Source organism: bacterium, assembly GCA_030652805.1.
In the GTDB taxonomy this organism is placed as follows: Bacteria; JAHJDO01; JAHJDO01; order JAHJDO01; family JAHJDO01; genus JAHJDO01.
This window is the reverse complement of record JAUSPT010000056.1, coordinates 1-57,671: the sequence shown is the minus strand read 5'-3', so window position 1 is coordinate 57,671 and position 57,671 is coordinate 1. Positions and strand designations below refer to the sequence as shown.

At 38.9% G+C, this 57,671-nt stretch carries 56 protein-coding genes and 4 tRNA genes (1 of these 60 running past the window's edge); 26 read left to right on the top strand and 34 right to left on the bottom strand.

The window, feature by feature from the left end:
• From rfaE2 to tilS, 24 genes are all read right to left on the bottom strand, one after another.
• A protein-coding gene (rfaE2, locus tag Q7J67_06670) for a D-glycero-beta-D-manno-heptose 1-phosphate adenylyltransferase (GenBank protein ID MDO9464961.1) crosses the window boundary here: on the bottom strand, positions 1-212 show its 5' end (the start). It extends 259 nt beyond the left edge of the window; the window shows 212 of its 471 coding nt (coding positions 1-212); it begins with the start codon at positions 210-212; its stop codon lies off the left edge, out of view.
• Positions 193-777 (bottom strand): D-sedoheptulose 7-phosphate isomerase, encoded by a 585-nt coding sequence (locus Q7J67_06665; protein MDO9464960.1) that lies wholly within the window; start codon positions 775-777, stop codon positions 193-195. Before Q7J67_06665 ends, rfaE2 begins: the two co-directional genes overlap by 20 nt.
• An 8-nt stretch (positions 778-785) precedes the next feature.
• Entirely contained in the window at positions 786-1,742 is a 957-nt protein-coding gene (locus tag Q7J67_06660; GenBank protein MDO9464959.1) for an NGG1p interacting factor NIF3, read from the bottom strand.
• Between the two features lie 5 nt (positions 1,743-1,747).
• The gene (coaBC, locus tag Q7J67_06655; GenBank protein MDO9464958.1) at positions 1,748-2,977 is read right to left on the bottom strand and encodes a bifunctional phosphopantothenoylcysteine decarboxylase/phosphopantothenate--cysteine ligase CoaBC; all 1,230 of its coding nucleotides are present in this window, start codon (positions 2,975-2,977) and stop codon (positions 1,748-1,750) included.
• 1 nt (position 2,978) lies between these two features.
• Complete coding sequence (gene rpoZ, locus Q7J67_06650) at positions 2,979-3,233, bottom strand: DNA-directed RNA polymerase subunit omega (GenBank protein ID MDO9464957.1); 255 nt, start codon at positions 3,231-3,233, stop codon at positions 2,979-2,981.
• A gap of 14 nt (positions 3,234-3,247) precedes the next feature.
• Positions 3,248-5,923, bottom strand: a complete 2,676-nt coding sequence (locus tag Q7J67_06645) for a valine--tRNA ligase (GenBank protein ID MDO9464956.1) — start codon at positions 5,921-5,923, stop codon at positions 3,248-3,250.
• 88 nt (positions 5,924-6,011) lie between these two features.
• Positions 6,012-6,980, bottom strand: a complete 969-nt coding sequence (locus tag Q7J67_06640) for a lysylphosphatidylglycerol synthase transmembrane domain-containing protein (GenBank protein ID MDO9464955.1) — start codon at positions 6,978-6,980, stop codon at positions 6,012-6,014.
• Between the two features lie 13 nt (positions 6,981-6,993).
• Complete coding sequence (locus Q7J67_06635; GenBank protein ID MDO9464954.1) at positions 6,994-7,944, bottom strand: GDP-mannose 4,6-dehydratase; 951 nt, start codon at positions 7,942-7,944, stop codon at positions 6,994-6,996.
• Between the two features lie 59 nt (positions 7,945-8,003).
• Positions 8,004-8,600 (bottom strand): nitroreductase family protein, encoded by a 597-nt coding sequence (locus Q7J67_06630; protein MDO9464953.1) that lies wholly within the window; start codon positions 8,598-8,600, stop codon positions 8,004-8,006.
• A 6-nt stretch (positions 8,601-8,606) separates the two neighbouring features.
• Positions 8,607-9,962, bottom strand: coding sequence for a phosphomannomutase/phosphoglucomutase (locus Q7J67_06625; protein MDO9464952.1), 1,356 nt, complete (start codon positions 9,960-9,962; stop codon positions 8,607-8,609).
• Positions 9,959-10,516 (bottom strand): flavodoxin family protein, encoded by a 558-nt coding sequence (locus Q7J67_06620; GenBank protein MDO9464951.1) that lies wholly within the window; start codon positions 10,514-10,516, stop codon positions 9,959-9,961. Before Q7J67_06620 ends, Q7J67_06625 begins: the two co-directional genes overlap by 4 nt.
• A gap of 41 nt (positions 10,517-10,557) precedes the next feature.
• A tRNA-Gly gene (locus Q7J67_06615) sits at positions 10,558-10,628 on the bottom strand.
• 1 nt (position 10,629) lies between these two features.
• A tRNA-Tyr gene (locus Q7J67_06610) sits at positions 10,630-10,714 on the bottom strand.
• 8 nt (positions 10,715-10,722) lie between these two features.
• Positions 10,723-10,795, bottom strand: a tRNA-Thr gene (locus Q7J67_06605).
• Between the two features lie 66 nt (positions 10,796-10,861).
• Positions 10,862-11,404, bottom strand: coding sequence for a flavin reductase family protein (locus Q7J67_06600; protein MDO9464950.1), 543 nt, complete (start codon positions 11,402-11,404; stop codon positions 10,862-10,864).
• Positions 11,405-11,451: 47 nt separating this feature from the next.
• Positions 11,452-12,750 (bottom strand): NCS2 family permease, encoded by a 1,299-nt coding sequence (locus Q7J67_06595; protein MDO9464949.1) that lies wholly within the window; start codon positions 12,748-12,750, stop codon positions 11,452-11,454.
• On the bottom strand, positions 12,734-14,314 hold the full coding sequence (locus tag Q7J67_06590; protein ID MDO9464948.1) for an NAD(P)H-hydrate dehydratase: 1,581 nt from the start codon (positions 14,312-14,314) through the stop codon (positions 12,734-12,736). Before Q7J67_06590 ends, Q7J67_06595 begins: the two co-directional genes overlap by 17 nt.
• Before the next feature lie 5 nt (positions 14,315-14,319).
• The gene (locus Q7J67_06585; GenBank protein ID MDO9464947.1) at positions 14,320-15,393 is read right to left on the bottom strand and encodes a uroporphyrinogen decarboxylase family protein; all 1,074 of its coding nucleotides are present in this window, start codon (positions 15,391-15,393) and stop codon (positions 14,320-14,322) included.
• A 19-nt stretch (positions 15,394-15,412) separates the two neighbouring features.
• Positions 15,413-16,138 carry a pyridoxine 5'-phosphate synthase gene (locus Q7J67_06580; GenBank protein ID MDO9464946.1) on the bottom strand — a complete coding sequence of 242 codons (726 nt, stop codon included), beginning with the start codon at positions 16,136-16,138 and terminating at the stop codon, positions 15,413-15,415.
• A gap of 45 nt (positions 16,139-16,183) precedes the next feature.
• Positions 16,184-16,555 carry a CdaR family protein gene (locus tag Q7J67_06575; protein ID MDO9464945.1) on the bottom strand — a complete coding sequence of 124 codons (372 nt, stop codon included), beginning with the start codon at positions 16,553-16,555 and terminating at the stop codon, positions 16,184-16,186.
• A 47-nt stretch (positions 16,556-16,602) separates the two neighbouring features.
• Positions 16,603-17,415, bottom strand: coding sequence for a diadenylate cyclase CdaA (cdaA, locus tag Q7J67_06570; GenBank protein MDO9464944.1), 813 nt, complete (start codon positions 17,413-17,415; stop codon positions 16,603-16,605).
• Entirely contained in the window at positions 17,415-18,260 is an 846-nt protein-coding gene (folP, locus tag Q7J67_06565; protein ID MDO9464943.1) for a dihydropteroate synthase, read from the bottom strand. Before folP ends, cdaA begins: the two co-directional genes overlap by 1 nt.
• A gap of 15 nt (positions 18,261-18,275) precedes the next feature.
• A complete protein-coding gene (gene ftsH / locus Q7J67_06560) occupies positions 18,276-20,135 on the bottom strand; it encodes an ATP-dependent zinc metalloprotease FtsH (GenBank protein ID MDO9464942.1) in 1,860 nt (619 codons plus the stop codon).
• Between the two features lie 75 nt (positions 20,136-20,210).
• On the bottom strand, positions 20,211-21,638 hold the full coding sequence (tilS, locus tag Q7J67_06555) for a tRNA lysidine(34) synthetase TilS (GenBank protein MDO9464941.1): 1,428 nt from the start codon (positions 21,636-21,638) through the stop codon (positions 20,211-20,213).
• Between the two features lie 67 nt (positions 21,639-21,705).
• Between tilS and Q7J67_06550 the strand changes: the two genes are divergently transcribed.
• The 15 genes from Q7J67_06550 to Q7J67_06480 all read left to right on the top strand — a co-directional run bounded on the left by Q7J67_06550 (position 21,706) and on the right by Q7J67_06480 (position 34,414).
• Complete coding sequence (locus Q7J67_06550; protein MDO9464940.1) at positions 21,706-22,575, top strand: sugar phosphate isomerase/epimerase family protein; 870 nt, start codon at positions 21,706-21,708, stop codon at positions 22,573-22,575.
• Between the two features lie 30 nt (positions 22,576-22,605).
• Positions 22,606-23,466: a M55 family metallopeptidase gene (locus Q7J67_06545; protein MDO9464939.1), complete on the top strand. Its 861-nt coding sequence runs from the start codon at positions 22,606-22,608 to the stop codon at positions 23,464-23,466.
• A 110-nt stretch (positions 23,467-23,576) separates the two neighbouring features.
• Positions 23,577-24,584, top strand: coding sequence for a phenylalanine--tRNA ligase subunit alpha (gene pheS, locus Q7J67_06540; protein ID MDO9464938.1), 1,008 nt, complete (start codon positions 23,577-23,579; stop codon positions 24,582-24,584).
• Between the two features lie 10 nt (positions 24,585-24,594).
• Positions 24,595-26,613 carry a phenylalanine--tRNA ligase subunit beta gene (gene pheT / locus Q7J67_06535; protein MDO9464937.1) on the top strand — a complete coding sequence of 673 codons (2,019 nt, stop codon included), beginning with the start codon at positions 24,595-24,597 and terminating at the stop codon, positions 26,611-26,613.
• A gap of 4 nt (positions 26,614-26,617) precedes the next feature.
• Positions 26,618-26,887 (top strand): hypothetical protein, encoded by a 270-nt coding sequence (locus Q7J67_06530; GenBank protein MDO9464936.1) that lies wholly within the window; start codon positions 26,618-26,620, stop codon positions 26,885-26,887.
• 6 nt (positions 26,888-26,893) lie between these two features.
• Entirely contained in the window at positions 26,894-27,724 is an 831-nt protein-coding gene (locus tag Q7J67_06525) for a DUF4115 domain-containing protein (protein MDO9464935.1), read from the top strand.
• A gap of 5 nt (positions 27,725-27,729) precedes the next feature.
• A complete protein-coding gene (gene pgsA / locus Q7J67_06520) occupies positions 27,730-28,353 on the top strand; it encodes a CDP-diacylglycerol--glycerol-3-phosphate 3-phosphatidyltransferase (GenBank protein ID MDO9464934.1) in 624 nt (207 codons plus the stop codon).
• On the top strand, positions 28,350-28,817 hold the full coding sequence (locus Q7J67_06515) for a phosphatidylglycerophosphatase A (GenBank protein MDO9464933.1): 468 nt from the start codon (positions 28,350-28,352) through the stop codon (positions 28,815-28,817). Before pgsA ends, Q7J67_06515 begins: the two co-directional genes overlap by 4 nt.
• A 2-nt stretch (positions 28,818-28,819) precedes the next feature.
• Positions 28,820-29,038: a DUF2007 domain-containing protein gene (locus Q7J67_06510; GenBank protein ID MDO9464932.1), complete on the top strand. Its 219-nt coding sequence runs from the start codon at positions 28,820-28,822 to the stop codon at positions 29,036-29,038.
• A 188-nt stretch (positions 29,039-29,226) separates the two neighbouring features.
• Positions 29,227-30,186, top strand: coding sequence for a rhomboid family intramembrane serine protease (locus Q7J67_06505; protein ID MDO9464931.1), 960 nt, complete (start codon positions 29,227-29,229; stop codon positions 30,184-30,186).
• Positions 30,187-30,299: 113 nt separating this feature from the next.
• Positions 30,300-30,986, top strand: coding sequence for a hypothetical protein (locus Q7J67_06500; protein ID MDO9464930.1), 687 nt, complete (start codon positions 30,300-30,302; stop codon positions 30,984-30,986).
• A 1-nt stretch (position 30,987) separates the two neighbouring features.
• Positions 30,988-32,367 carry an NfeD family protein gene (locus tag Q7J67_06495; GenBank protein MDO9464929.1) on the top strand — a complete coding sequence of 460 codons (1,380 nt, stop codon included), beginning with the start codon at positions 30,988-30,990 and terminating at the stop codon, positions 32,365-32,367.
• Positions 32,368-32,835 carry an NfeD family protein gene (locus tag Q7J67_06490; GenBank protein ID MDO9464928.1) on the top strand — a complete coding sequence of 156 codons (468 nt, stop codon included), beginning with the start codon at positions 32,368-32,370 and terminating at the stop codon, positions 32,833-32,835.
• A gap of 28 nt (positions 32,836-32,863) precedes the next feature.
• Positions 32,864-33,898: a flotillin-like protein FloA gene (gene floA / locus Q7J67_06485; protein ID MDO9464927.1), complete on the top strand. Its 1,035-nt coding sequence runs from the start codon at positions 32,864-32,866 to the stop codon at positions 33,896-33,898.
• A gap of 9 nt (positions 33,899-33,907) precedes the next feature.
• Complete coding sequence (locus Q7J67_06480) at positions 33,908-34,414, top strand: hypothetical protein (GenBank protein MDO9464926.1); 507 nt, start codon at positions 33,908-33,910, stop codon at positions 34,412-34,414.
• Positions 34,415-34,430: 16 nt separating this feature from the next.
• Here the strand turns inward: Q7J67_06480 and Q7J67_06475 are convergent.
• Both Q7J67_06475 and Q7J67_06470 read right to left on the bottom strand, forming a co-directional pair.
• Positions 34,431-34,508: transfer RNA gene (locus Q7J67_06475), tRNA-Ile, on the bottom strand.
• Between the two features lie 70 nt (positions 34,509-34,578).
• Complete coding sequence (locus tag Q7J67_06470) at positions 34,579-34,968, bottom strand: PaaI family thioesterase (protein ID MDO9464925.1); 390 nt, start codon at positions 34,966-34,968, stop codon at positions 34,579-34,581.
• Positions 34,969-35,040: 72 nt separating this feature from the next.
• On the opposite strand from Q7J67_06470, the gene ispH reads away from it, so the two are divergent.
• The 11 genes from ispH to Q7J67_06415 all read left to right on the top strand — a co-directional run bounded on the left by ispH (position 35,041) and on the right by Q7J67_06415 (position 46,522).
• The gene (gene ispH, locus Q7J67_06465) at positions 35,041-35,883 is read left to right on the top strand and encodes a 4-hydroxy-3-methylbut-2-enyl diphosphate reductase (GenBank protein ID MDO9464924.1); all 843 of its coding nucleotides are present in this window, start codon (positions 35,041-35,043) and stop codon (positions 35,881-35,883) included.
• Positions 35,876-36,835, top strand: a complete 960-nt coding sequence (locus Q7J67_06460; GenBank protein MDO9464923.1) for an ABC transporter ATP-binding protein — start codon at positions 35,876-35,878, stop codon at positions 36,833-36,835. Before ispH ends, Q7J67_06460 begins: the two co-directional genes overlap by 8 nt.
• A 79-nt stretch (positions 36,836-36,914) precedes the next feature.
• Positions 36,915-37,565, top strand: a complete 651-nt coding sequence (locus Q7J67_06455) for a hypothetical protein (protein ID MDO9464922.1) — start codon at positions 36,915-36,917, stop codon at positions 37,563-37,565.
• Positions 37,549-38,382, top strand: a complete 834-nt coding sequence (locus Q7J67_06450) for a nucleotidyl transferase AbiEii/AbiGii toxin family protein (GenBank protein ID MDO9464921.1) — start codon at positions 37,549-37,551, stop codon at positions 38,380-38,382. The genes Q7J67_06455 and Q7J67_06450 overlap by 17 nt, the downstream gene beginning before the upstream one ends.
• Before the next feature lie 127 nt (positions 38,383-38,509).
• Positions 38,510-39,340, top strand: coding sequence for a hypothetical protein (locus Q7J67_06445; GenBank protein ID MDO9464920.1), 831 nt, complete (start codon positions 38,510-38,512; stop codon positions 39,338-39,340).
• 432 nt (positions 39,341-39,772) lie between these two features.
• The gene (locus tag Q7J67_06440) at positions 39,773-40,756 is read left to right on the top strand and encodes an ABC transporter ATP-binding protein (protein MDO9464919.1); all 984 of its coding nucleotides are present in this window, start codon (positions 39,773-39,775) and stop codon (positions 40,754-40,756) included.
• Entirely contained in the window at positions 40,695-41,798 is a 1,104-nt protein-coding gene (holA, locus tag Q7J67_06435; GenBank protein ID MDO9464918.1) for a DNA polymerase III subunit delta, read from the top strand. The genes Q7J67_06440 and holA overlap by 62 nt, the downstream gene beginning before the upstream one ends.
• An 11-nt stretch (positions 41,799-41,809) precedes the next feature.
• On the top strand, positions 41,810-42,358 hold the full coding sequence (locus Q7J67_06430; GenBank protein ID MDO9464917.1) for a DUF3750 domain-containing protein: 549 nt from the start codon (positions 41,810-41,812) through the stop codon (positions 42,356-42,358).
• Positions 42,359-42,455: 97 nt separating this feature from the next.
• Positions 42,456-44,456 carry a transketolase gene (tkt, locus tag Q7J67_06425; GenBank protein ID MDO9464916.1) on the top strand — a complete coding sequence of 667 codons (2,001 nt, stop codon included), beginning with the start codon at positions 42,456-42,458 and terminating at the stop codon, positions 44,454-44,456.
• Between the two features lie 11 nt (positions 44,457-44,467).
• Entirely contained in the window at positions 44,468-45,640 is a 1,173-nt protein-coding gene (locus tag Q7J67_06420; GenBank protein ID MDO9464915.1) for a 6-phosphofructokinase, read from the top strand.
• On the top strand, positions 45,641-46,522 hold the full coding sequence (locus Q7J67_06415; protein ID MDO9464914.1) for a tetratricopeptide repeat protein: 882 nt from the start codon (positions 45,641-45,643) through the stop codon (positions 46,520-46,522). It begins immediately after the preceding gene.
• A gap of 12 nt (positions 46,523-46,534) precedes the next feature.
• Here the strand turns inward: Q7J67_06415 and Q7J67_06410 are convergent, their stop codons facing one another.
• From Q7J67_06410 to Q7J67_06375, 8 genes are all read right to left on the bottom strand, one after another.
• Positions 46,535-47,320 carry an SDR family oxidoreductase gene (locus Q7J67_06410; GenBank protein MDO9464913.1) on the bottom strand — a complete coding sequence of 262 codons (786 nt, stop codon included), beginning with the start codon at positions 47,318-47,320 and terminating at the stop codon, positions 46,535-46,537.
• Between the two features lie 13 nt (positions 47,321-47,333).
• On the bottom strand, positions 47,334-48,644 hold the full coding sequence (locus tag Q7J67_06405; GenBank protein MDO9464912.1) for an aminotransferase class III-fold pyridoxal phosphate-dependent enzyme: 1,311 nt from the start codon (positions 48,642-48,644) through the stop codon (positions 47,334-47,336).
• Positions 48,641-49,651, bottom strand: a complete 1,011-nt coding sequence (locus Q7J67_06400; GenBank protein MDO9464911.1) for a Gfo/Idh/MocA family oxidoreductase — start codon at positions 49,649-49,651, stop codon at positions 48,641-48,643. Before Q7J67_06400 ends, Q7J67_06405 begins: the two co-directional genes overlap by 4 nt.
• A gap of 146 nt (positions 49,652-49,797) precedes the next feature.
• Positions 49,798-50,901 carry a sialidase family protein gene (locus tag Q7J67_06395; GenBank protein ID MDO9464910.1) on the bottom strand — a complete coding sequence of 368 codons (1,104 nt, stop codon included), beginning with the start codon at positions 50,899-50,901 and terminating at the stop codon, positions 49,798-49,800.
• Positions 50,902-50,933: 32 nt separating this feature from the next.
• The gene (locus Q7J67_06390; GenBank protein MDO9464909.1) at positions 50,934-51,845 is read right to left on the bottom strand and encodes a dihydrodipicolinate synthase family protein; all 912 of its coding nucleotides are present in this window, start codon (positions 51,843-51,845) and stop codon (positions 50,934-50,936) included.
• The gene (locus tag Q7J67_06385) at positions 51,842-53,167 is read right to left on the bottom strand and encodes a sialidase family protein (protein ID MDO9464908.1); all 1,326 of its coding nucleotides are present in this window, start codon (positions 53,165-53,167) and stop codon (positions 51,842-51,844) included. Before Q7J67_06385 ends, Q7J67_06390 begins: the two co-directional genes overlap by 4 nt.
• A 66-nt stretch (positions 53,168-53,233) precedes the next feature.
• A complete protein-coding gene (locus tag Q7J67_06380; protein MDO9464907.1) occupies positions 53,234-54,109 on the bottom strand; it encodes an amidohydrolase family protein in 876 nt (291 codons plus the stop codon).
• Positions 54,110-54,155: 46 nt separating this feature from the next.
• Positions 54,156-57,662, bottom strand: coding sequence for a LamG domain-containing protein (locus Q7J67_06375; GenBank protein ID MDO9464906.1), 3,507 nt, complete (start codon positions 57,660-57,662; stop codon positions 54,156-54,158).
• Positions 57,663-57,671: the final 9 nt, after the last annotated feature.

Here is a 57,671-nt window from a genome sequence, read left to right as displayed (position 1 = left end):
TTATTGCCCTTTAAGCCCTTTACGGATTTGTCACTGTTTATAGCAACTATGAGTATATCGCAAAGCTTTTTTGCAGCTCTTAAATATTTTATGTGTCCAACATGTATGAGATCAAAACAACCATTCGTAAAACCTATCTTCTTCCCTTGCTTTTTAAAAGAGTCTATTATTTCCTTTAATGCGGAAAGAGATTTAACTTTGTCTTTGCTCACAATATAATCTTTCTTCCACAAGTTTACAGATTATGTGAATTACTGTAATGTGAGCTTCCTGAATACGTGGTGTACTTGAGGAAGGGGCAATGAAGCACAAATCTGTTATTTTTGCAAGTGTTCCACCTTCTTTGCCTGAAAATCCAATAGTTGCAAGTTTCATGTTTTTTGCCTTACGGATACCAGCTAATACATTCTCGGAACTTCCACTTGTTGATATACCCAAAGCCATATCTTTCTGAGTTCCTAATGCCTCTATCTGACGCGAAAAAATCTCATTAAAGCTGTAATCATTGGATATTGAGGTTATTACAGAGCTATCTGTAGTTAAGGCAATTGCCGGTAGTGCGCTTCGTTCCAGTTCAAACCTGCCAACCAGTTCTCCAGCAATATGCTGTGCGTCAGCAGCACTGCCTCCATTCCCAAAAACAAGCAGCTTCCCTCCCCCGCTCAACACATCAGCAATGCTGTTTACCATCTTAACTATAACGTCAATCTGATTAGCTATAATATCCTGCTTTACTGCGATGCTCTCCTCGAGTATTTCTACTATGTGTTTGTCCATAGTTCTATTTACTTTCTCTTAACCCGCCTGAATCCAGAGCATTCAATCACATTAATCTTCGGATCTAGTAGCAAACGATCAAACATGAGATTTAAACCTAGATTATCACTTGCTATATGCCCTGCGATTATGACGTTCAAGTGATTCTTTTCAGCCTCTTTTCTATGATCCTCACTTAAATGCATACACACAATTGTGTTTATATCACTAGCAAGAAGCATTTTGAATATATCCTTTGAGCCTTCCGTTCCGCCTGTCATATCTATAAATATTTTGCCAGCGCTTCTCTCTTTTGATCCAATAAGAATATTAGGGCCTGCACCATTCATCGCAGCTTGCTTATACTCCTCTATTTCCAACAGCATGCTTACAACTTCGTTCATTGTACAAGGTTCTTCTTTATCAAAAAGCCTCTGCAAGTATGTCGCCACCATATTATCGGCAGGTGTATGAAGGTTCATAAAAGGCAGTCCGATTAATCTGGCTGCGTCAACTGCTCTTGTATGATTTATCGGCATAAGTCTTCTCTGAACTTCCTTAACTCTATGTTCCATCAGGCTTTCTGCTACATTAATTGGTACACCGTGCAAACTGAGAATGTTTGCCTGCATTTTCATTACATCATACAGCATCGCATATGGCAATCCTTCAGGATGATGAGCTATAACTGCATCTATCTGTTTGCCTCTATTTCTTAGGATATCTGCCAGAATGAGCTCGCCAACTTCAATATCTATACCGACAAGCACAGTTTTAATCGTCTCATCACCGCTGCCATTTAATATTCTTGAGTCAGAGTATGGATTTTCAAGAGATTCTTTATCAAAAAATTCTTTCTCTTTTTTCTTTAATTCCTCATATTTATTCTTGTTTTTCTTAAGTTCCCCCAAAACGGTTTTTTCGCTTCTCGGATCATTTTTAATCCCAATTTTAATTGCTTTTCTATAGAGTTCTTTCAGGTTCATATGACTTATGCTCTTTTATTTTTATTAATGAGTTCCACAATTCTATCCCAGATTCTATGGGCTACTTCTTCTTTAGTCCACTTTGGTAATTCTTCTACATTATTGCTTCTATCGATTATTTTTACAATATTAGTCTCGCTTTCAAAGCCAGCATCAGGCTGAGTTACGTCATTAACTACTATTAAATCCAGGTTTTTTTTCTTTAATTTTGTCCTGGCGTTTTTTATAAGATTATTAGTTTCCGCTGCAAAGCCGACAATAATTCTACCATTTTTTATTTTGCCCAGTTTTTCTAATATATCATCCGTAGGCTCCAAATCTATTTTTAACATACCTTTTCTTTTTATTTTGTTTTTTTCTGTTTTTTGGGGTTTAAAATCACCAACAGCAGCAGCCATTACTAAAATATCAGCTTGTTCAAAACTATCCAGGACAGCTTTGCCCATTTGATCTGCAGTTTCCACTGAGATGTATTTTACACTCTCAGGAGGAGCTAAAAGTGTTTTTCCACTTATTAATGTTACATTTGCCCCTCTTACTCGTGCAGTATGTGCTAAGGCAAATCCCATTTTCCCTGTAGCTGGATTTCCAATAAATCTTACAGGGTCTATATACTCTCTTGTGCCACCTGCTGTTACAAGAACTCTTTTCCCTTTCAGGTCATATGTATCAAAAAGATCCCTTTCAATTAAGACGTCAACAACATGCTGAATAATTGAGTCCACTGATGCCAGTCTCCCCTCTCCTTCTTTTCCACATGCCAACTTTCCGTAATCAGGATTAATAAATTTGACACCAGCTATCTGCAGCTTTTTCTCATTATGTTTGTATATATGACTTTTATACATCCTCTCATTCATAGCAGGAGCCATCAAAACGGGTTTATTCCCAGCAGACAGTAATGTTGTAGAGAGAAGGTCATCTGCAATACCACTTGCTACTTTTCCTATAATATTGGCAGTTGCCGGTGCTACAAGGAACAAGTCAGCACTATCACTTATAGCTATATGAGTTAGTGGGTCTTCAAGCCCGCCTGAGGGAGGGAACATATTAATATACACAGGATTATTGGAGAGTGTCCGTAATGTTGTCTCTCCAATGAAGTTAACAGCATTCACGGTCATGACAACCCTGACATTTGCATTTAAGTCCTTTAATCTTCTTACTATTTCCGCTGCTTTGTATGCTGCAATGCTACCCGTAACACCAAAAATTATTGTTTTTCCTGTTAGCATCTTACTTTTTCTTTTTTTCTTTTTTCTCTTTACCCTTTTCCATTGCTTCAGGCTCTGTCTTTTCATTCTTTACAGGTTCCCAACCTATCATTCCTGTTCTGATTTCCTCTAGGGCAATATTTATTGGTGTATCTTTGATATCTACAAGTTTTGGCGATCCTGCATTAAGCTGTCTTGCTCTCTTTGCAGCCATATTTAGCAGAATGAATATATTATCTGCCTTCCCTAAAAGTTCTTCCCTATTTGAATCTACCATGTTTTTCTCCCTTATTATAAAAAACTTTTAACCTTATCCAGGTTTTCTATTAATTTTATCCTGTTTTTACTAATCATTTCCCTTTTTTTGTGTTGATTTTTTATGACATCTTTTGGTGCTTTACCTAAGAAATCTTGATTATCAATCTTTCTGCCTATCTTCTCAAATTCCTCTTCTAATTTAGCAATCTTTTTTTCAAGGCGGTTTTTCTCTGAAGCAAAATCGAATTTATCGCCTAAGCACAAAAATACCTCTATCCCAGATTTAGTAAGATCTGAAGGAAATGGAGAACTAACCTTTATATTGTAACCTATTTTCACATCTGTAGCGTGTAATAATCTTTGCATTCCTATTCTATCTGAACTCAGTGCTTTTCCCTCCTCTATACTGGTCGTCTTGACTATATAATTGAGATTTTCTGATAGAGGAATATTCCAATCCCCTCTCAAATTTCTACCAACATTAATAACCTCATATTTAAGCATTGCTTTGTTGGTCTCTTCCAAATTAACATATCTAGAATCTGCTTCCGGCCAGGATGATATCATAATACTTTTATCTAAGTCCGGAGCTACAGTCTTTCTTAGATTCTGCCATATTTCTTCTGTGATAAACGGTATAAAAGGATGTAACAATTTAAGACTTTGCTTCAACACGTAAAATAGCACTGCTCGGGCTGCAGCACAACCTGTTCCCTCAGACATTCTATGCTTTATTATTTCCAGATACCAGTCACAGAATTCATGCCAGAAGAAGTTATAGATTTTACTTGCAGCTTCATTGAACTTGTACCTTTCCAGACTTTCAGTTAGAGATACAATGGTTTGATTTAATTTAGTTAAGATGAACCAATCATCCGATGCCAGATTATGAGAAGTCAAGTCAATATTTAAGTTCTTATACCCCGCTAAATTTGTTATCGAAAAACGTCCAGCATTCCACAATTTATTACAGAAATTTCTTGCTCCTTCTATTCTTGTAGTTGTCAACAGAATATCCTGCCCTCCCAAGGTTGAGAGGTCTGCAAGAGCCAATCGCAATGTATCGGCGCCGTATTGGTTAACAAGATCTATGGGATCAATTACATTCCCAGCGGATTTGCTCATTTTCTTTCCTGAAGAATCTCTGACAATCCCATGAAGATAAACTCTCTCAAAAGGAATCTTATCCATAAACTGCAATCCCATCATAATCATACGTGCAACCCAAAAATATATTATGTCATATCCAGTAACTAATACTGTTGTAGGATAGAAATAACCTAACTCTTTTGTCTGGTTAGGCCATCCCATTGTAGCAAAAGGCCACAAGGCAGAGCTAAACCATGTATCAAGCACATCAGAATCCTTCTCCAGACCCATGCTTTCACATCTCCCACATTTCAAAGGTTTTTCTATGTCTACTATTATTTCTCCACAATTACTGCAATACCAAACTGGTATTTCGTGTCCCCACCAGATCTGCCTTGAAATACACCAGTCCTTAATGTTCTCCATCCAGTTTAAGTAAACCTTTTCCCATCTAGGCGGTGAAAACTTTATTTTACCGCTGGTTACAGCCTTTATCGCAGGTTGAGCTAATGATTTCATACTAACAAACCATTGCTTGGAAACTAATGGCTCCACAACAGTATGACATCTTGAGCAATGCCCTACATTGTGAAGATGACTTTCTATCTTCAAGAGGTACCCTTCTTTTTTTAGATCTTCCACTAATTTTTCTCTGCAGGAATATCTATCCATTCCATTATAAACACCAGCATTTTTATTCATTCTGCCTTTTTCATCTATGACAACAACTTGTTTCAGATTATGCGCAAGTCCGATTTCATAATCAACCGGATCATGAGCTGGTGTTACTTTAACTGCACCTGTTCCAAATGAGCTATCCACTCTCTCATCAGAAATAACAGGAATTTTTCTTCCAATAATAGGCAATATAACTACCTTCTTTATAAACCTTTTGTATCGTTTGTCCTGAGGGTGAACAGCAATTGCGGTATCTCCAAGCATTGTTTCTGGTCTAGTGGTAGCAATTACTATTTGGTCATTGCTTTGCTCTAAAGGATAATTAAGGTAGTACAGACTGCCTTTCAATTCCTTTCTCTCTACCTCTATATCTGAAATCGCGGTCTGACAACGGGGGCACCAATTAACAATATAATTATCCCTATATAGCAATTTATTTTTATACAACCTAATAAAGGCTTCTTTTACAGACCTTGCATAATCATCGTCCATCGTAAATCTTTCTCTTGACCAGTCACATGATGTCCCCAATCTTTTCAATTGACTTATTATTCTACTGCGATACTCTTCCTTCCATTTCCATGCATATTTAAGAAATTTTTCTCTGCCAAGACTGTCTCGCGTTAGCCCTTCCTGAGAGAGTCTTTTCTCTATTACATTTTGTGTAGCAATTCCCGCATGGTCAGTTCCTGGTATCCATAGAGCATTAACCCCCTGCATTCTCTTCCATCTGACCAGAATATCCTGAAGAGTCTCGTCTAATGCATGCCCCATGTGCAGAACTCCAGTTACATTTGGCGGAGGAATAACAATACAGAACGATTTCTTACCAGAAGTTACTTTTGCATGAAAGAATCCATTCTTTTCCCAGAAAGAATACCACTTGTCTTCTACTTGTCTCGAGTCATATTTTTTCGATATCTCAGTCTCAACTAAGACCATTTTAAATATTCCTTAATAATGCCAAGTAACATGATTTTATGCTTTTTTAGAGACAAAGTCAATTTTAGCGCCTTTATAATCAATGAGCTCAGGTTTGTTCATCTTGAGAAAGTTTTGGAGGCTTATGAAATATATAGAATATGCCACCGAAAAGATTTAAAATGAGTACGATAAGTCTCACAATTATTGACATGGTTAGAGCTAAACCGCAAGCTTCGGTAACAAGTCCAAAAAAATATTTATACATACTCTCTCCAAGTCCCCATCCTGCGAATGTGATTGGAATCGTGCTTATAACTGCAATAATTGGAATAAACAAAAAGAAATATTTCATTGAAACATTTAACCCCAGACCCAATGCTATCTGGTAATTTATCAATATGGACATAATCTGTATAACGATAGACATTAGGAAAACTTCAGCAAGCAAGGCTTTTTTGGACCTGTAAATATAGAATGCTGAGTACACACGCTTTAAAGAAACAACAGCTTTTTGCCACCTTTCTTTTTTTACATCAAAAGAGAATTTTTTCATAAGGCGCTTGTTAAAAAAAGCAATACATAAAATAGTTATTATCAAAAAAACCACAACTATACTTATTGCAGGTTTTCTAATCTGAGGATCTGATATAGCATAGAGACTTGCCACTGCGCCTATCGCAAGAAGAGCCAGCATGCCAACAATTCTGTCAATAAGCACTGTTGTCGCTGCTTCAAGTCTTTGGTCAGTGTGTTTTGACACATAATATGCCTTTACAACGTCTCCACCCGTCAGACTTGGCATAAAGGTATTAAAAAATAGTCCAATAAAATTCAGTTCTAACGTTTTGAAAAATGGAAGATATATGCCCTGTCCTTTGAGAAGTTTCTGCCATCTTAAACAGGCTATAAAAACAACAACAATATACAATCCAATTGCCATAAGAAGGCGTGATAATTCTATGCTTTTGATATGTTCTACTATTTTATGAAGGCTAATATCCGGTCTTGAGAAGACATACCAGAGAATTCCTATACTAATACATAATTTTAGAATCCAAAACAGGGTCTTTTTCATGGATATTGCCTATTTATTTACTGCTTTTATACCACCTGACAAATTCAGCGATTCCATCCTCTATGGAAACCTTGGGCTGGAAATTTAGCATCTTCTTGGATTTGCTGATGTCTGCGTACGTAATACTCACATCACCGGGCTGAGTAGGAAGTTTTGTTATCTTTGCTCTTTTGCCAAGTTCTTCTTCTATCACGTTGATGAAATAATTTAATTCTATTGGATGAGAATTGCCGAGGTTGAAAATTTCATATTCAAATTGCTTATCCAGAGCAGATATTACTCCATCAATAATATCATCAACATAGGTGTAATCTCTTTTAGAATGTCCATCTCCGAATCTTAGAAGTTCTTTTTCTTCATCAATCCATTTTGTAAATTTATAGGTTGCCATGTCAGGTCTTCCTGATGGACCATATACAGTAAAAAATCTCAGGCAAGAGATTGGTATGTTATAAAGATGGTGATATACATGACACATAACTTCTCCAGCCTTCTTAGTAGCTGCATATGGAGAAATTGCTTTATCCACATTGTCATGTTCTGAAAAGGGAATTTTTTTATTATTACCATATACAGAAGAAGATGAAGCAAAAATAAAGTTTTTGACATTCTTGCTTAATTCCAATAAGTGCATTGTTCCTCTCAAATTGACCTCTTCGTAAAGTAGCGGGTTTTCAAGCGAAGGCCTAACTCCTGCCCTTGCAGCCAGATGAACAACTCTGCTTATTCTATTAGATGAGAAGATTCCCTTTAGAGAATTGAAATCCCGAATGTCAATTCTATATAGTTTGAAATTTTTCTGGCTAAGAAACTGTTTAATATTATTTTCCTTTATTAAAGGAGAATAATAATCATTAAAATCATCTACGCAAATGATAGCCCTGTTATCATCTAATAATCTTTTTACAAGATTAGACCCAATAAAACCTGCACCACCTGTTACAAGAATGTGTCCATCATCCATACATCGTCCCCTTCCATGGCTAAGTATAACGGAGTGAATATAGCATATGAGAAGGCAATTTACAATTTATCCTTCCCATACTCATCAAAGAAACATACATCATTAAGACTTCTTTTTGGGACGTTTAATACCCCCTCCCCGTCCTTCCAATACTTAATGGAATCTTGCATCTCTACAGCTTTCGGACTTTCATTGGGATATCCGAGAGCAAGTACAGAGTCTATCTCGCATTTACCCGGTATATTTAATGTTTTTCTTAAACTGGTTCTGTCAATTGATCCTATCCAGCATGTCCCAATATTCTCTTCCATAGCAGTAAGGATAATGTTTTCTATAGCCGCTGATGCATCGTGTTCACCGCCAGTTGCTCTCTTCTCGCTGTTGAGAAGAACAACAATATAAGCTACAGGTTGTTCCCCCTCCTTTGGATTCCCTTCAGGCGCAATATATCCTGCCCATTTAAGCGTACCAAAAACCTTATTAACTAGTTCTTCATCCTGAATAATTATATACTCGCACGGCTGGAGATTGGCACCTGATGGAGCAAGACGACCTGCATTAACAAGTTTTTTCAATATGTCAGAGGAAACAGGTTTTTGATTAAATCGTCTGATAGAACGTCTCTTAACAATTGCGTCATATACATTCATCATCATCTTTCTTTACCAATTTTTGTCTATTGACGAGAATTCATCCAGTTTTTTATGTACTATTTTCTTTATCTCTTCAAGCCTTTCTTGAGTTTTAGCTTCAAATCTTAATACCAATAATGGCTGTGTATTTGATGCTCTTACCAGTCCCCAGCCATCTTTAAACAAAATCCTTACTCCATCAATATCAATTGTGTCATATTTTGATTTGAAATATTTTTCAACACTATCCATCACCTTAAATTTCTCTTCTTCAGATGCACAATTTACCCTTATTTCAGGCGTGGAAAAATAATGCGGTATCTCTCTAACTATATCTGCCAACGATTTGTCCTTCGCGGATAGAAACTGGAGCAGTCTTCCTGATGCATATATACCATCGTCATATCCAAAATAATTATCCGCAAAAAACATGTGCCCGCTCATTTCTCCTGCCAGAGGAGCTTGTTCTTCTCTCATTTTTTGCTTAATAAGTGAATGTCCTGTCTTCCACATTATAGGTTCTCCGCCATGTTCCCGAATGTCTTCTATTAATGCCTGAGAGCATTTAACATCAAATATTATCTTTGCTTTTCCTTTTGAGAGTATGTCCCGCGCGTAAAGAGCAAGTAACTTGTCCCCTCTGATTATATTCCCTTCATTATCAATTGCGCCAACCCTGTCTGCATCCCCATCATAGGCAATTCCAACATCTGCTTTTGTCTCTTTTACCTTTGCTATCAAATCAGCCACATATTTATCTACAGTAGGGTCAGGAAGATGGTTTGGAAAACTGCCGTTAGATTCACAATAAAGAGGAATAATTTTACATCCCAGATCTCTAAACAATCTTGGTGCAATGTCACTGGCTGTTCCGTTTCCTGCATCAATAACCACCTTAAGTTTCTTCTTTATCTCTATCTTTGATTTAAGCGTTTGGAAATATGTCTGTCTAGGATCTTCTTCTTCGACAGTCCCCTCTCCGGTTAAAAAATCATTGGACTCTATAGTTTCCCTTAGTTTCTGAATTTCCTCGCCATATATTGAAGCAATACCTTTAGATATTTTAAATCCATTATATTCGATTGGATTGTGACTGCCTGTTATCATTATTCCTGCGTCTGCCTTATAATGCAGAATTGAAAAGTAAAGCATAGGCGTTGGTCCTTCCCCAACATCAATAACATTGCAGCCAGTTGAAATAAGTCCGCTTATCAGCCAATTATTCAAACTTTTAGAACTTAATCTGTTGTCATGTCCTACCGCAATCTTCTTGTTTCCTGACATATGCGTGCCAACTGCTTTACCGATGTTTGTAACAACCTCTTCTGTTAGATCCTCTTTCACTAACCCTCGAATATCATATTCCCTGAAAATCTGCGTATTCATAGTTTTTCTCCTAGCCTGAAGGCTTTTTTTAGTAATTCTGGATGCTTTAATATAGCACCCTTTTCACCAATTCCGAAACAGAAAAGATCTTCTTTGTAATCTGCATTAATAGTAACAAAAAAATTCTTTACAATTGATCTTGCGTTATCAAAGAAATCTTTCCTCTTTGATCCCTCTACAGAAATAAAAACTCCTATCTTCCTTTTTCCAAAAACTTGTTTTTTAAATATATACTTAGCTCTCCAGACACATTGAAACCTGTCTATCATCATTTTGGTCTGCGCACTAAGACTTCCAAAGAATATTGGAGAAGCCAAAATTATAACATCTGCTTCTTCCACCTTTCTATAAATAGTTTGCATATTGTCTTCAATTATGCAGAATCCGTCATTGGGCATGTTCTCACACTCCTGACAGGGAGAAAATTCAAGATCATTTAAGACAATTTTCTCCACCTCAGCACCCTTATTTTGGGCGCCCTTCAATACATTATCAAGAAGAATATCTGTGTTCCCACCTCTCCTTGGGCTTCCATTTATCCCTAATACTTTCATGTAAAAACTCCATCATTACTTGCGATATGTATATTGCGAAGAGCGGGTGAAGGGAATCGAACCCTCGTATCAAGCTTGGGAAGCTTGTGTTCTACCACTGAACTACACCCGCATGGTGGGGAGAGGAGGATTCGAACCTCCGAAGGCATCGCCGTCAGATTTACAGTCTGATCCCTTTGGCCACTTGGGAATCTCCCCATTTTTAGAGCCGGCGAAGGGACTTGAACCCCCGACCCGCTGATTACAAATCAGCTGCTCTACCAACTGAGCTACACCGGCAACGCAATCTTAGAACCCTGCTATTATACATGCTTTAATTTAAATGGCAAGATTTCCGTATGAGCTTTATCCAGCTATGAGTTTTTCTCCGGGCAGTGAAAATTCATCTGCTCCGATATGCATGAGTGGACTTGCTGCATGGGAATCGAACTTTTTGTTTTCAAAGACATCTGCCCTTATCTCTGCTCCGATTACTTCTCCGATTACCAGTACATGGTCACCAGCTGAAATTTCTTTAAAAAGTTTACAGCTAAATATTGCATAGCACTCTTTTATTCCAGGAGATTTTATTCCGTCCAGCTTAACTTCTGTCAAGTTAGACTCTTTTATTTCACTTACTCCTTCAGAAAGACTCTCCGCACACTTCCAGACCTGATTCAGCAGTTCTTTCCCAGGGATATTGATTGTAAAATCTCTGACTAGACGGATATTAGCCAATGTATGCCGTTTATGTGCAGAGCTAAAGGCAACTAAAGCCGGCTTCATTGAGACTGGCATGACAAAACTAAACGGTGCAGCATTTGAAATCCCCTTCTCATTAACCGTTGCTACTAATACTGTAGGTCTGGGTGCTAAGACTTTGTACCAGTTATTTAAATCTAGTTTCACTGTGTTTTCTCCTTTTGTTTTTTGTCAGTTGAGAGCGTATTTTATATTTAATATGGATAGAAAACAAAGAAAACAAGGGATAATACCCCTAATATCCACAACCCAAGAGGAACTTCTCTGAATCTTCCCGACAATGCCTTCATAAGAGGATAAATCACAAAGCCGGCAGTCATCCCAATACCCAAATTATATGTAAAACTCATCAAAATAATAACAGAAAAAACAGGAATGACCTCAGTAAAATCATTAAATTTTACCTTGGCAATTGGAGAAAGCATAAGCATGCCAACAATGATCAAAGCTGGGCCATAAGCACATGAAGGAACTATTCTAAAGAAAGGGCTAAAAAACAGCGCCAACAGAAATAAAAATGCTGTTACTACAGAGGTTAACCCAGACCTGCCCCCTGATTCAATTCCTGCTGCTGACTCAATATATGTGCCTGTTGTAGTTGTGCCTAGTAAAGCACCAACAACTGTTGCTAAAGAATCGCATAACATCGGTTTTTCAATCTCTGGCAGGTTCCCATTCTTATCTAAAAAACCGGCTTTGTATGACACCCCGATTAGTGTCCCCAGAGTATCCACAAAGTCCATTACAAACACGGTTAAAATAACCGAAAAGAATCCCCACTTTAATGCACCCAATATATCCAGTTTAAGAAAAATAGGTACTATACTGGGTGGCATACTGACCCATTTATCTGGAGCTGGTGTTACTCCCATACAAAAAGCAAGAAAAGTGATTGCCAGAATTCCAAATAGAATTGCTCCTTTTATTCTCTTTATCATCAAAAAACCTATCAATAAAAATCCAAGTATAGATAACAAAACAGGGACATTCTTAAAATTTCCGACACATACTGGGGCTCCAGGCACTCCCAATTTTATAATTCCTGTTTCATTAAGACCAATGAATGTTAAGAACAGTCCGATGCCCACTACGAAAGCTATTTTAAGCCCTTCCGGTATTGAATTGGCCAGCCAGCTGCGTATCTTAAAAATAGTAAGCAGTGTAAACAGAACACCGCCAATAAATATAGCACCCAGAGCAGTTTGCCAACTATATCCAAGCACTTTAACAACTGTAAAAGCAATAAATGCATTTTCGCCCATATAAGGAGCAATTGCAAATGGCCGTTTTGCATAAATACCCATTAGCAGTGTTCCAAAGAAAGCGCTTAATATGGTAGCTGTCATAGATGCGCCAAAAGGCATACCTGCTGCTTCCAGAATCTTTGGATTAACAATAATTATGTACGCCATAGTGGCAAATGTTGTTACTCCAGCAATTACCTCTTGTCTGACATTAGTTCCTAATTCATCCAGTTTAAAAAAAGTTTTCATTATATATCCTTGCGAAAGCCTTTGGTATGTAGTTTACTAATTCTGTAGCAGTCAAACATCTATCCAGCTTGTTTTCGTCTTTCCACATATCTGCTGCCAGACCATGTAAATATGCTCCGAGCTTTGCCCCGTCTAATCCAGAAAGACCTTGCGCAATCAATCCTGAGATAAGCCCGGTAAGAACATCTCCCATTCCCCCTATGGCTAAAGCAGGATTACCTGTGGGATTTATATAAACATTGCCTCTTTCATCGGCAATAATCGTTCCTGCTCCTTTTAGCAATGTAATAGTTTTATATGTAATTGCAAACTTTTCTGCTATGTTTATTCTATCTGAAGTAACTTCAGACACGTGCCTTTCAATAAGTCCCGCCATTTCACCAGGATGAGGAGTTAAAATTGTTGGATACTTTCTCTTTTTAAGCATTGATACATGCCCAGCAAGTGCATTAATTCCATCTGCGTCAATTACAACTGGTTTTTCTAATGATTCTATTAATTCGCGAATTAAAGAACTTGTTTCGGAATTTCTAGAAATTCCTGGGCCTATGGCAACAGCATCAACCTTTGATGAAAAATCCAGTATTTCTTTTCTTGCCTTTTTACTCAAGCTTCCATCCGTGGTTTCAGCCAGAGGTTTTGTCATAACTTCTGTCAGCTTCATTTCCATAGTAGAATTCAAACTCTCAGGGATTCCAAGTGTGACAAGACCTGTGCCAGAATAAAGAGCTCCAAGACTAGCTAGAGCCGCCGCACCTGTTAATCCTCTGGAGCCAGCTATAATAAACACATGTCCGAAGGTACCTTTATGTGAATTAATCGATCGCTTAGGAATAAGAAAAGATAACTCACTATGGGTCATCAAATTTAGTTTTAATTTTGGATCTGTCAAAAGTTTTTTAGGAAGACCTATGTCCTGAGTAATAAGTTTACCTGTAAATCCAATACCAGGATAAATCAATAACTCTTTTTTTGGCAGGCCAAAAGTAACTGTCCTATCAGCTTGAATACAAACGTCTTTCTTTTCATCAAAACCCTCATAAAGTCCTGAAGGTAAATCAACAGAAAGAACCTTATTTGATTTCAGCATGTTTATGAACCTAATTACCTCAAACATTACGCCTCTTACTGCACCTTTTAATCCAATACCAAAGATTGCATCTATTACTAAACCTGCATGAGAAAAAACATGTTTCACTTTTTGTAGCTGCTTTAATTCAACGATTTCAAATATATCAGCACCCATCTCCTTTGTAATATCAAAATTTGTTTTTGCATCACCTTTTATGTCTTTAATATTGCCAAGAAACGCTATTTTAACATCTATGTCTTTAACACATTTTGAATTCAGAAGATGACGTACTGCTACAAAGCCGTCTCCCCCATTATTGCCTTTCCCGCAGACTACAAGAACCCGCGTATTTTTTATTTCAGCCAGCATTTGTTCTGCATTCTTGCTCACTGCGCATCCTGCATTTTCCATAAGATCTAGACCATTGATGCCATACTTCTCCATAGCAATTCTGTCTATCTCCCTCATCTGGTCGAAACTAGCTACTTTCATGAGTCCTAATACCTTCCATATTTCTTTACACAATCCATTACAAACTGGTATTTTCTGAAACTCACGTCCAGAGGTATAGAATGGTCTGAATGGAAAAGATAACCTCCGCCTTTTTTGGCAATTTCAAATTTTTCCTGAATTTCCTTTTCAATTTTTGAATCATCAGGATCCTCCATCAACATTACATTAATTCCCCCAAAGAGTGCGATTTTATCCCCGTATTCTGGTTTAAGTTCCCTTAAATCCATTCCTGCTTTTACCTCTAATGGCTGAAGACAGTCAAAACCATGCTTGATTAAGGATGGAATTAATCCTTTCACACATCCACAAGAGTGAAGAATAGTTTGCATCTTATGCTCATGAAACCAGTCATTGCGTTTCTTGTCTGATGGAGCTATAATTCTCTCATACATGCTAGGTGAGAACAGGGAGCTGTTCCTGTATCCCATATCGTTATAAACCCATACCCCATCAAAGCGAAATCCTTCTTTGTACATCATCTTTACTGTCTCAAGAATTAAATCAGATGTCGTATCAACCATTTCCTTGATCCATTCGGGATCAGTAGCCATAAAAATAAGCAGTTCTTCACTTTTAATATAAGACTGCAGAAGATCGTAACCGCTTGCTGCGCCAAAGACTATATATAATCCATCTTCTCTAGCTTTCTGGTAGTACCCCCATGCAGATGCCCAGTCTATACGTTTAAAGTCTGGTTTTAGTCGCTCTTTTATAAACGGCCAATCGTTCTTTTTCTTAACCGGACACTCTATTATTTCTGGAGTGGTTGAATAGTCCCTATGGTTTCTTCTGATTCCACCTGTGGACGTTGTCTCAACAATATACTCTTCATTTTCTTCAATAATCTTTGTTGTCAATCGCGGTGTGAGATTCGCACTAATGTTGACAATATCATATCCAAAATACTTTCGAGGGCTTTTTCTCTCAGGTAATCCCTGCTCATGCCATTTCTTTATTGTTGCACCCCATGGACTGTCATGAATAGGCACACGGTCTGGAATTTTTCTTGAAATTGCTGTTTTTACTCTCTCTTGAGAGCTCATTTTTTCTTGAGACATAGTTTATGTTCCTTTTATTTTATTTGGAATTACCTTTTATAATATCTATCATATCCTTTACAGCCCTTTCCAGCCCGACAAATACGGCGCGTGATATAATTGAATGTCCGATATTTAGTTCTTCTATTTCCTTGATGTCGGCTATTCTTCTCACATTGAAATATGTCAACCCATGCCCTGCATGCACAATAAGCCCATGTTTTCTGGCATAACCTGTAGCGCCTACAATCTTCTTGAATTCATATTCCATAGCTGACTGACTGGTTGCATTTGCATAACTCCCCGTATGCAGTTCAATAGCGTCTGAGTTGACCTCTAAAGACGCATCTATTTGGGATATTTCAGGATCTATAAAAAGATTCACAACAATACCCTTATCCTTGAAACGCTGGATTATCTCCTTTAATTCATTCCTTTTCAAAACTACATCCAGCCCGCCTTCTGTTGTCACTTCTTCTCTCTTTTCAGGAACTAAACTTACCTGATCAGGTTCAAGTTTCAGAGCAATATCAACGATTTCAGCTGCAATTGACATTTCAAGATTGAACCTTATGTTTACGATTTCTTTTATTAATCTTATATCTCTATCATTGATGTGTCTTCTATCCTCTCTTAAATGAGAAACAATGCTATCAGCACCTGCGGTTTCGCATAAATGAACTGCTTTAACAGGATCAGGTTCAAAGGTTTTTCTAGCTTGTCTAACTGTTGCAATATGGTCTATATTTACACCTAATTTTGACATTGCATATCTCTTTTGATGGATAGAGTGAGTTAACTTATCCCCTTATTACCCCTTTTCTTGCACAAGAGAAGGGACAGATATTCCAATTATGTCTTTAAGCAGTACCTTTACTGTAAGAGGAGTAATTTGAACAAGTTTTACATCTGCAGGTAGTTTAATTTGTACTGGCAAAACATATTTCCCCTTGTTTAAAGCACTTACATCTACAAAAACAAGAATGCTTTCAGAAGTTAGTTTATCTACAACATGAGATGCGCCTCTTATTTGCACACTTACATACTTTGGATTTAGTTCCGCTTGCAAGATAAAAGAAAATGGATGTACTACCTTTACAACAACATTCCTTAACACTTTATCTTTTTCTCTTCTTTTTGCAACATCTGCCCCCTCCTCCCCTGATATATAAAACCAAATCATACAGGCAATAAAAAATGACAATATTTTAAATCCCCAATTTTTGAACATTACTTATTTCTCTTCCATATCCAGAAAGCTTTTTTACTTTTCTCACTAGGAGCATATAAGTTATGCAATATTTTTCTCAAAGTAATACCATCTATATCACGTGTCAGCTTTCTCCTTATTGCAACAGAGATACCTCCAGTTTCTTCTGATACTACAATTACTGTTGCATCGGTCTCTTTTGTTAAACTCAAGGCAGCTCTATGTCTGGTTCCCAGCACTCTCCCGATATTAGGCAGTTCTACAAGAGGCAGAATACAGCTTGCAGCGACAAGTTCTCCTCGCTCAATTATGACTGCGCCATCGTGAAGCGGTGAATTAGGAGTAAAAATACTGCTTAACAGTTCACTTGTAACTTTAGCATTTATACGAACACCTGTTTCCATATAATCTTTCAGACCAATTTCACGACCAATTACAATAAGTGCACCAATATTCTTTCTGGAAAGCATATTTACAGATTTTACTATTTCGTCTATTAACTCATCTTCTTGCAAGGATATATTAAGTGGATTCTGTCCTATTCTTGAAAGAGCACGCCTTAATTCAGGTTGAAAAACAATTAAGATGGCTATTACGCCTATAGCTAATACTTTCTCAAGTATCCAGCTTATCGTGTATAAATTCATAATCTTTGCCAAAAGCGCAACAAGCACAATGATAAAGAGTCCCTTCATAACCTGGATAGTTCTGGTGCCTTTAATAAACAAAAAGACTCTATAGAAAATAACAGCCAATACAAGAATTTCTACAAAATCTCGCCAGCCTAAAACCGAAAAAAACCTTATAGTATTATTAAGAAAGTCTGAAAACACTAAACATCCTTTATAGCTTTTATCATATCAATAACTCTTCTTGTCTCTACAACATCATGAACGCGAATAATGCTTACATCCTTTAAGACAGCATATGCCACTGCAGCTAATGTACCTTCAAGTCGTTCCTTAACATCTAAATTAAGCACATTTCCTATAAACGATTTTCTTGATGGGCCTAAGACAACTGGCTTTCCCAGTATCTTGAATTCACTAATTCTATTAATAATTTTTAAATTATCCTCTGTAGTTTTGCCAAACCCAATTCCTGGATCTACCAAGATATTATCTTCTCTTATTCCAGCATCCTGTGCCAGGGCTATACTGCTTTTTAATTCCTCTATAATATCTGAGACGACCGACCTGTACTTACCCTCCCTTTGCATAGTTTGCGGGTTTCCTCTCATATGCATAAGAATAATAGGAACGTCATAATGCGCTACGATTTTACCAAGTCCCCTGTTCCCTTTCAATCCGCCTACATTATTTACCATACAAGCACCTGCGTCCAGAGCTTTCTTCGCAACTTCTGTTTTTCTTGTATCAATTGAAACAGGCAGATTAAATTTCTTAACTATCTCCTTTATCAAAGAGATAACTCTGGCGCTTTCTTCTTTTTCACTGACTGGTTCTGCGCTCGGACGCGTTGACTCACCTCCTATATCTATAATATCCGCCCCCTCTGCGACCATCTCATCAACCCGATTTATTGCCTTTTGACGTGTATTGTACAATCCTCCGTCAGAAAAAGAATCTGGGGTCACATTCAATATACCCATTAATGCTGGTTTTTTCCTCAAATCTATTGTGTGTTTACCACATCTTAATATGAATTTACTATGCATGGGAAATTATCTGAATCAAGATTCCTTTTTACGAGATTTATTTGTTGGTTTCTTCTTTGCAGATTTGCCTTCAAGAATAGCCTCTACATCCTTTCTATCAATTACTTCTTTCTCCAATAATTCTTTTACAATTTTATCCAATTTGTCCCGATTCTTCTTAATAGTATTTTCTGCCTGTTTATATGCATTTTCAACCAGATTGCGAACTTCTATATCTATCTTCTTTGCTGTGTCCTCGCTATATTCCCTTTCTTCTGTTATATCTCTTCCAAGAAAAACCTGATTATGCCTGCGGCCAAATGAAAGAGGACCAAGCTTCTCGCTCATTCCCCATTCACATACCATTTGTCTGGCAAGCTCCGTAGCGACCCTTATATCATTCTTGGCGCCTGTATATGTATTATTAAACACTAATATCTCTGCAGCTCTTCCTCCCATCAAACTTACTAGATTACTCATATAATGGGATTTGCTCTCAATATACTTATCCTTCTCAGGTAATATGTGAGTCAAGCCCAGAGCTCTTCCTCTTGGAATAATTGAAACTTTATGAATGGGATCTGCATCGGGCAAGTAATACTGAACCAATGTATGCCCAGCTTCATGATAGGCAATAATTTTCTTCTCTTCATCACTAATAACAAGACTTTTTCGCTCTATTCCCATCATTACTTTATCTCTGGCTTCCTCAAAATCAGACATTTCAATCTTGCTTTTATTCTTTCTTGATGCAACAATTGCAGCTTCATTACATAGGTTCTCCAGATCTGCACCTGACATACCAGGAGTCCCTCTTGCAACAACATTAAGAGCAACATCTTTGCCAAGCGTAAGGTTCTTTGTATGAACTTTCAATATACCCATTCTGCCTTTGATATCTGGCATCTCAACCATAATAGTTCTATCGAATCTACCTGGTCTCAGAAGTGCTGGATCCAGCACATCTGGCCGATTTGTTGCAGCAATTAAAATTACACCCTCTTTTGTATTAAATCCGTCCATTTCCACAAGTAAAGCATTTAGGGTCTGTTCTCTTTCATCATGTCCACCGCCAAGACCAGCAAAGCGCTGCCTGCCTACTGCGTCAATCTCATCTATGAAAATCAAACACGGACTATTCCTTTTTCCCTGCTCAAATAAGTCCCGCACACGCGATGCCCCCACTCCTACAAACATCTCTACAAAATCAGAACCGCTTATACTGAAAAAAGCGCATTTTGCCTCTCCAGCAACTGCTTTTGCCAAGAGCGTCTTTCCTGTGCCTGGATGCCCCATCAATAATACCCCTTTTGGTAACTTGCCGCCTAATTTCTGAAATTTCTCTGGGGTCTTTAGAAATTCTATTATCTCCTGTAGCTCCTCTTTTGCTTCATCTATACCTGCTACATCTTTAAAAGTTATTTTAGGTCTATCTTCCTTTATCATCTTGGCTCTGCTTTTACCAAAGGAAAATGCTTGTTTGCCACCAGACTGCATCTGTCTATATACAAAGAACCACAGAAAGCCTATAAATAATAAAAATGGAATCGTGCCTACTACTAGTTGCTGCCATATACTTGTCTCTGGTTTCCCTTTTACCTCAACATTATGCTCCTTTAGAAATTTCCATAAATCTGGATTTTCTATTGCATATGTTGTGAATTTATCTCCAGTAACATATTGTCCTGAAATATTCTTACCTGCTATTTCAACGTTTTTCACACTGCTAGCATTAATATCTGCTATGAATTGACTGTATACAATCTTTTTTGTACTCTTTCCCTGCATTTGCGAAAATTGGACAAAGAAAATTACTATTATTCCAAGCACAAGCCAGATAGCTAATGTTTTATTAAATTTGTTTAATTTGGGTTTGTTCAACTTGGGTTTGTTCAATTATGAGCTCCTTATACCTATTCAAATTATACCACGAATATTAGCACACACGTTATGAAAAGACAACAGAGAATCCTACTTAGAAAATCTCACTTTCAAAACTTGTTTTGTCTTTGCAGTCACCTTAAACCTCTCGCTAATTCTTAAGCCTATCAACCAGATAATATCAGTTTTATCAGTTAGAAACAGTACCTTGCTTTTTTCAGGCTGGGGAATCTTTTGGTCTATAAGAAAATCCTTTATCTTCTTTTTCCCCTTCATTCCCAATGGTTGAAATGTGTCTCCCTCTTTCCGAGTTCTTATAAAAACAGGTTTCTTAATCTTATTATAATCAAAACTCCCTTGATATGGATTCTGCATGGAGAATTCGAGATTAGTTTTTCGCTTGGAAATTGCGCAGATTAGTTTTACTCCAAACTCAGGAACAAGAGTTTCCCCAGGAATCTTAACAGGATAGATTATGCTACATATATTCTGTCCCTTGCCTCTGCGAATAACTAACTCCCTGCGCAGCCGTTCTACTATTAATCCATTAGGCAGATCTATATGCCCATAAGCTAAATTGCTGTTTAGCAGCTTTAATACTTCATTCCAATGTTGATATGTAATCTGCCTTAGAGTTCCAGTCAGCTCTTTAATCCCATATCTAAGAACTCTTCTTTGAATTGCTAAAGGGAAATCTTCGATTTTTTTAACGCTTAAATGTATACTTTCATCATTTGCATCGCTGAATTCCCCCTTTTTTCTCTGCTTCAAGACAGCCTGACTATAAAATTTCTTTGTAACCTCTTCTAGATATTCATTGTCTTCTTTTAAAATATCAGCAGTATTGACTAAAACTCGCTTTATGTCCTTGTTATAGTTTTCTTCTAAAAGGGGAATTAGTTCTAATCTGACTTTATTCCTGAGAAATTTATTATCAGCATTAGAGGAATCAGTACGCGCACTGATTTTTTTCTCTTTCAGAAACGATTCAATTTCTCTTCTATAAATATTCAGTAATGGACGAATAACTTTTAGGTTACCAATGTATCTAACAGGATAAATACCTATTAGCCCCTGTTCTCCTGCTCCTCTTAGCAGTCTCATGAGCACAGTTTCAGCATTGTCATCTGCAGTGTGGCCTAGAGCGATTTTTCTTATATTTAATTTATCTGCTATTTGTTTATAAAATTCATATCTCTGAATTCTGGCAGCTTCTTCCAAGGATAGCTTGTTTGCTTTTGCAAATTTTCTTACATCCTTCTTTCCAATAAAAACAGGAAGTTTCAATTTTTTTGACAACCTTCTCACATATCCAGCATCTTTATCGGATTCATTTCCTCTAAGCATATGATTTAAGTGAACTACATAAAGCTGAAGATTGTAGTTATCCCTGAGTCCCATGAGAAGATACAAAAGAGCTACAGAATCTGGGCCTCCAGAAACGCCAACAAGTAAACTATCTCCCTTGGAAATCATTCTGTAATTCTGAATAGTTCTTAATACCTTTTGTTTAGACATATTTTTCATATTGTTATATTATCATCTAAAAAAGAAAATAATATAGAAAAAACATGAAAGGGGCAAAATGAAAAATCCAATAATTCTGCATGTCAATTATGTTGAGCAGGGACAGTCCATCTCTGAAATGTGTAAAAAGGCAGTTGAATGGGAATACGACGGCATCGAGTTCCGTCAAAAGCGTTCAGAAGTTGACGAAACGCCTGAACAATATTTAAACTCAATTGCTGAAGCTGTTCAGAAAACAGGGCTCAAATATGTTCTTTTTGGTGCTCCTGGGGCAAATCTTATGTCAGATGATGACGAAATGCGAAAGAAAGAAATTAATGAGTGCATTGTGTTTTACAGAATGGCTGCCGAGCGGTTTGAGCTTACTGTTTGTAATACAATGGCTGGCCCACTCTCTACAAAAGCTGAACCAAGCTACAAGTACGACAAGCAAGGTTCTGCAATTGCCACTCCTGACCAGTGGAAATGGGCAGCAGAAAGATTTAAAACGCTTGGCGATCTTGCTTCAGAGCTGGGATTTCGATTCGCCTTTGAAACACATATGAATTATATTCACGACATTCCTGAATCTGCAAAAAAACTTGTTGATATGATTGATAGGAAAAGTGTGGGAATTAATCTGGATTACGCAAATATTGCCTGCTTTCCAAAACCTGTTTCGCTTTCCGAAACCGTTAACATATGTGCTAACAGACTATATTATGTGCATCTAAAAAACATATTTCGTCTTCGAAACACACCGTACAACAGTTTTATAGCCTGTGGTCTTGGAGACGGGATTGTCAATAACCGTGAATTTCTGCGTATTCTCAAGGAAAAGGAATATCAGGGTCCAATTTGTATTGAAGCTCCAAGACAAGGCGATCGAGAATTGTTTGCAAAGCAGGACATCGCTTATATTCGAATGTTGTTAGAAGACTTAGGGTAAAGATAAAAAATAAAATCATAAGGAGTAAAAATGGCTGCCAGACAAAAGACAAAAAAAGTATATGTTATGACAGACTTGGAAGGACCAAGCGGTGTAAATGGTCGCTGTGCTGATACAGGGATTGGGAACAAAATTATTAATGAAGAGACTGCGTGTCGTCTATTAACAGAAGAAGTCAATGCTGTAGTTGAAGGATTGTCCAATGCTGGTGCAAAAGAGATTATTGTGATTGATGGTCATGGCGGAAGCAATTCTATTCATATAGAAAACCTTCATCCAAAAGCTGAGCTTAAGATATACGGAGGAGGAGTTACTCCAATTACTTGCGTTGATGCAAGTTATGATGCCGCTTTGCATATTGGAGCGCATTCCATGATAGGGGTCAAGGATGGCTTTATGAATCATACCTTTAACAGCCATTCATGCAGCAATATGTGGCTTAATGACATGCCTGTAGGCGAGATTGCCATCTTTGCACTTTTATGTTCATACTTTGGTGTCCCGACAATTCTTGTCTCTGGTGATAGAGCCGCTTGTAGAGAGGCCAAAGAATTTCTTGGGAAAGTTGAAACTGTGGAAACAAAAATAGGGCTAAGCCGCTATTCTGTTATTAATAAAAATCCGGTAAAAGTGAGAGAAGAATTGCGTCAAACAGCCAAACAAGCATTAGAAAATAGAAATTCATTTCCAATTAAAAACATAAAACATCCTTATAGATTAAAGATAGAATTGATGTGTCCTAATCAAGCAGATGCCTATGAAAAAAAAGGCGCAAAACGACTTGACCATCAGACTGTTCTTATTGAAAGTAAGGATTTCATGGATCTGTGGGCACAAAGAGTTGGCTGGGCACCTGGAATTCATAACGCTCGTTTTAACATTCATTTATAAGATCATATACTGCCTACAGCGAAAAACCAAACATTGGTTGCGCAGACCGTTGACAAAATCTCTTGAGGTGCTAGAATTAGCAGGTACTTTTGCGTGTATGGAGACGAATATTGAAAGCAAAGATTAAAGAAATAGAAGAAAAGTTCGATTCTGAAATTAAAAACATTTCTCTTCCTGAGCATTTGGAGGAAATAAGAGTAAAATACCTCGGAAGGAAAGGGGTTCTCACATCTCTGTTAAAACAAGTTTCAGCATTATCAAATGATGAAAAACCAGTATTTGGCAGATTGTTAAATAATTTAAAAACTAATATAAGTGCTAGGATTAGCGAGGAGCTTGCCAGTATTAAATCAGTAAAAAGAACTGAGGCAAAATTAGACATATCCCTTCCAGGAATCAGTCCTTCAATTGGCACTAAACATCCCCTTACACTTATCACTCAAGAAATCAAAGAGATATTCTTTGGCTTGGGTTTTGAGACAGTAACAGGTCCTGAAATAGAAACAGAATACTACAATTTCGAAGCACTTAATACACCGGAAGATCATCCAGCCAGAGATGGACATGATTCATTTTATATAACAGACAAAATCTTACTGCGCACACATACATCCCCGGTTCAGATTCGCGTTATGGAAAAACAAAAACCTCCTGTAAGAGTAATTGCTCCTGGCAGATGCTTCAGAAGAGACGCAACTGATGCTACACACTCTCCAATATTTCATCAAGTGGAAGGATTGGCTGTAGATACAAATATCACGTTTGGAGACTTGAAGGGCGTTCTGGAAGTATTTGCAAGACAGCTATTTGGCAGGCAGACAAAAATCAGATTTAGACCTGACTTTTTTCCTTTTACTGAACCAAGCGCAGAGTATGCGTTCTCCTGTGTCAATTGCAAAGGCAAAGGGTGCAGAATATGCAAAAATACAGGATGGCTTGAAATAGGAGGCGCGGGTATGGTGGATCCAGAAGTATTCAAAATGGTGCACTACGATGCAGAAAAGTATAGCGGATTTGCATTTGGCATGGGTATTGAGAGAATTGCCATGATAAAATACCACATTCATGATATACGAATGTTTTTTGAAAATGATCTAAGATTTTTAAGACAGTTTTAGCGGAGGCGTAATGAAGGTCCCTTATAATTGGTTGAAGGAATATATAGACATAAAATTATCCCTTGAAGAAATTGCAGAAAAATTAACCATGTCAGGATTGGAAGTTGCTGACATACAAAGGCTGTCAAATCTTGATGAACCTGTTTTAGATATAGAAGTTACAGCAAATAGAGGAGACTGTTTAAGCATAATTGGTATAGCAAGAGAGATTGAGACACTGACAAACAAACATGTTAAATATCCTCAGGCACTAAAAAAATGCAGTGCGAATAAAGAAATCGAAAAATTAATAGACATATCAATAAAGGATACTTCTCTCTGCTCCAGGTATGCTGGGAGAATAATTCGCAACGTTAAAATAGAGCCTTCTCCATCATGGCTTGCAAATAGGTTAAAAGCAGTTAATATCCGTCCTATAAATAATATTGTTGACATAACGAACTATGTTTTGATGGAAACAGGGCAGCCTCTTCATGCATTTGATTACAACAAAATATCAGGTAAACAAATTACTATAAGAAGGGCAAGACAAAATGAGTCTATAGTTGCTCTGGATGAGAGTAAAAGACAGCTCTCTCGGGATATGCTGGTCATAGCAGATAAAAAAGTTCCTATTGCTATTGCAGGTATCATGGGAGGTATTGGTTCCGAGATAGATAAGCAAACAACAGATATATTTCTAGAAAGTGCTTGTTTTCATGCCGGGTGCATAAGAAAGACGTCTAAAACATTAGAGTTATCTTCAGAATCATCGTATCGTTTTGAAAGAGGCGTGGATCCGAATGGAGTTGTGTCTGCACTTAATAGAGCAGCCTATCTCATAGAAAAGACCGCACATGGAAAATCAGTAAAAGGGATTGTAGATATCTATCCAAAGAAATTCAATAAGCAAAACATACAACTTAGAATCCAGCAAATAAAACGAATTTTAGGTATTGACATACCCAAAAACAAGTTAAAGCATATAATGCTAAACCTGGGTTTTGAAATCAAACAGGATAGTTTAAATAATATCAAGGTACTGGTTCCTACATATCGTCAGGATATTAGGCGAGAAATAGACCTGATTGAAGAAATTGCCCGCATCTATGGATACAATAACATTGATACTACAATGCCTCGAGGACAAACCAGTTCATGTGGCAAAGGAGAGTTTGAAAAGCAAACAGATGCTCTGAAGAACATATTGTCTTCATGTGGCATGGCCGAGATATACACATCAAGTTTTACCAACTCAGAAAACCTAGATAAAACTGGTCTGTCTTCTGATGGAGTAAAAATTACTAATCCTCTGGGAGATGACCAAAATATAATGAGAACAAGCCTAATACCTGAGATGCTGAGTGTAATTAAGAGAAACTTAAACAGGTCTCTTTCTGAAATTAAATTATATGAACTTGGGCAGGTATTCTTTGAAAATAATTCTTCATATCATGAGAAAACATACCTATGCTGTGGGATTGTGGGAAACGTTTCTTTCTTTGATATCAAGGGCATATTAGAAACAATCTTGTATAGACTTGGGATTGAAGACCATTGCCTATACTATAAAAAGCACCAGGTATTTACTTCTGATTGCTCAGCAAGCATAGATATTCAGGGACGCAATATAGGCATAATAGGAGAAATTAGCAGTAATGTATTAGAGAAATACAACATTGATGAAAAGGTGTTTCTTCTTGAGATTGGGTTCTCTAATTTATCAAAATACATAAACCTATCCCCTGTTTTTAAGGCAGTTCCCAAATACCCGGCCAGTGAGCGCGACATAGCTTTTACTATTAAAGAAAACGTATCTAATGCTGATATTATGAACATAATGTGGAAAGCTGGTGGAGAGATTGTTGAAGACGTAAAATTATTTGATATATATCGCGGCAAACAAATTCTCTCTGGACATAAAAGTATGGCCTATTCGATTTGCTATCGTTCCAATAAGAAAACGCTTACTGACGAGGAAGTAAATCAGGCGCATTCAAGGATAGGGCGTAAGCTTATATCACAATTAGATATTACTTTAAGAAAGTAGGAAAATGCTGGACGAGAAATTAGAAGTTTTAGACCAAAAAATCCAGGAAAGACTTCAAAAGATACAGGAGATAAAAAGCGAAAGAGATACTCTGAGGGAAAGTGTTAATTCTCTTCAGGTGCAACTTTTTGAGTTGGATAAGAGATATAAGAAATTGGAAGAATCAAGTAAAATATCAGATTATATTAAAGAACAATACAGAATATTTAAGGATGATAGAGTGCTTATTAAGTCTAAAATAAACAAATTATTAAAACAACTAAGGAAATTTTAAGAAATCATGGAATCTATTGGCAAAGTCTTAAAAAAAGCAAGGCTTGAAAAAAAATTAAGGCTTCAGGATGTATATACACAAATAAAAATAAGTCCTTCATACCTTAAAGCATTGGAGAATGACACTGCTGACAGTCTGCCATCCCCTGAATATGCAAGAATATTTTTAAGAGGATATACAAGCTTTCTTGGCTTAGATACAGAAAAACTCCTGACGCAGTATGAGCAATGCTCCAAACCTTCTCAAAGTTATAGAGAAAAAAGTCCGGACGGGAAAACAAAAAAGAAGCTATTGTTTCTCTCCGCTGTAGCATTAATTTTAGCATTATTCATAGCAATCATTTCTACAGTTAGACATTTTGTTAATACTGTTGACAGAATTACGCTTGAAGAAACACGTGATTATTCTGCTCCAGATATAGCAGATTCACCATTAGTAACAGATGATACCAGCCTTATAATTAGTGAGAAAACCATAAATAAAAAACCTGCTTCTGTAAATACTGGCATATCCGATGAAAAAGATATTTTCCCCTTAAAAAATCAATCTGCTCTTGATAAATATGTTAAAAGCGAAAGCGAGCTGCTGGAATTAAAATTCACAGCAATAGATAAAACATGGGTTAGAATCTTTGCTGATGACAAAAAATTATTTGGCGGTACATTGCATAAGGGAGACGAGAAAGTGTGGTATGCTAAAGAGAAATTTCATTTCAGAATAGGAAATGCTGGGGGTGTTGTAATAGAGTTAAATGGCAAAAAAATGCCCATTCTTGGTAAAAAAGGAGAGGTTTTTAAAAAGGTTATTGTAACAAAAGAGGGGATAAAAATTCCATAATGAACATGCCCAATAAATTAACATTTATACGTATACTGGCTATTCCTTTTCTTATTATTGCCTTGTTGGTAAACCATGTTTCTAATAACTTAGTTTACATTGCGATTGGTAAATATATGGCATTACTTATCTTTATTCTGGCATCCCTTACTGATTTTTTTGATGGGGTTATCGCTCGCAGGGAAAAGAAGATAACCAATTTTGGCAAATTGATGGACCCAGTTGCTGATAAATTACTTGTAGCGTCTGCCCTTATTGTGTTCATTGGCATGGGGCTTTTTCCCTCATGGATGGTTGTCATAATAATAAGCAGAGAATTTATCATTACAGGCCTTCGTAATCTAGCGGCTACCAAAGGTGTGATAATAACCGCAGGTCTGCTTGGTAAGCATAAAACTATCTCTCAGATTACAGCTATAATAATAACACTTATTGCTCTTTGCATCAGAGATACTATGATAGTGTTTAATTCATGGGAAAATGTCCTATGGCATGCTAAGCCACTGGATATATGGATGCACTCCCTCCTAACATGGGTCATGAGTGTTGTGGTAATTTTCTCTGTCATCTCTGGTATTGGCTATATGATTGAGCACAAGGACCTCATTAGAGAAGCTGCTCATCAATGAAAAATTTAATTAGACTAATATCCTCTTTTCTCCTTATTGGATATTCTCCATACGCTCCCGGAACTGTTGGCAGTTTAGCAGGATTGGGATTGTATTGGATTCTATCCCACCATTATTCTTCAGGATTATATTTTCTGATACTTGGTCTATTATTTATTGTAGGAATCCTTATTGGCAAAAAAGCAGAAGAAGTATTTGGAAAAAAAGACTGCAGGAAATTTGTTCTTGATGAGGTCTTTGGAATTCTCATAGCATTGACAATGGTACCTTTTCGTCCATTTTATATTATAACAGGCTTCATACTATTCCGTATATTCGACATTCTTAAACCATTCCCTGCTAAGATGGCAGAGAAACTCCCTCATGGCTGGGGAGTAATGCTTGATGATGCAGTTGCAGGAATCTATACTAATCTAATCCTGCAGATAGTAGTGTTGGGAAATAAATTCCTGCATACTGGCTAGCAATGCCTGATTTAATTTGTATTAAAAATTATAATAATAGAATAGAAGCTGAGCTTGCAAAGAGTTTCCTTGAAGACAGTGATATTGAAGCTATTGTTTCTACTGATGATTGTGGCGGTATTTACCCTAGTTTATCACTGGTCACTGGTGGAACGCGATTATTAGTTAAAGAAGAAGATGCCCAAAAAGCACTTGAGGTTTTGGAAAATTTGATGTTTTGAAAAAACGTTGAGAATTTTAGAAAATGAAATGCCCAGTTTGTTCAAGTAATTTAGTAGAGATAAAATTTAAATCAGCATTTGTAGATATTTGCCCTCGTTGTAAGGGTACATGGTTTGATTCAGACGAATTAGTAGATTTTGTCAGGACTTTAACAGAGAGCGAAGAAATTTCTCCGCAAATACCACAGTTGTTTAATGAACGTATAGTAAAAACCTTGAATAGCGTTAAAGAGAACAAAGATAAAGTTTGTCCCAGATGTAATCAGAAACTTAAAGTATTTAATTATGCCTATGATTCTAACGTCTTTTTGGACAAATGTCCGCATTGCCAAGGTATGTGGGCTGATGAAGGAGAAGCTAAAAAACTTGCCAGATATCTTAAAGAAGATCCAAGAATTACGTCAATTGCTAAAAGTTTTATTAAAAAAGATCGAGCTATGCAAGATTCACAAGATTTAGCAAAAATTAGTAGAACTTTAACAAGATCAGCAAATCCCGTTGTTTTATCTATACCCAAAATGATTATTCCTCTTTCAGACGATACTCCGAGACAAAGGGTACCCTTAGTAACAATTTTCATAATGATTTTATGTGTGCTGATTTTTATAGGTCAGGTATTTTTTATTAGAGATCCATTTGCGTTTGTCCAGAAGTTTGGTTTAATCCCAGCACATTTTTTAGGCATAGGTTTAATTTCTTCCATGTTTTTACATGGAGGGTTGCTTCATTTAATAGGAAATATGTTCTTTCTATGGCTTTTTGTGAGTAATGTTGAGGATAGATTTAGCCGTTTTGGATTTCTTGTTTTTTATCTTTGTTGCGGGTTATCTGCAAACATATTACATAGCTTTTTAAATTGGAACTTGTCAATACCTACGATGGGTGCTAGTGGTGCAATATCTGGGATTATGGGTGCTTATTTTATCTTTTATCCTAAAGCCAGGATTAATATTTTCGTTATTTATAAAATATTGCGTGTGCCTGCATTTTTATATTTAGGAGTTTGGGTTTTATTCCAGTTAATGTTTGGTTTTACATTTAAGACAACAGGCGTATCAAATATTGCTTGGTTTGCACACATTGGAGGTTTCATTTTTGGCGGTCTTTTTGCTTATTTTAAAAAGAAGGCGGTTATTATAAAGGGGTAATAATATTTAGCATTATTTTGAATGGAGATTTGATGTTTTGAAATGGTTTTTGTCTTGTAAATTATGAGGCCTATGGTATATGCTTGACTTTGGAAAATAAGGGAGGAAATATTATGAATAATGAATCTTTATCTGCGTCTTCAGAGCCTCAAGAAACTCCACAGACAAAAGAGCTCATGGGAATTGGAGAACTGCTGAAAATAAGCTGGTCAGTAATAAAGAACAATATAGTAATTCTTCTTGGAATTGCTGCACTTTATCTAGTAGGATGTTTAACAGCTATTTCCAAAGCATTCACATTTCCTGTAATTATCATCGACTGGGTTACTTCCATAGGATTGACTTTTGCGATAAATAATATTCTCGAAGGTAGGACTGCAAATATTAAAGAATCCTACAAAGCGGGTCTTGAAAAAATTTTCCCATATGCATGGGTAAGCATTCTTGTGTTTCTGTCAACATTTGGAGGGTTTTTACTGTTAATTATCCCTGGTATTATATTTTTTATCTGGTTCGGTTTTGCTCCCTATGTATGTATAATTGAAGAGATTGGAAGTACTGGCGCTCTCAAAAGGAGTAAACAGCTCGTAAAAGGTAACTGGTGGTATGTACTTAAGGCGTTGCTTGTATGCGCAATTGTGTATGGAATATGCATATGTATACCATTTGGTCTTCTGTATGCCATACTGGGCTCTGCTTTGAAAGTCCAAGTTCTAAGAATAGCAGGAGGTTTAGCAATGATAGCCTCAACAGCGGTTTATGTCCTGATGTTTAGAAATCTGAGAGACATTAAAGGATAGAATGAGAAAAGTTAAAACAAGTTTTATCTTATTATTGCTATTTCTTACTTTAATATGCCCATATCGTCAATTTTTACATGCTGAAGACGGAGATGTATATATTATTCCTGTTCATGGAATAATTGATCTGGGACTTGCAAGCTTTGTTAAACGTTCAGTTCAGGAAGCAGAAAAGGCAAATGCTAAGGCAGTGATTCTGGATATTAAAACATACGGCGGCAGGGTTGATGCAGCAGTAGATATAAAAGACGCTCTTTCAAATCTAAAAATGCTTACTATAGCGTATGTGAATCCAAGAGCCATATCCGCAGGTGCGCTTATTGCTCTATCGTGTAAACACATAATTGTTGCCCCGGGCAGTATGATAGGTGCAGCCTCTCCTGTTAAAATTGGTTTTGCTGGTATGAGTCAGGAAAAAACAGGTGAGAAAGAAATATCCTTTGTGCGCTCAGCATTCAGAGCAGCAGCGGAACAGAACAATCATTCCACAGAATTAGCAGAGGCAATGGTTGATCAGGACATTGAAGTTAAAAAGATAATTAAAAAAGGCAAATTACTTACACTCACAGGATCTGAAGCTGTAAAGATAGGTCTTGCAAAAAACGAGGCAAAGTCCATTAAAGAGATATTGAGGTTATTTAATCTGGATAAATTTAGTATCAAAAAAACTCGTACTAACTGGGCAGAACATGTTGTCAGATTTCTAACACATCCTATTGTGAGCTCATTACTTTTAACACTTGGATTCTTAGGACTACTGTTTGAAATAAAAACGCCTGGATGGGGAGTTGGGGGAACTATTAGTGTAATATTTTTGGCTCTATTTTTCTGGGGGCATTATATTGTGGGACTTGCAAATATTATGGATATAGTTTTATTCATTATAGGGGTTGTGCTGTTATTTACTGAATTATTTATAACACCTGGATTTGGATTTGTTGGATCAGGCGGACTGTTCTGTATTCTGGCAGGAATATATCTCGCGCTTGTAAAACAGCCCATACCCAAATTCTCATGGGAATTTAATTTATTAAACAATGCTCTTTATACAATCAGTGGTGCAATTTTAGCCTCAGGAACAGTATTTGCTCTGCTGTTAAAATATCTTCCCAAGAATAAAGGATTATGGAGCCAGCTTGCTCTGTCTGCCTCAGAAAAACAGAAAAACGGATTTAACGCTTCATCTACTGAGATGCATACTCTGGTTGGAAAGAGAGGGGTTGCTCATACAAACCTCAGACCGGCAGGCAAGGCAATGATAGACGATAAACTATGGAGCGTAATGACTGACGGAGATTTTATTGAAGAAGGAGCCGAGATTGTTGTTGAGAAGGTTGAGGGAAACAGAATCTTAGTAAAAACTTGGAGGCAGGCTGACTAAATGTGGACTATAATTCTTTTATTCATTGCAGGAATAACATTCATCTTTATTGAAATCTTTGTGCCTGGAGGTATATTTGGCCTTGGCGGATGTCTGGCAATATTTGGCAGTATATTCCTATGCTTTAAAAATTATCCCTCATTAGGCTTTTATGCCCTGCTTCTGGAACTGGTTTTTGCAGGTATAGCAATAATACTTGCATTAAAGTTTTTGCCAAAGACAAAGTTCGGACAATATGTTATTCTCTCTAAAAAAGAGAGTAAAAATGAAGGATTCGTCTCTCATGACAGCTTGGAGGATATAAAAGATAAGGAAGGAATTGCTCTGACCCTCCTGAGACCTGCAGGAAAGGCTGAAATCAATGGGCAGAAGTTTGATGTCGTAACGGAAGGAGGTTATGTCCGAAAAAATGAAAAAGTAAAGGTGATGATGGTCAGCGGAAAGAAAATTGTTGTAAGAAAAATCTAAAATCAATAACCGAAAAGGAGAAAAAGAGATGAAAGTATTAATGTTTATACTCATAGCAGTAGCTGTTTTGCTTGTAATAACTATTGCCAAATTCTTTAGCTTATGGCTTAGAGCAATGGTATCAGGCGCACCGGTAAGTATGATAAAACTTGTTATTATGAGACTTAGAGGAGTTCCAGCCAGCATTATAGTGAATACCAGAATTATGGCTGTAAAAGCAGGCCTGGATATATCCTCGGATGAGCTTGAAGCGCATTATCTGGCTTCAGACGGTCAGCCAATAATGGGAAAACCTGCAAGCGGTACATACCATGTGGAAAGTGTTGTCAAGGCTTTAATATCAGCCAGTAAGGCAGAAATAGCGCTTGATTTCAAAAAGGCAACTGCAATTGACCTTGCAGGCAGGAATGTTCTTGAAGCTGTACAGACAAGTGTAATGCCAAAGGTAATTGACTGCCCTGATCCCACTAAAGGCGCTTCAACTGTAGCTGCAGTAGCAATGGATGGAATTCAGCTAAGAGCAAAAGCCAGGGTTACCGTTAAGACCAATATCCAGCAGCTTGTTGGAGGAGCAACTGAAGAAACGATTATTGCACGTGTTGGAGAAGGAATCGTAACCACAATTGGTTCTGCACAAACACATAAAAAAGTGCTGGAAAATCCAGATATGATATCTAAAAAGGTATTGGAGAAAGGTCTTGATTCAGGTACTGCATTTGAAATACTCTCAATAGATATTGCGGATGTTGATGTAGGAGATAACATTGGTGCAATACTTCAGACAAAACAGGCTGAGGCAGATAAACAGATAGCTCAGGCTAAGGCAGAAAGCCGCCGTGCTATGGCTGTTGCTTTGGAACAGGAGATGAAAGCTAAAGTTGTGGAAATGAGAGCAAAGGTTACAGAAGCTGAAGCAGAAGTACCAAAAGCAATGGCAGACGCTTTCAGAAAGGGAAATCTTGGTATTATGGACTACTACAAGATGAAGAATATTCAGGCAGATACCGGGATGAGAGATTCGATCGCAGACGGTACAAAGGAAACAAAATCCAAAAAAGAATAAGGTGATAACATGGGTTCAATAATCAAGATACTATTCTTTGTAATATTCTTTGGCGTTTGGGTTATAAAGATCGCAAAGAAATTCTCTGAGATGAAAAATACCCAGAGCCGCACATCTTATAGCCCTCAAAGAAAGGAGAATCTTCCTCAACCTGCTGACTCCTTTCCAGAACTTGATTTTGAGAAAAAACAAGAGGATGAGGAACCTGTTTACGAGGCAGATCAGGATGCAGTTAGAGGATTTCTCAAGGAACTCAATCTTGTAAAAGAAGAGGAAACTCAAGAATCCGAGGACTATCTTCAACCTGAGTTTGTTGAAGATGAGGTTAAAGAAATTCCTGAAGAAGAATTTAAAAAGCCTGTTGAGGAGAAAGTAGAAAAAGTTCCTGCGGTTAATTTTGAAGACAATTTCTGGGAATCAGAAGAGGAGATATCTGCATTATCATTGGGGATATCTGACGCTAGAACAGGCATTATAATGTCAGAAATTCTCAGAAAACCGATTGCACTTAGATAAACCCCGGTAAAACAGGTGGTGGGCCCACAAGGATTTGAACCTTGGACCAACGGATTATGAGTCCGGCGCTCTAACCAGGCTGAGCTATGGGCCCTGTTCAGTTTAAAACAGAACAGTGTGTATTATACAAAATTTTATATTGATGGCAAGAAATTTTCTGATTCCTAAACAACCATAAGCTTGCCTGTTGCTTCAGCGATAAGCAAGTCTGACTCAGACTGTACTTTTGCTTTTGCAAATACAATCCTATGAGTTTTTTTCAGAAGTTCGCCTGTTAGAACGTACTTCTTGCCTACATAAGCCGGATTTTTAAATCTCACATTGATTTCAGCTGTAAGACAATTAATTCCGAGTTCAAAAGCCAGCTTCCCCATTGCCTCATCCAGAAGAGTGCTTATAATACCGCCATGCACTATGTTTGCATAACCTTGAAGAGAACTGCGGGGGACAAACTCTGCCTGAATCCTATTATCTGAAACTTTAAAATCAATCTTTAATCCATCTGGATTTTTCTTGCCGCATACAAAACACTTATGATTATCCTCAAGCTTCATAATTTAATCCCTCCAAATTTTACACTTTAGAACTTATTCTGATATAATACAGTTTATTTAGAAGATATTAAAATGAAAATTGAAGTAGCAAACCATTCTGGATTCTGTTTTGGCGTAAAAAGAGCCATTAAAATAGTTGAACAGACCCTTAAGAAAGAAAAGAATATTTACTGCATGGGCCCAATAATTCATAACCCGCAGGTAGTAAAGAATCTCACGGCTAGAGGGCTAAAAATAGTTAAAGATATCTCAATCATAAAAGAGGGAATTTTAGTCATCCCTGCGCACGGACTTGAACCAGCACTGATTGAAGAAGCCTATAAAAAAGACCTGAAAATTATTGATGCTACATGCCCGTTAGTAAAGAAGGCGCAGAAATATGCTGAACAGCTAAAGAAAGATAAATACCATATCGTCATTATAGGAGATAAAAATCATGCTGAAACAAAAGGCATCGTAGGCTTCTGTGGAACTAACTTTCAGGTTGTTGAGAACAAAGCTGAAATTGATATTAAAAGACTCGAGAGGGAGAAAAAAATCGGTATAGTTTCGCAGACAACTCAGGGTATATGGAACCTTAGAGAAATATCTTTAGCTATGCTTCCCTACTCCAATGAGTTAAGAATATACAATACGATATGTGAAACCACCATAAGAAAACAAAACGCTGCCAAGAAGCTGGCAAAACGCTCTGATATAATGATAGTGATTGGAGGCTATAACAGCGCAAACACAAAACGATTAGTTGAAGTCAGTAAAGAGACAGGTGTAAAAACCTATCACATAGAAACAGCCCAGGATATAAACTTTATATGGCTGAAGGATAAGGAGAAGATTGGAATAAGCGCCGGAGCCTCAACATCACCTGAAATTATAAAAAATGTAGTTAGCAAAATACGAGACATGCATGGATAACTTATTGGATATTCAAAATCTAAAGACCTATTTTTATCTGGGAGAACAAGTACTTAAAGCTGTTGATGATGCAAGCTTTTCTATTCGGCCCAAAGAGATTGTAGCGATTGTTGGTGAGAGTGGATGCGGCAAGAGTACAGCTGCTCTCTCAATACTAAAGCTCATCTCTCCCCAAGGAAAGATTGTGGGAGGAAAGATAAATTTCAAGGATACAGATCTTCTGGAATTAGGGAATAAGCAGTTGAGAAAAATAAGAGGCAATAATATATCCATGATATTTCAAGAACCTCTCTCATGCCTTAATCCAACTCTCACTATCGGAAATCAAATTCTGGAAGCTATCTTCACACACAAATCTACTTCGAAAGCTCAGGCATACAGAGACACAATTGATATCTTAAAAACGGTTGGTCTGCAGGATCAGCAAAGAATATTTAATACATATCCGCATCAGCTCAGCGGAGGTATGCAGCAGAGAGCAATGATTGCTATGGCTCTAATTACAAAGCCACAGCTCCTGATTGCAGACGAACCAACAACTGCTCTGGATGTTACTATTCAGGCGCAAATACTTTCCCTGCTAAAAAGTCTGCAGAGGAAACTCAATATGTCAATTCTATTAATAACTCACGATTTAAGTATAGTCGCCCAAGTTGCTCAGCGAGTTATAGTAATGTATGGAGGAGAAATTGTAGAAGAGGCAGATGTAAAACAAGTTTTTGCCAGTCCGCTACATCCTTATACAGAAGCTCTTCTAAAGTCTGCGCCAAACTTAAAAAAAGAAAAAGGCAAGCTGGAAGTTATTCCGGGCTCTGTGCCAAATCCAGCAGAATTTCCCACAGGGTGCAGGTTTCATCCAAGATGCAGGGAAGCCGCTAGAATATGCAAGAAAGTCAAACCAGGATTGTTTGAAGTCAAAAAACAACATTCAGTTAGATGTTTGAAGAGGTAAAAATTACATAATAATAACTTGTTTTTATTGTGTTTTTATTTTAGAATTAGTACATAATACATACTAAAAGTGAAACAAAATGACAAAAGCGGATATTTTTGAACCATTTGAAGAAATGCCATGTTTTAGCAAAAAAAATATTAGAATTTATTTTAAGGGTTTAGAATTTGCTCTTAACGAGAGAATAAAACGCTCTTTGGAAAATGAGCGGATCGCTAAACTAAAAAAGGGATTATATACCACTGATGTATACTATCTTAAAGAACCGAACAAAACGGGATTTAAAGAGTTTATCGCTTCAAAATTAAAATTTCCCTCTTACTTAAGTTTAGAATATGTTCTGTCAAAATATAACCTTTTAACTGAAGCCACCTATCCTTTGACATCTATTACGTTAAAAACAGGCCGCTCCTATCAGAATTCATTGGGAACATATAAATATTCAAACATTAAAGAGGCTCTTTATTTTGGATTTAAAGAAGTTTCTTTTTATCAGAATATATACTTTGTAGCTACCAAAGCTAAAGCCCTTTTTGATTTTCTTTATTTAAAAAGAAATCTGGGAGATCTTAACACTGAAATTTTAGAGAGCTTAAGAATTAATTGGGAAAATTTTTCTTTTAGCGATTTCTTATTATTTAAGAAATATGTCTCAAAATCCATGTCAAAGAAAATGGAAAAAATATCTAAGATATTAGAAAGGAATATTTATAATGGAAGAAATTCTTAAAAATTTAGTTGAAGAAAAAAAAAGACAGGGATTGTCTAATGATATTATTCGCAATTTTTTAAAAGAGGTCCTTCAATTTTATGTACTGGATTTTATTTTTAATTCTTCTTACGGCAAAGACTTAGCTTTTACAGGAGGTAGCGCTTTAAGGATTGGTTATAGCCTAAATCGTCTTTCTGAGGACTTGGATTTAGATTTGGAATGGGGAAAGGAAATTGACAAAGAAAATTTGACCGAAGATATTCTTGATTACTTCAGAAAGAGCCGGCGTTTTCCAAAAATAGAAGCCAGTATCCGTGGAAAGCAAAAAAAGATTTACCTGAAGTTTCCTATTCTTTATACGCTTGGAGCAGCCAAAAAGCCTGAGAGCAATAAGCTTTATGTAAAAGTAGAGATTGCTCAAAATATTTCAAGATATTATCAAACCGAGTTTATTCCTATAGCAAAATTTAATCTTAATTTTTTAATGCGAACCTACTCTCTGGAAACCCTCATGTCTTCAAAAATCATTGCTATCCTGAAAAGAACTTTCAAAAAAGGGAAAGGAGATAAAATAACTTTTAAAGGCAGAGATTATTATGACATTCTCTGGTTTCTTCAAAAAGGGATCAAACCTGATTTAGAAAGGTTAAAAGATGTTTTAAATACTGACGATATGAGTAAAATACATCTAATGCTGCTGGAAAAAACCGAAAAAATAACCCCATCCTATCTAAAAGAAGACCTTCTGCCTCTTTTTGAAGACAGCCGTTTTATAGAGAACTACTGCCAAAACTACAAAGAAATGATTAAGAAACATTTAACTGTTTCAGGATAATGGAAGAATTAAGATGAAAGAAAGTCATTGCGAGGAGCGTAAGCGACGAAGCAATCTATGTAATCGTGTTAGAAAATAGACAAGAAAAATTTAAGTTTATCAACGCTAAAATAGAAAAAAATCTGTTATGAGCTTAGATAATAGAGAATTGGTTTCTTTTGATGATCTTGCAATTACTCTTTGTTATTGCAAATGTTCAAAGTGCGGATTTCTTCAAGATGATAGTATTACAAATACAAATACACTATGCTCTCATTGTGGTTGCAAAGGGACTTCTCCAGAAATGTTTCCAAATCTGAATGCAATTACGCTTTTTGAAATAGTACAAGGCTTTTGTCGCAAAGGATACCAAGCGTCTAATAACAACATTGAGAATACGCTTAAGGAAATACGGAATAAAACAAAAATTAAAATAAATAAACATCAGCTTAATGACATTCATAAAGAATTGAGTGTTAACTCTTATGAGAAAATGTTGAATATAATTTGTAGGGAATTTACTGTTTCAAACAAGCAAGCAAAAGAAATCTATACAATTCTACTCCAAACATATCCAAAAAGAGTTGACGAGTATATCTCTGCGGTTATTCTGACATGCACCCTTCTTGAGAATTTACTTAACGAATTTCTATACGAGATGTTAGAATGCAGAGAGACATCTTCTGAAGTAATAGACATTGTGCTAAACGAAGCAGGAAGCATACCAGCCAAATTCAAAATTTTCAAAAGATTGAATGGCAGTAAGTTTAGCTCTGTCTTAAATAAAATCGATGCTGAAAATTTCTGTGGAAATTGGGAAGAGCTAAGAAAGGCTCGAAATAAACTTATACATGGCAACCCATACGTGATAGGTGAAAGACACGCAAATATAGCTTTTCAACTTGCTAAAGATTCCTTCTCAGTATTTGCAATGTTACACAATAGATCTTGCCTAAAAGCGATAAAGGATGTCAAGTGAAGTTGCAGTTTATCATCAACACATTTTTATTTAATAAAAGAAACAACACAACGTCATTGCGAGGAGTGTAAGAAACGAAGCAGTCTATGAGATTGCCACGCCTTTGGCTCACAAAAAAAAGACGGAAAAGTGGAATTGCTGAAGATAAAACAGCAATAAAAAAATTAACAACGGTACATTTTGACAAAGCAGAAAAGAAAAAAGAAATCCATTTAAATTATGAAAACTAAAATTACCAAGTCATTTGTTCAAGAATATGCCCCAAAATGGTTAATATACGCAAAATAAAATTAAGTATGCCAGAAATAAAAAGGAGATAAATTCCTATGGGAATTAAAAAGGCAATTCCAATATTTTTAAAAACGCATTTCTTCACGTCGAAACGATACCAAACCATAAAGAATATGTCAATATGATGAAAAAATTTATAAGATGAAACAAGAAATTTTAGTTATAAAGAATGTAGAGAAATATTTCTCGCGGAAAACAAGTTTATGGTCTAAACATTCATATACAGTAAAAGCTGTTGATGGTGTGAGCTTTCATATTGGGCGAGGAGAAATACTTGGACTTGTTGGAGAAAGCGGGTGTGGCAAAAGCACCGTTGGAAAGCTGATAACAGGGCTTATTCCGCCTGATAAGGGAACTATAGATTATCTTGGGGATAAAAGCATTAATCCACAGTTGATATTTCAGGACCCTGCAAACTCTCTAAATCCAAGAATGAACATAAACCAGACACTTCGCGAGCCATTACTAATAAACCCCGTTAGAAAGGATTTTTCTAACGGGGTAAACAGCTCTTTAAATAAAAAAAATATATTGTCTGAAATTAAAAGACTTATAAAGACGGTTGGATTAGACAGAAAAATATTAGATAAATACCCACATCAACTAAGCGGAGGGCAAAAACAGCGTGTCGGCATAGCCAGAGCTCTAGCAGTAAACTCTGAACTTATAATCGCTGATGAGCCAACTTCCTCTCTGGATGTCTCAATACAGGCACAAATACTAAATCTGCTGAGTCAACTACAGTCTGACTTCAGCCTTTCTATGCTCTTTATTTCACATGACTTAAACATAATCAAGTATATAAGCCATCGTGTGTGCGTAATGTATCTTGGTAAAATAGTAGAACAAGGTCCATGTGATGAAATATTCAAAAGGCCGCTGCATCCTTATACAAATGTTTTGCTTCGCACAGCGACTATCCCTAAAATCTCATCTTCATCACTCCCCTCTTCAGGATGCAGTTTTTATCCAAGATGCAAAATTGCCAAAAATAGATGTGAAAGCCAGGTTCCTGAGTTAAAACAGATAGGTAAAGAGCATTATCTTGCATGTCATGTGATGTGTGAAATTTTCTCCTCAAGAGGCACTGGATATACCAGAAAGGTTGAAAGTGTTAGAAAATAGACTAAGTAAACAATCCAATCTGATCAAAAAAATAAAAAACGGGGATATCCCTAAGTTATTCCTGATTTTTGGCGGAGAGAATTATCTGGTAGAGGATACTGCTAAGAAGATTATCAACATGGTCTTACCTGAAGATAAAAAAGAGTTCGGACTGGAGATAATACATGCCAACGACACAGATATAAAGAGCATTATGTCTGCAATAAAAACTCCTTCTTTACTCGGGCTTAAACGCGTTGTCTGGATTAAAGATTGTGAAAATCTACTCGGGAATAATTCTGAAGGATTTGATGAAACGATAGAACATGACATACCCGCTAATACCTATGTAATTTTAACTGCTGAACAAGCGGATAAAAAAATTGGAGAAATAATTGAATTTTCTTCTTTCAAGGAAAACAAAAAAACAGACAGAAATCAACTATATGAATTTGCACAGCTAAAACTAAAGAAGAGAGGCAAACAGCTCTCTCCAATTGCCTTTGAATATCTGCTGTCTTTTACCGGAGTAAATCTCAGACAAATAATAAATGAACTAGATAAATTAGAGCTTTATTGCAATGGCAAAGATAATATTACAGAGGAAGATATAAATACACTTGTCCCCGAATCAATAGAATATGCGCCGTTTGCTATGTCTGAGGCAGTTGCGGAGAAAAACCTTCCAAGAGCCTTAAAACTTCTTGAGGAATTCTCTCGTACCCAAAACACTGGCTATAGTGTTGTGCCTATGCTGACAAAAAGAATCAGGCTGTTGTTGCAGATTAAGATATTTATTGAAAAAGGAGACATTCCTCTTGATATAGTTAAAAGAGGATACTATGATCAGAAAACATATAGCTCTGCTTCCCAAAAACTCTCAGGACAGCATCCTTATGTAATATTCAGAATAGCCCAGCAAAGTCTGAAATTTCAAAAAGAAGAGCTAATAGCAGATATTAAGAATTTGTTTGAAACAGAGGTGTCTATAAAAACAGGTAAAGTTCCCCAAAAGCTGGCTTTGGAGCTGCTTATTGCTAAGATTTGCACGGTGATTTCGTGAAGCATATATTTATGAAAATCTTGAAACTACTGCCGGCTTTTGTCCTGATGGGATTGATGTTGTCGAACTGTTCTTCTGGTAAAGACTGGCGCACCGCCAGCCGCGAACCTGCTGGGATCGCACCCGACCCTGCCGTGACAAAAGAAGCGGTTCTTCACGTCTACGGTGCCAAGGCCTGGGGCTGGCGTGGCTGGTTTGCCATTCACACCTGGATCGCAGCCAAGCGGACCGGCGAAGCCTCTTACACGGTGTATGACGTGGTCGGTTGGCGCGGTTATCACGGCCAGCCGGTCCTGAGGATTACCCAGGACGTCCCCGACCGCTACTGGTATGGCGAGAAACCACGGATTCTCAAAGAGCATAGAGGAACGGGAGTAGACGAACTGATTGATGCCGTCGACAAGGCTGCCCGTGCTTACCCATGGAAAACGAAATACAAGGCCTTTCCAGGTCCCAACAGCAACACCTTTACCGCCTGGATCGCCAAGCTGGTGCCGAAACTGGAACTAGACCTCCCCTTCTCTGCCATTGGCAGCGGTTACGGATCCAAAAAAATCTAGAGTCTACATACGCTTTTCTTGACATGAAATTTTTTTTATGATAGAAAACCACACACTGTAAATTAGAAAATTAGACACAAAAATCAAGGAGACAGAAATGCAATTTGATAACAAGGATACTCTCGCAATAAATACAATAAAAATGCTCTCAGTAGATGCTGTGCAAAAAGCCAATTCCGGGCACCCTGGGCTTCCAATGGGAGTTGCGGACTATGCGTATGTAGTCTGGACCAGATTCTTGAGATACAACCCTAAAGATATTACGTGGATAAATAGAGATAGATTTGTTCTTTCCGGAGGACATGGCTCAATGCTTCTTTACTCATTGCTCCATTTGGGCGGATTTAACTTATCACTTGAAGAACTTAAAAATTTCAGGCAGTGGGATAGTAAGACTCCGGGACATCCTGAATATGGGATGACACCAGGAGTTGAGACAACAACCGGTCCTCTTGGGCAGGGATTTGCGAATGGAGTTGGTATGGCAATATCGGCAAAAATCTTTGAAAACAGGTTTAATACAGACCATATTAAACTCTTTGATTCCTATGTTTACGGCATAGTAACCGATGGGGATCTAATGGAAGGTATTAGCGCAGAAGCAGCGTCTTTTGCAGGACATCTTGGACTCGGAAATATTATATACTTCTATGATGACAATCACATTACTATTGAAGGAGATACTTCTCTTACCTTTAGTGAAGATGTAGGTAAACGCTTTGAAGCATATGAATGGCAAGTAATAAAGATTAATCCGTATAATCTTCGGGAAATTGTAAAAGCCATTGAATCAGGGCAAAAAGAAAAAAACAAGCCAACCTTAATTATAGGCAGAACCAATATAGCAAAAGGATCTCCTAATAAGCAGGACTCAGCATCTGCACACGGCGAGCCTTTAGGAGAAGAAGAAGTAAAACTGACAAAGCAAAACATTGGCTGGCCTCTTGAACCTGCATTTTATATACCAGAGGAAACAAAGGAAGTCTTTGAAAAATGTAATAAAAAAAATCTTTTAATCCATAAAGACTGGAAAAACAAGCTGGAAGAATACAAAACAAAATGCCCACAAAAAGCAGAGGCACTGAATAACTGGCTGAATAAAGAAATCCCAGAAAATATAGCAGACACTTTACCCAGCTTTGGAAACGAACCTGTTGCCACACGAAATGCTGCTGGTGAAGTAATGCAGGCCGTTGCAGAAAAAGTTCCTTTTCTTATCGGCGGTTCAGCAGATCTTTCTCCGTCTACAAAGACAATCCTTAAAAAATACGAATCTATAAACAGAGGGAAATTCAGTGGACGCAACATGCATTTTGGTATAAGGGAACACTGCATGGGTGGAGTATTGAATGGCATGGCTCTTTTTGGGGGCATTATTCCTTATGGTTCTACTTTCTTTGTGTTCTCAGACTATATGAGACCTTCTATACGGCTTGCAGCTATTATGAAGCAACAGGTAATCTATGTTTTTACACATGACAGTATTTTTGTTGGAGAAGACGGTCCAACTCATGAACCTGTTGAGCAAGCAGCTTCACTTCGTTTGATACCCAACTTAACAGTAATAAGGCCATCTGACGCCTCTGAAACACCTGCTGCGTGGATAGAGGCTCTTAAAAACAAAACTGGGCCAACTGCTATTCTCCTAACAAGGCAAAAAGTTCCTGTAATTGACAGGAATAAATATCCATCAGCAAAAAACCTTTCTAAAGGGGCGTATGTGCTAATAGATAGCAAGTCCAGAGTACCAGAACTTGTTATTATTGCCTCTGGCTCCGAAGTCAGCATTTGTATGGAAGCAACAGAGCGTCTGAATAAGGAAGGACGTAATGTGAGACTTGTGAACATACCAAGTGTCGAAATATTTGAAGCACAGTCTGGATCATATATTGAAAAAGTTATTCCATCATTATGCAGGAAGAGATTGGTAGTTGAAGCCGGCTCAACTGCAGGATGGTATAAATATGCAGGATTAGACGGAAAAGTGCTGGGAATTGATGAATTTGGAGCTTCTGCACCGTATGAAATATTAGCAGAAAAGTTTGGTTTTACTGCTGATAATGTGTATAAGAAAGCATTGGAAATAATAGAAAGATAGTAGGATTTTAAATGAGTACTAAAGCATGTGGAAATGCTGTTATAGGGCAATCAGGTGGACCAACGTGTGTTATTAATCAGAGCTTAGTTGGCGCAATAATAGAAGCAGGCAAACATCCGGAAATTCAAAAATTTTATGGTGCATTGCATGGCATAAAAGGAATACTTGATGAGAATTTTATTGATTTAGGAGCACAGAACTCCTCAGTTCTTGAAAAAGTAGCTAACACACCATCTGCTGCACTGGGATCCGTAAGGAAAAAACCTACTGAAGAGGAATGTGAAAAAATATTTAAGATATTCAAGAAGAATAATATCAGATATTTCTTTTATATTGGAGGTAATGATTCAGCAGAAACAGCAGATATTATAAATCAACTTGCAAACAAATCAGGCTATGATTTAACGTCTTACCATATACCAAAGACTATTGATAATGACTTGCTTGTTACTGACCACTGTCCGGGCTATGGTTCTGCGGCAAAATTTGTTGCAATGGCAATAATGGGTGATAATCTTGATAACGGTGCTATCCCTGGAATTAAAGTTAACATTATTATGGGGAGACATGCAGGGTTTTTAACTGCCGCTTCTGCTCTTGGCAGACAACATGAGAATGATGGCCCGCATCTGATCTATGTGCCTGAAATTCCATTTTCAAAGGAGAAGTTTATCAAGGATGTTAAAGATGTTTACAACAGGTTGGGACGATGCCAGATAGCGGTTTCTGAAGGAATAAGTGATGACAAAGGCAACTCGATTTTTCAATCCGGAGTTAAGGACGCTCACGGAAATGTACAATTGAGCGGTTCCGGAGGACTTGGAGATATGCTGATAGAGCTTATTAAACAAAACATTCCCGGCAAGCTTAGAGCTAGAGCCGATACATTTGGTTATTTACAAAGATGTTTTCCCTGTATCGTTTCTGAATCGGACGCAGAAGAAGCAAGACGTGTTGGAGAATTCGCAGTAAAGAGCGCTGTGGAAAGCGATCTCAAAGATGGAAGCGTTGCAATAAAAGCAAGCGGACTTTTCATAACGCCCCTTCATTCTGTTGCTAAAAATACACGAGGCATGCCCAGAGATTATATGAACGAGCAGGGCAATAATGTAACAGAAAAGTTTCTTGCATATGCAAGACCTTTAGTAGGTAAATTACCTGAATTGGGAAGGTTAAAAACATAGATGAAAGCAATCACCATATTTGCAATATTTTTTCTGTTTTCCTCTTCCGCGTATTCTTATTCTCAATCAGACACAGAGCTTTTTCAGCTCTCGGATACAAATAGGAAAAAGGCTGAGAAGCACTTCGTCCTTGCAGAAAAACACGTTGATAGTAAAAAAATTAAAAAAGCTATCAAATGCTATAAACTCGCCTTAAAATATAATCCTGTATATGCTGAGGCCTACTATAATCTAGGAAGAATATATGATAAACAGAATAAACCGGATAAGGCGATATCTCAATACGCGCTTGCTCTTAAGTATAATCCTAAATATACCAAGGCTTATAATTGTTTAATAGAGATTTATAAAAAACTTGGGCAAATTGAACAAATGGCAGGGCATTACAAGTTTGCCATCTCTTATGACCCCAAATATAGCTGGGCATATTTTAATCTCGCCGGGCTCTATTTTGATATAAATAATACTCCAGATGCCATAAAAAACCTGAAGCTTGCCGTAAAGCATAGTCCTCAATATTCTGACAGTTACAACAATCTTGGAGTTATTTATTGGAAACAGGGTAAATTAGAGAAAGCTGAAGAGCAATATAAACTCGCTATTGAGCATGATCCTAAACATGTTGCTTCTTATAATAATTTAGGCGCTGTATATTTGCAGGAGGATAAGCTGGAACAAGCCGAAAAACAATTGAAACTTGCTATAAAATACGACCCGGAATTTTACTACGCTTATTACAATCTGGGACTGGTTTATCTAAAACAGGCAAAACCGGAACAAGCCATAGCTCAAATGAAATTTGCTGTCAGTAATAATCCCAAACTATCTGATCCTTCTAACAATAGCGGCATAGCCTATTATCAAAGAGAGTGGAGAAACTAATCTCCCATATCATTATTTTGCTGTATATCCCCCATCCACAGGAATATTCGTTCCTGTAATATACTGCGAGGCATTAGATGCAAGAAAAGCAATAATTCCCTTTAGATCTGTATCATTAGCCAAACGACCCAAAAAAGTTCTGTTACTATACTGTTTAACAAAAGCTTCCGGCATTTTGTCAGTTAAAAATCCGCCGGGAGCTATGCAATTGCATCTAACACCCTTACTACCGTAATAACTGGCAATAAATCTTGTAAAGTTAATCATTCCTCCTTTATGGAAAAAATAATCAGGATACCATCCGCTCATGTTTGTATTTTTATATATAGTCGCATCCGGACCAATCATGCCCTGAATAGAGCCAATATTAATAATAGATCCTCTCTGCTGTTCTCCCATGACATCGCCGATTGCCCGTGTTATAATGAATAAACCTGTTGCATTTACCTTCATACTCTCGGCAAATAATGAGGCATCATCGTGATAGCCTTTTTTCATTGGACGAAGAACTGCATTATTAACTAAAATATCTATCCTCTTATTTTGTTTTAAGATTTTATCTCTCAGACTTAGAATAGATTTCTCATCGGATAAATCCAACTTCAAAGCAGCTACATCATATCCATCTGCTCTATGTCCAGAGACTACTTCTTCTAAAGCTTCTAAATTCCGAGATGCCATATATACTTTTGCTTTTGCCTCAGCCAGAGCAGCCACAATCTGCCTGCCATATAATCCTGCCCCACCTGTAACTACTGCAACTTTGCCTGTTAAATCAAAAAGTTCTTTGATATTCATATTTTCTCTCTCCTCAAGTTAATCTTTTAAATCCAGTATGAGCAACTGGTCCTTTGAGTAAATTGCGAACATTATTCTTTTTGATAGCTTTCTTTATTATACCGAACACTTCATCTGCACTATTAAGATATCTTTTGATGTGCTCTTCCTTATGGCTGTAAGAACAGGAAACACCACCAGAAGCCAAAAATCCTCTCTTTAGCATTTCCTGCGTAAATAAAGTAATAAGCGCCTGAGAGTCTTTATAATCAAACACAAATGCAGGCAATGGTGGAATTCCTATAATCTTTATCTTTAAATTATGAGAATCTGCCAGTTTCTTCCATCCTTTTTTAATTAAATCCCCTATTTTGATTAAATGGGAAGGAACATTGTTTTTCTTTAATTTATTGATTGTGGCTATGGCTGCAGCAGGGCCTATTCTTTCTGTCCAGTAGGTACTGCTGATAAAACTGTCCTGAGCCACATCCATAATTTCCCCTTTTCCAACAATTGCCGCCATCGGGAAACCATTGCTTATGGCCTTTGCATAAACCGCTATATCAGGATGAACATTATATAACTTATAAGCTCCGCCAATATTCATTCGCCAGCCAGATGTTATCTCATCAAATATTAATACTGCTTTAATATCCTTAGCTATCTCTTTTATCTTTCCCAGAAAATTATCTTCAGGCTCATGATGTCTTACCGGCTCCACCACAATCACGCCAATGTCTTTATTTTTAGATACAATATTCTTTAATTCATCTATCTTGTTATAGGTAAAGGGAATTGCTGTTCCTTTTAGACATCTTGGAACGCCTAATGGTTCTAACCCAGGAAGAAGCTGTCCATCTAAGTTTTTATTATCAGCTAAATTCGCCGCAAGATACCAATCATGCCAGCCGTGATAACCACAGAAAGCTACTTTATCTTTCTTGGTATATGCACGGGCAATCCTTACTGCTATAGCCATTGATTCCCCACCTGTTCTGGCAAATCTAACCATTCCTGCCCATGGATGAAGTTTTAACAATAATTCTGTTAATTCAACTCCCTCAGGAGAATTCAATGTTGACATTGAGCCATTATCTATCACATTCTTTACTGCTTCATTCACATCCTTATCTGCATATCCTAGAATACAGGAGGATACTCCCATTATACTCATATCAATATATTTGTTTCCATCCAAATCCCAGATTTCCACACCTTTTGCTTTTTTATAATAAGCTGGCCATTGGTCAGGTAAAAACCGCTCACTTCGTTTTGATAACAGTTGATTTCCACCAGGAATAATCTTCTTTGCCCTGTTCCAAAGCTTCTGCCCTTTACCGTTCATAACTTTACCTCCATTGTTTTTCCTGTTCTAGCACTCTGGTCAATTGCCTCTAAAACATTGATTATCCCTTTTTCTTCTCTAAAAGTATAGGGATAAGATTTTTCTCCTCTTAAAGCTTTTAAAAAATCCTCTATTTCTTCAATATACATCCTTTCATTTATTTTTACCGAGTATCCTTGCTCTATTAGCATGTCATCTTCAGGATATTCTTCCCATTCTTTTTTCTCAGCAAGATAAACCTTCAGCTTGCTTTCTTCTGAATTCCAGACAATATTCCCTTCTTCACCTACAAGCTTCATTTCCCTTCCCGATTTACGGGAGATTACATCTATCATCATATTCCCCAAAATCCCGTTTTCAAGTTCCAGAATAATTTGATAAACATCGTCAATATCTGTTTCTAAATCAGATACCTTTGACTTAAAAGCGCTTACCTTTTTCACCTTTCCAAACATCCACGTTATCCATGTTAATTCAAAAGCAACCATCTCCTTACACCCCGAAGTTTCTTTCTTAGAATAATACACATGGCGATAGTCTTCCCATGAATGCCAATCAGGCAAGTAAGCACCAAGATGATAAATAAATGATAGATTTTTTCCTGCTTTTTTCTCTTTTACAAACTTCTTCATCAACTTCAATGAAGGATGATGAGAGGGGGTAAGACTCGGCACAGCAATAACTTCTCCTTTTTCCTCAATAGCCACTAAATCATCTATGCCTTCAGAAAGAAAATTTGATTCAGTAAAAAAATGCTTCTTTTCTTTAACAGCTATCATTGCATAATGATGATGAAGATTGCTTGGAACAGAGATAATGAAAACATCAGGATTTTTAGCCATTGCATCTTCGAATCTTGCAAACGTTTCTACCCCATATTTCTCTTTTACCTCTTTACGTCTATCCTCTCTTAAATCAAAACCGATAATATCCTTTTCTTTCAAATATTGTAAACATCTTATTCTCCTCTTTCCCATGGAACCGAGTCCTATTACTAAAAATTTCATATTTCCATCCTTTTTTATATTTATTAAAACGCAATTTATCTCAAAGAATTAATTAGCAAATACACAGTTTTTAAAGTTTCAAAAGCGTCATTCGCATCAACAATTGAATTAGGTTAATCTTCGCTTTTAAAAAATCCTCTATTTCTTCAAACGACAAGCTTGAACCAACGAATAACAGATATGCAATCTTCATAACACCAGAAAGCAACGAATATTGTGCCGTCTGAAAGCCGGGTAATACATGGAGCCCCAAATTTTAATACATTGAAATTATGAGCCATGTCTTTTTCTGTTGTAGTCAGACCGGTCGTCTGTTCGCCCCACAGGGGCTCACAAGCTTCGTTAACCCAGACATTCTTCTCCAAACGAGAAATATTTGCCCACAATCCAGATTTATCCATTCTCCGATATATACACAAAATCCGCCCATCATCGCACAAAAACGGCGTCAGTGTCTGTCCATGCAGTCCTGTTGAAAGCGGTGTTGACCATGTTTTCCCGCCATCTTCACTCAGAGCGTATTGATTGGTTCTGTCTGAGGAAACTATATCATCATATACCCAAGCAATCGCAAGTAGTCTATCATCAGGCAGTTCTACTATTTTAGATTCCCAAAAGAAGACACGTCCTTCCGGTTCACTCATCACATCCATGTATTCAGGCCAGGTTCTACCCCGATCATGCGAAACAAAAGCTACCATTCTGATTCCATTAGGACAGTTGCCGTCCCAATCAGGCCAGGTTTGAGTAGGTAATATCCACCGACCATCCTTAAGCGGAATTATTGGACAGCACAGCTCAAAGCAGGGTCCGACTAAAGGCGGAATCAGAGAACTTGGTTTAGTCCATGTATGTCCATAATCTAATGAGCGTAACAGCAGAAGTTCTGTAGGCACGAATCCCAGATTTTCGTGATTAGTGAATCCTTCATCCGGATGTATAGTCCGATCACTTCTGACCATAAATGCAACGACTTCACCTTTTGGGAAAGCAGTCAATCTACAACTGTCAGAAGTTATTCTGTTCGTTGTTCCTGGATAAATGAGTCCATCCATATGCCATGTTTCACCGTTGTCTTTGGATCGGGCAACATAAGTATGGCAATTGACGGATTCAAAAGCTTCTCCTAAAACTACAGAAGCTAGCATTTCTCCATTATCCATTAGTACTACTGAGGGGAAATAGGCGTGTCTGCTTCTCACGTGCGGTTTTTGATTTCGATATATGATTCCCATATTCTTGATTTCCATTTTTCTCCTATGTGTTAAAGTTTCTCCTGAAATTATAACAAGGACAAACCTCTGAAAAAATCAGCCAGCTGTTCCATTTCTTCATCGTTCAGGCTGTAATACGGCGCGCGCCTCCAGCGCTTCGCAATCCCGAACAATTCGAGAGCGCCATGCAGGCCGGCGTCAAATCCACCCCGAAGTTTCATGACAAAGTCGAAATACGGGATATCAAATTTACTTATTATGTTCCTGGCCGCATTTAGATCATGCGACTGAATCGCTTTCCAGTAAGCGCGTGTAACTTCCGGTTTAAAGGTGGTAAACGTGGATAAATAGCCATCACAGCCGTATGGCAACAAGTCCAGGTGATTCTGCTTTTGACCTCCGCTGACAACCGCCAATCGGTCGTAAACGAGCAAAGACATCTTTCTTGCGAACTCGCCGCACATATCATCCTTGACAGCGAGGACGTTCCCGCTGATTTCCAATATGCGTTTTAGCGTTTTCAGTCCGAATTCCTTCCCTCGTGAAATGAAGACATTGGTAACGATCATGACAGGAATATGCCCCGCGACCACCGCGTAGTGTTCTGCCAGGGTCTCCGGGGTGCAGGAGCCAGCCCAATCCGGGGGCATAACCATCAACATATCTGCGCCTATCTTACGGACATATTCAGCAAAGTCAACCGCCTTGCCGGTCCACCAGGCCCTGTCGGCGGCCACAACCATTGCCCGGCCCGCATTATGCTCCGAAACGATCTTCGTAACTTCAGCGACTTCTTTGTCAGTCAAGACACTGAACAGGCTGTCGCCATAGGTGAGCATGAGCGTTTTGCTGCCGGCGGATATGCAAAAATCTATGTAATTACGTAAAGCTCCAAAATCGATGCTCCCATCCTTGCAAAACGGCGTCCTCAGCGAGGCAAAGGGACCGGTTAGGGCTTGTCGTATCTCATCTCCATTCATTTTTTTCTCTCTTTCTGTTGGTTGAGAATATCAAGCGTAATTGTGTATTTGTACACACTCGCATTGAGCCAATGACTAGTACTTTCACCCAGCCGCGTCATGTAGAGTTCTATCTCGCCGGTCTCGCGGTTTTCCAGCAGCTTGAAGTTGCTGAACTGGATTTTCGGCGAGTCGTTCTCGGGGTCATAATCGTCAATCACGGTCAACGTGTCCTTCTTCAGCGCGGGAATCGTCTCCTCCACTTCAGCGATGTACAGGGGGTAGCGGGGCAGGTTGCCCTCAGGCGGAGTGGGCGTGATATTCCCGAACCAGTATAGTTTTCCGGTACGGCGGTGACGTAACAGCATTGAATAAGTGGAAGGCGAGTAGAATTGTTCGCCTGTGTCATAGCGCAGATCGGTAACAGCAGACCATGTCCGGCCGCCATCCTCCGAGAGGCTGATCCACCTTCGCCCGGGACTTTCTGTTTTTCCCTTCCATCCCTTCTGGACGGCCAACGTTGAGCCACGCATCTCCAGCAACAGGCGACCGTCTTTCAGTTCGGCGATGTCCGGCTCCATGAGTCCGCGTCCGGAGATCCGGTGCGGTACGGCAATCGGCTGTGAAACCTCCCAGGCATAGTCGCCCGCCGCCGGGTCCCATTTACCGATGAAGCACCTGACGCCATGGACCGTTTCCGCCCGACCGCGGTCCGTGATCTCAACCGGCGATTCCGCGACCGGGAAGACGATCGTCCCCTCGCGCGTGGCGGTCGCCGTGTAGCCGGCGTACATCTGGTTGGCGCTCAGGAATTCCTCGGTGGGCAATTCATCCGGCGCCAGGCAAGGGCCATCTTCATAGCGGAGTTGTCTGGGACCGCTCCACGTGCGGCCTTCGTCGTCCGAGACTTGCCAAAAGGCATGATCGAAAAAGGACCGTTCGCCCGTCCGCCAGAGCTTCTGGATCGTTTCCGCGCCATCCTCGCCGATGAGAAAACGCTGAAAGACGGAGCGGACAATCTTCTTGCTGACCGGGTCATAGCAGTAGGCCGAAGGAGCCTCCTCCTTTACGAACCCTTCCCTGGCGGGCCAGTTCAGGCGCACGTGGGTCCAGCCGGACCAGGTTCTGCCGTTGTCCTCGGAGGTCCGCACACGGCAATACTCCGAACTCCAGTCGCTAGCCACTTCGGTGGCCCGCGATTCCTGGCGTCGCAACCCCTTGCCCAGGTAGCACACCGAGACTCCCGGTGCGCCATGCCCTTCCTTCCAGGGGACATACACTTCGCGTCTGACTTTCACAATCGCATGGTTCGCATTTCTTTGTACTTTTTTATCAATCCTCATGATTTATCAACCTCTCTTTTTACTCAACTCTAACATTTTCTTCTTCATATTTAGTCGTGGCGGCCATTATTTCAACGCTAATAATTTGAACGCGTTTCCTTTTGCAATCTTCTTGAAAACCGTTTTGCTGATCTTGTCTTTTGCCTTCAGATCGATCAAAAAGGACGCCAGTGGCAGTTCTTGATCCGGCGCACAGATGTCGGTTCCGAACAGTAGCCTGTCCTGGAATTCGTTAAGGAACCGAACCGCGTATTCAGGATCTCTGGCCAGGGCGTTATAACCACTGACGGCTGAGATATCTCCGTAAAGATTAGGATAGCGCCGCATCAACTTAGGCACTACCCCTTCTTCTTTAACTGGATAACCGGGATATCCCGCCCGGTCGGCAGGCGTCTCCAATTGTCCAATCTCTGCCCAATAGGCCGGACCATGCCCCAAAATCTTTAGACGAGGAAATCGTTTCAGGCAATGCTCAAACTGCGGCAGGCCAACCTCGTCATATAAACCGTAATCTCCGCCTATCCGATCCGAGATATCAAAGATCAGCGGAAAACCAACATTCTGTACATGTTTGAAGAGGTTTTGGACCAACGGATGCAAAAATGGCAGGTTCGGCATTACTTCCCCGATTCCCTTGCAACCCTGATCACGGTAGTACCGCAGGAGATAATCCAGCGGGGCATCATAAGAATTGCTTACTGCCCGCGGATCGATATTGCAGAATGGAATGAACCTGCCGGGAAATTGTTCTGCTATTTCCAGTATTTCTTCGTTTGATTGCGGAAGGTAAACTTCCGGATTAACCACCGGCAAAAGACAGCCTTGAGCAATCCCAATTTCATTATAACGCTTTAGGATTTGCTCGGAAGTGGAAAAGAAAGGATTCCCATTCTTTCCGGGCCAGGGACGACGATATGCATGTGCATGAATGTCAATAAACATGCTTTTCTCCTCAAAATTTTTATGCATGGTTTATATTTTTTGGGACTCACTGGCTATCACGCTCCTCAACTATAACATCGAGTTCGCCTTCTAACTCAAGGGCTAAAGAGAGTATCCCTTTGGTACTGCTGATTACCTCTTTACCGACGTCATTCATCTTTACCGCATATGCTGTGTTCGGCTCTATGGCAAACTCACCATTAGCGACCATGATATCAACCTTTCCACGGCTGTTCAGAGAAATTCGAATTCCCTCATTATCATACCGGGCGACGATGATATTCACGGGTTGATTTGTCCTGACGGATACCGGAATCCTCTTGAGAACCGCGGATTCATTCTCCACCAGGTCTACCTGCGTTCGAACACCGGAAGAATCGGCGGTCGTGAGAAAGGCATGGGGAACCGGAACACCCCTGCCGTCGTAGTGGTAAGCGAAATGAAGGTCCGCGCTTCCAGGCCACCCGAAAACTCCGGAATGTGCCGTGATGATACGCTCCGGGCCTTGGGCATATCCGCTGCGGACTTCTTCGCAGGTAATCGGATACATCTGAGCGGGAAGCGACGCATGTTCGACCATCTGGTATGTGTTGCAATAGAAGTAAAGATTCCCTGAACTCAAGACCGAGAGGACATCACGATAAAGGTCCGTTTCATTCTTGAGACATGCCTGGGGTAATCCCAGAACAGCGGGTGTTTGCGACAGGTGAGCATCGGAGCAAGGAGACTCGCGCATAATAATGAGTTTTTCCCCAGCGATGGTTCGGGTTATGACCGAGTTGCTGGCAACAACCGTACCGCCTTTCGCGTTAATCTTTCGGATGTACTCCACGATGGATGGCTGAGAAAGCAGGATTACGGAGCCGATTTTCTGCTGGATAGTCTTGGTTTCCGGGTCAATGTTAACCGTATGGCCATCCCATCTGTCGTACGTGTACTGTCCCATGTAGCCGGCCAGCAGACCGTCTTCAAAGACCCCGCGGCAGCCGATCTGGTCCATCATTACGTCGACGCTCCTCATTAACGCGTTGTGGAAACTGTTCCCCGGCGTGGGGTAGAAGATCCACCATCTCCAGCCTTCGGCCTGCCGTTCCTTGGTGATGTAACGATAATCTGTATCAGGCCATATCGCCTGATTGCCGTCTCTGTCAACCACTTTAGAGTCGGGAAACTTCTCATCGGGCTTATTGGTCACGTACAGACTGTGCGCAACATGGAACATGCCCATGAGGTCGGGATAGGACGCACACATCTCGGTCATCTTTTCTTTGAGCACGTTAATCTCTTTGGGGAAATCCATGAACTCAATGCCTTCAATAGACACGGCCGGGTCATCGGTTGCAGCTGAGAGGCAGCCCAGAGCCGCGTACTTCAGGTTCGTCCGCCGGACGAGGTCCGGGGAGAGTTTGAGTGTGCGGTTTTGCATGGAGTGGTTAACAAACATAAAGCCGCCTTCAATCCTTCCAATGCGGCCCTCATCCTTCCTGAAGGCATTGGTGAAATCGAAGTAATCGCCTGATCCGTTAAGATAGACCGACCATTCAAGTGTGTAGGAGGCATTGGGGGCCAGTCCGAACTTATCGGTGGAAACTCCCGCGAGGCCGTCTTTGTAATAGACAGCGCATTGAACAATGTAAACATCATCAACAGGAATAATACCTATGCCCAGACCGTTCTTGCGTAAAAAAACACTCGGAGAGTATGCGTTCTGCTTTCTGCCGATGGACTTGGAACCGGCCAGGTAGGAGTCCTCAAACGCCTTTCCTGCGGCATTGAGATGGTTGTGAATAATAATGCCCAAGTCTTTCGAGGTGGTGTTGCTAATAGTGTCTTTGACCGCAATTCGGCCGGAGAACAGCCGTATCTGCCTGTTGATGCTGTAGTATTTCCCTTTCGCAATGACGGAATATTGATCTTTGTTAATTTTTCGCGTTGTAACCCGCAATACATCTTCACTGTGGCTGTCCGGTTTTTGAGAAACAAGGAGTTTGTTCTCTCCGCCATGGGGATAAGAGTACCAGGACTCAAACGGATAGGTTTCTCCATTCACGCTTACCAGGAAACCGCCGGCATTTGACAATTCAAACTTATACGCCACGGGTTGTAAAGGAGGCGGCATGGGGGGAACGGTTTTTTCCATGGGCGAGGGCGCTTTCACCGGTACGGACGGCGCATAATGGAAAGCCGATTCGACCTGATAGAGCGTTTTCTGTTCTCCTTCCAGCGAAGCGCGAATAAGGTAGTCACCAGGCGGCAGACCCGCAAGGGAAAATATACTTTCGACTCGGCCCCATTCCGGTAGTTTTGTCACCACCCGTTCCTGCAAGTGTTGATTGCTATTCGCGGCGCTGAGCCGCAGATTAATCGAAGCGTTTTGGGGAACCGAAATGAAGCTGCTGTAGTCAACCTCGGCTGCCACGCGGCCCTGTTCAAAATAGGGATAGGTCATAATGCGCAGTTTGTTAAACTGGCTGCTGTCAAGGTAATAACCCGCCTCGGTCTTATATAATTTTTGAATCTCTTCAAGAGACAACGCCTTATTGTAGACGCGCACCCGCCCGATCATTCCGCTGAAGAAGTTATTGTTGCGCATTGCGGGGTCTTTAGCTGCCGGATCACTCATGAGACATCCGATGGTAAGATTCCCGGCTTTACCAATCAGCTTTGCTTCGGATTTCTTTGTAGCCGTCAGTTTACCGTTGACGTATAGATTCATGATATCGCCGTCGAAAGTTCCCGCCACGTGCTGCCATATTCCAAGTTTCAACCCGGCTTTGACATTGTTGCCGCCGCCGGAGATGTACCACCAGCACCCGTTTTTGTAGAAAGTCAGGAGAAAACCCCAACTGTTGCCGGCAATGCCGGTGTCTACGGGCGCCGTCCTGTCAGGACACACCCAAGCGTCAACAGTGACGGAATCGCGAATATTGAGAATGGCTTTGTCGCCGCAGTCAACGTAATCGTCCTCCCCGTCGAATTTGAGACAGAATCCCTGCTTTCCCCTGACCCACTGGGCTCCGTGGATCGTTCCGTGATTGTCGTTGCCGGACTCGTCCATTAAAACCGTTTCGCCGCCGCCACTGCTGCTGAACGTGTAATCGGCAATAATTCCACGCTTCTGCGTTGGCTGCGTTTGCGCCGAAACGCCCGCACGGGCCTCATAGTGTTTCCTCACGGTGCCGGCATCCAGGGCCTTGTTGTAAAGCGACAGATCATCCAGCTCCCCCTTGAAATAGGCAGGACTGCCGACGCCGACGGTTCGGCCTATCCACAAGGGCAATCCGTTGAGTGCGGGATCAAAAGCACAAGGATTATCCGAAGTCAACACCCCGTTCCCGTAACCTCTGATACGCGCGCCATCCCAGGTGACTGCAAAATGCGCCCACCTGTCCCGAATTGCATCTGCGGCGACACATTGGGCTTTCTTGCGGTCGGACACATAGGCGAAAACCTTCTCGTCATTCCTCACGAACAGCATCAATGGCATGTCCGTGAAGTTGGCGCCCGACGGTTTGATGGTCATAATTCCGGGAAACCCGGCGTCTTTAGAAATATTGTACCA

Bases quoted from the DNA above. Each gene is read 5' to 3' on its own strand.
- Q7J67_06665 (MDO9464960.1), bottom strand. From the start codon at position 777: ATGGACAAACACATAGTAGAAATACTCGAGGAGAGCATCGCAGTAAAG.
- Q7J67_06660 (MDO9464959.1), bottom strand. From the start codon at position 1,742: ATGAACCTGAAAGAACTCTATAGAAAAGCAATTAAAATTGGGATTAAA.
- coaBC (MDO9464958.1), bottom strand. From the start codon at position 2,977: ATGCTAACAGGAAAAACAATAATTTTTGGTGTTACGGGTAGCATTGCA.
- rpoZ (MDO9464957.1), bottom strand. From the start codon at position 3,233: ATGGTAGATTCAAATAGGGAAGAACTTTTAGGGAAGGCAGATAATATA.
- Q7J67_06645 (MDO9464956.1), bottom strand. From the start codon at position 5,923: ATGGTCTTAGTTGAGACTGAGATATCGAAAAAATATGACTCGAGACAA.
- Q7J67_06640 (MDO9464955.1), bottom strand. From the start codon at position 6,980: ATGAAAAAGACCCTGTTTTGGATTCTAAAATTATGTATTAGTATAGGA.
- Q7J67_06635 (MDO9464954.1), bottom strand. From the start codon at position 7,944: ATGGATGATGGACACATTCTTGTAACAGGTGGTGCAGGTTTTATTGGG.
- Q7J67_06630 (MDO9464953.1), bottom strand. From the start codon at position 8,600: ATGATGATGAATGTATATGACGCAATTGTTAAGAGACGTTCTATCAGA.
- Q7J67_06625 (MDO9464952.1), bottom strand. From the start codon at position 9,962: ATGAATACGCAGATTTTCAGGGAATATGATATTCGAGGGTTAGTGAAA.
- Q7J67_06620 (MDO9464951.1), bottom strand. From the start codon at position 10,516: ATGAAAGTATTAGGGATAAATGGAAGCCCAAGGAGAGGTGGGAACACA.
- Q7J67_06595 (MDO9464949.1), bottom strand. From the start codon at position 12,750: ATGAAAACTTTTTTTAAACTGGATGAATTAGGAACTAATGTCAGACAA.
- Q7J67_06590 (MDO9464948.1), bottom strand. From the start codon at position 14,314: ATGAAAGTAGCTAGTTTCGACCAGATGAGGGAGATAGACAGAATTGCT.
- Q7J67_06585 (MDO9464947.1), bottom strand. From the start codon at position 15,393: ATGTCTCAAGAAAAAATGAGCTCTCAAGAGAGAGTAAAAACAGCAATT.
- Q7J67_06580 (MDO9464946.1), bottom strand. From the start codon at position 16,138: ATGTCAAAATTAGGTGTAAATATAGACCATATTGCAACAGTTAGACAA.
- Q7J67_06575 (MDO9464945.1), bottom strand. From the start codon at position 16,555: ATGATTTGGTTTTATATATCAGGGGAGGAGGGGGCAGATGTTGCAAAA.
- folP (MDO9464943.1), bottom strand. From the start codon at position 18,260: ATGCATAGTAAATTCATATTAAGATGTGGTAAACACACAATAGATTTG.
- tilS (MDO9464941.1), bottom strand. From the start codon at position 21,638: ATGTCTAAACAAAAGGTATTAAGAACTATTCAGAATTACAGAATGATT.
- Q7J67_06550 (MDO9464940.1), top strand. From the start codon at position 21,706: ATGAAAAATCCAATAATTCTGCATGTCAATTATGTTGAGCAGGGACAG.
- Q7J67_06545 (MDO9464939.1), top strand. From the start codon at position 22,606: ATGGCTGCCAGACAAAAGACAAAAAAAGTATATGTTATGACAGACTTG.
- pheT (MDO9464937.1), top strand. From the start codon at position 24,595: ATGAAGGTCCCTTATAATTGGTTGAAGGAATATATAGACATAAAATTA.
- Q7J67_06530 (MDO9464936.1), top strand. From the start codon at position 26,618: ATGCTGGACGAGAAATTAGAAGTTTTAGACCAAAAAATCCAGGAAAGA.
- Q7J67_06525 (MDO9464935.1), top strand. From the start codon at position 26,894: ATGGAATCTATTGGCAAAGTCTTAAAAAAAGCAAGGCTTGAAAAAAAA.
- pgsA (MDO9464934.1), top strand. From the start codon at position 27,730: ATGCCCAATAAATTAACATTTATACGTATACTGGCTATTCCTTTTCTT.
- Q7J67_06515 (MDO9464933.1), top strand. From the start codon at position 28,350: ATGAAAAATTTAATTAGACTAATATCCTCTTTTCTCCTTATTGGATAT.
- Q7J67_06510 (MDO9464932.1), top strand. From the start codon at position 28,820: ATGCCTGATTTAATTTGTATTAAAAATTATAATAATAGAATAGAAGCT.
- Q7J67_06500 (MDO9464930.1), top strand. From the start codon at position 30,300: ATGAATAATGAATCTTTATCTGCGTCTTCAGAGCCTCAAGAAACTCCA.
- Q7J67_06495 (MDO9464929.1), top strand. From the start codon at position 30,988: ATGAGAAAAGTTAAAACAAGTTTTATCTTATTATTGCTATTTCTTACT.
- Q7J67_06490 (MDO9464928.1), top strand. From the start codon at position 32,368: ATGTGGACTATAATTCTTTTATTCATTGCAGGAATAACATTCATCTTT.
- floA (MDO9464927.1), top strand. From the start codon at position 32,864: ATGAAAGTATTAATGTTTATACTCATAGCAGTAGCTGTTTTGCTTGTA.
- Q7J67_06480 (MDO9464926.1), top strand. From the start codon at position 33,908: ATGGGTTCAATAATCAAGATACTATTCTTTGTAATATTCTTTGGCGTT.
- Q7J67_06470 (MDO9464925.1), bottom strand. From the start codon at position 34,968: ATGAAGCTTGAGGATAATCATAAGTGTTTTGTATGCGGCAAGAAAAAT.
- ispH (MDO9464924.1), top strand. From the start codon at position 35,041: ATGAAAATTGAAGTAGCAAACCATTCTGGATTCTGTTTTGGCGTAAAA.
- Q7J67_06460 (MDO9464923.1), top strand. From the start codon at position 35,876: ATGGATAACTTATTGGATATTCAAAATCTAAAGACCTATTTTTATCTG.
- Q7J67_06455 (MDO9464922.1), top strand. From the start codon at position 36,915: ATGACAAAAGCGGATATTTTTGAACCATTTGAAGAAATGCCATGTTTT.
- Q7J67_06450 (MDO9464921.1), top strand. From the start codon at position 37,549: ATGGAAGAAATTCTTAAAAATTTAGTTGAAGAAAAAAAAAGACAGGGA.
- Q7J67_06445 (MDO9464920.1), top strand. From the start codon at position 38,510: ATGAGCTTAGATAATAGAGAATTGGTTTCTTTTGATGATCTTGCAATT.
- Q7J67_06440 (MDO9464919.1), top strand. From the start codon at position 39,773: ATGAAACAAGAAATTTTAGTTATAAAGAATGTAGAGAAATATTTCTCG.
- Q7J67_06430 (MDO9464917.1), top strand. From the start codon at position 41,810: ATGAAAATCTTGAAACTACTGCCGGCTTTTGTCCTGATGGGATTGATG.
- tkt (MDO9464916.1), top strand. From the start codon at position 42,456: ATGCAATTTGATAACAAGGATACTCTCGCAATAAATACAATAAAAATG.
- Q7J67_06420 (MDO9464915.1), top strand. From the start codon at position 44,468: ATGAGTACTAAAGCATGTGGAAATGCTGTTATAGGGCAATCAGGTGGA.
- Q7J67_06415 (MDO9464914.1), top strand. From the start codon at position 45,641: ATGAAAGCAATCACCATATTTGCAATATTTTTTCTGTTTTCCTCTTCC.
- Q7J67_06410 (MDO9464913.1), bottom strand. From the start codon at position 47,320: ATGAATATCAAAGAACTTTTTGATTTAACAGGCAAAGTTGCAGTAGTT.
- Q7J67_06405 (MDO9464912.1), bottom strand. From the start codon at position 48,644: ATGAACGGTAAAGGGCAGAAGCTTTGGAACAGGGCAAAGAAGATTATT.
- Q7J67_06400 (MDO9464911.1), bottom strand. From the start codon at position 49,651: ATGAAATTTTTAGTAATAGGACTCGGTTCCATGGGAAAGAGGAGAATA.
- Q7J67_06395 (MDO9464910.1), bottom strand. From the start codon at position 50,901: ATGGAAATCAAGAATATGGGAATCATATATCGAAATCAAAAACCGCAC.
- Q7J67_06390 (MDO9464909.1), bottom strand. From the start codon at position 51,845: ATGAATGGAGATGAGATACGACAAGCCCTAACCGGTCCCTTTGCCTCG.
- Q7J67_06385 (MDO9464908.1), bottom strand. From the start codon at position 53,167: ATGAGGATTGATAAAAAAGTACAAAGAAATGCGAACCATGCGATTGTG.
- Q7J67_06380 (MDO9464907.1), bottom strand. From the start codon at position 54,109: ATGTTTATTGACATTCATGCACATGCATATCGTCGTCCCTGGCCCGGA.